The organism is Pseudomonas fortuita (genome assembly GCF_026898135.2).
Classification (GTDB): domain Bacteria; phylum Pseudomonadota; class Gammaproteobacteria; order Pseudomonadales; family Pseudomonadaceae; genus Aquipseudomonas; species Aquipseudomonas fortuita.
This window is the reverse complement of the sequence record NZ_CP114035.2, coordinates 6109070-6165844: the sequence shown is the minus strand read 5'-3', so window position 1 is coordinate 6165844 and position 56775 is coordinate 6109070. Positions and strand designations below refer to the sequence as shown.

Here is a 56775-nt window from a genome sequence, read left to right as displayed (position 1 = left end):
GCCGGCTGGCCACCGCCGCTTCACCCAAGGCCAGGTTGAGCGGGTGCAGGTGGCCGGAGCCCATGTCGACCAGGCCGCCCACATAGCAGTCGGCGCCGACCACGCTGTGGATATCGTCCTTGCCGACCAGCCGCAGCTCATGCGCATAGCCCAGGCTGCGCAGTTCTTCGGCGTCTTCGGCAAAGCCCAGCAGCTCGGCCGGCTTGTTGGCCAGGTCGCAGTAGCCCCAGGTCAGGTCGCAGGCGATGGCATGTTTCTCTACCCGCTCGCGCACGATCTGCACGGCCTCCAGGCCCATCAGCATCATGCTGCGCACGCCTTCCTCGCCAATCACCGGCAGAAACTGTTCCAGGCCGTGGCCGACGCCGCGGATCAACTGCCCGCCATTCCGCCCGCTGGCGCCCCAGCCAAGTTTGCGCGCTTCCAGCAGGATGACCGACAAGCCGCGTTCGGCCAGCTCGATGGCGGTGTTCAGCCCCGAGTAGCCGCCGCCGACGATGCAGACATCGGCACTGTGCTCGCCTTGCAGGAAGGAGTAGTCAGGGTGTGGCGCGCTGCTGGCGGCGTAATAGGAGGCGGCGTGCTGCGCGCTGTGGATCATGGGCTTGGTCCTGAGGCTGGTGGGCTAGGGGAGGAGGATAAGTCGGGGTGGGGTAGTGGGCAACAAGGCGAGGGCTGCGCCCTCGTTCGCGGGCAAGCCCGCGAATGGGCTTATAATCCAACTTATCAATCAGCTTTGTACTTGCCCATGTCCTGCAACCGTCACAAGATCCACTTCCTGCGCGAACTCATCCCCTCGTTCGAGTGCGAGCCCGGCTGCCACGATTGCTGCGGCCCGGTCACCACGTCGACGGAAGAAATGGCCCGCCTGCCGCGCAAGTCCCAGGCCGAGCAGGAAGCCGCTCTCGAGCGCCTGGACTGCGTGCACCTGGGCCCCAACGGTTGCACGGTGTATGAAGAGCGCCCCATGATCTGCCGCCTGTTTGGCACCACACCACGCATGGCCTGCCCGCGTGGCCGTGGCCCTGAGCCGATGATCGAGCCCGCAGCCGAGCAACTCGTGCACCAGTTCATCGCCACCACCCGGCAGGTGCTGGTCTAGTCTCAGTCCGGGATCGGCAGGCAGAGGCTTTCTTTCACCTCTTCCATCACGATGTAGCTCTTCGATTCGCGCACATGCGGCAGCTTCAGCAGAATGTCGCCAAGCAGCTTGCGGTACGACGCCATTTCCGAAATGCGCGCCTTCACCAGGTAGTCGAAGTCACCTGACACCAGGTGGCATTCCAGCACGTGGGGCAGCTTCAACACCGCGCGGCGGAACTCTTCGAAGGTGTCGCCCGACTTGTAGTCCAGGCTGATTTCCACGAACACCAGCAGGCTGCCCTTGAGGTGCTGCGGGTTCAGGCGGGCGTTGTAGCCCATGATGATGCCCTCGCGCTCCAGACGGCGAACCCGCTCGGTGCAAGGGGTGGTGGACAGCCCAACTTTCTCGCCCAGTTCGGTGAAGGAAATACGCCCGTCATTCTGCAAGATCCGCAGGATGTTACGGTCGATCTTGTCCAGTTCACGCTTGCTCTGGTGCTGGGTTCTCATAGGGGATGCCCCTCCGTGAAAGGCGATTTTGCCGAGAATTCTCGCCAATAATAGGCTTTTATATAGTGAATTGCACTGGTCTCAAATTCCTATACTGCGCCCATTCATGCCATATCAATAAAAGTCTGCGGCGTGCCGCGTGTGAGGGATATAACGATGCGAGTTCTGGTACTTGGTAGCGGTGTAATCGGAACCGCCAGTGCCTATTACCTGGCCCGGCAAGGTTTTGAAGTGACGGTGGTCGACCGCCAGCCGGCGGTGGCCATGGAAACCAGTTTTGCCAACGCAGGCCAGATCTCGCCCGGCTATGCCTCGCCCTGGGCCGCCCCAGGCGTGCCGCTGAAGGCCATCAAGTGGCTGCTCGAGCGCCACGCCCCCTTGGCCATCAAGCTCACCGGCGACGTCGACCAGTACCTGTGGATGGCGCAGATGCTGCGCAACTGCACCGCCAGCCGTTACGCGGTAAACAAGGAGCGCATGGTGCGCCTGTCCGAGTACAGCCGCGACTGCCTTGACGAACTGCGCGCCGAAACCGGCATTGCCTACGAAAGCCGCTCCCTGGGTACCACCCAGCTGTTCCGCACCCAGGCCCAAGTGGATGCCGCGGCCAAGGACATTGCCGTGCTCGAGCAGTCTGGCGTGCCTTACGAACTGCTGGACCGCGACGGTATTGCCCGCGTCGAACCGGCCCTGGCTGGCGTGAAGGACATTCTGGCCGGTGCCCTGCGCCTGCCTAACGACCAGACCGGTGACTGCCAGATGTTCACCACCAAGCTCGCCGACATGGCCATCAAGCTGGGTGTGGAGTTCCGTTTTGGCCAGGACATCCAACGCCTGGACTTCGCCGGCGATCGCATCAATGGCGTGTGGATCGACGGCAAGCTGGAAACCGCCGACCGCTACGTGCTGGCGCTGGGCAGCTACTCGCCGCAGATGCTCAAGCCGCTGGGTATCAAGGCCCCGGTTTACCCGCTGAAGGGTTACTCGCTGACCGTGCCGATCACCAACGGCGACATGGCCCCGACCTCGACCATTCTGGACGAGACCTACAAGGTCGCGATCACCCGTTTCGACAACCGTATCCGTGTTGGCGGCATGGCTGAAATCGCCGGTTTTGACCTGTCGCTGAACCCGCGTCGGCGCGAAACGCTGGAGATGATCGTCAACGACCTTTATCCTCGCGGCGGTGACCTGAGCCAGGCCAGCTTCTGGACCGGGCTGCGTCCGGCGACCCCGGACGGCACACCGATTGTTGGTGCCACGGCGTTCCGCAACCTGTTCCTGAACACCGGTCACGGTACCCTGGGCTGGACCATGGCGTGCGGTTCTGGTCGCCTGCTGGCCGACCTGATTGCGCGCAAGAAACCGCAGATCAGTGCCGAAGGCCTGGACATTTCCCGTTATGGCAACAGCCGGGAAGCGACCAAGCACGGGCAGGGCGCGCCGATTCACCAGCAGTAATCGCCTGCACCGGCCCATTCGCGGCTAAAGCCGCTCCCACAGGGATCGCATGGCCTTGGCCATTGTGCGGTCCCTTGTGGGAGCGGCTTTAGCCGCGAAGAACCCAACACCGTTTTCAACCTGTGAACCACCATAAGGCAGCCGCCATGCGTCCCGCCCGCGCCCTGATCGACCTCCAGGCCCTGCGCCACAACTACCGTCTGGCCCGTGAACTGACCGGTGCCAAAGCCCTCGCCGTAATCAAGGCCGACGCCTATGGCCATGGTGCCGTACGCTGCGCCCTGGCCCTGGAGGCCGAAGCCGACGGCTTTGCCGTTGCCTGCATCGAAGAGGCGCTGGAGTTGCGCGCCGCCGGTATCAAGGCCCCGGTGCTGTTGCTGGAAGGCTTCTTCGAAGCCAGCGAGCTGGCGCTGATTGCCGAGCACGACCTGTGGTGTGTGGTGCATTCGCTTTGGCAACTTGAAGCCATCGAGAAAACCCAGCTGCACAAGCCGCTCACCGTCTGGCTGAAGCTGGACAGCGGCATGCACCGCGTCGGCCTGCACCCCAAGGATTACCATGAGGCCTACCAACGCCTGCTGGCCAGCGGCAAGGTTGCGCGCATCGTGCTCATGAGCCACTTCGCCCGCGCCGACGAGCTGGATGCCGACGCGACCGCCCAGCAGATTGCCGTGTTCGAGGCCGCCCGCCAGGGCCTGGCCGCCGAGTGCAGCCTGCGCAACTCGCCTGGCGTGCTGGGCTGGCCGCAAGCGCCTGGCGACTGGGTACGCCCGGGCCTGATGCTGTACGGCGCCACGCCGTTCGAAGTGCCCCAGGCCCAAGCCTCACGGCTGCAACCGGTAATGACCCTGCAATCGCGGGTGATCAGTGTGCGCGAGCTGCCTGCCGGTGAGCCCGTGGGCTACGGCGCCAAGTTTGTCAGCCCACGGCCAACCCGTGTAGGCGTGGTCGCCATGGGCTATGCCGATGGCTACCCGCGCCAGGCGCCCAATGGCACCCCGGTACTGGTCGCTGGCCAGCGCACCCAGCTGATCGGCAGGGTGTCGATGGACATGCTCAGCGTCGACCTCACCGACGTGCCGCAAGCCACTGTCGGCAGCCCGGTCGAACTGTGGGGCAAGCAGATACTGGCCAGCGAAGTGGCCGCCCATGCGGGTACTATCCCTTACCAGATTTTCTGCAACCTGAAGCGTGTACCGCGGGACTACATCGGCGAATGACACGCTGAAGCGGACAGGTTGAGGGGTGGTGTGTTGTAAATACTGAACGGCATTGCCATGATATCGTTCACATCCATCCCCCTTTCCACCGTTTCAGGAGGCTCCAGCTTTGGACGTCGGCGAACGACTGCAAGCCATCCGCAAGCTCAAGGGCCTGTCCCAGCGCGAACTCGCCAAGCGTGCCGGTGTGACCAACAGCACCATCTCGATGATCGAGAAGAACAGCGTGAGCCCCTCCATCAGCTCGCTGCGCAAGGTGCTGAGCGGCATTCCCATGTCCATGGTCGAGTTCTTTTCGGTCGAGCTGGAACCTGAAAGCCCCACTCAGATCGTCTACAAGGCCCACGAGCTGATCGACATCTCGGACGGTGCGGTGACCATGAAGCTGGTCGGCAAGTCGCACCCCAACCGTGCCATCGCGTTTCTCACCGAGGTATACCCGCCAGGTGCCGACACCGGTGCCGAGATGCTCACCCACGACGGCGAAGAAACCGGCATCCTGCTCGAAGGCCGGCTGGAGCTGGTGGTCGGCAACGAGATCTTCATTCTCGAAGAAGGCGACAGCTACTACTTCGAAAGCACGCGCCCGCACCGCTTTCGCAATCCGTTCAACCAGCCCGCACGCCTGATCAGTGCAGCGACGCCATCAAACTTTTGATCCAGCGCAGTGCATTGATTCGGCAATACCCCTTTCCAGTGTAGGGTCGTTTCACGGCCTCTGGGTTCCCGCTATACTTTTCAACGCTCGCCGTTCCGTGGCCGCGAGCGTGATTAGCCACCATGAGGGTGTTCGCGTGAACCAAATCAAGAAGATGCTGGCCGTACCAGCAGCCGTATTCGCCCTCTGGGCAATGAGCGCAACCGCTGCAACCAATGACGACATTGCCAAACGCCTCGAGCCGGTTGGCCAGGTGTGCGTCCAGGGCCAGGAATGCAAAGGCATGGAAGTGGCTGCTGCAGCGGGAGGCGGGGGAGCCAAGACGCCAGATGACATCATCGCCAAGCACTGCAATGCCTGCCATGGCAGCGGCCTGCTCGGTGCACCGAAGATTGGCGATACCGCCGCGTGGAAAGAACGCGCCGACCACCAGGGCGGGCTGGATGGCATCCTGGCCAAGGCCATTACCGGCATCAACGCCATGCCGCCCAAGGGCACCTGCGCGGACTGCTCGGATGACGACCTAAAAGGGGCGATCAAGAAAATGTCCGGTCTGTAAGACACAGCTGAATTGCATGAGGCCCGCCTTTGATGGCGGGCTTTGTTTTTTGTGGTGGCTGCACTGGCCCTTTCGCGGGGCAAGCCCGCTCCCACAAGAACACCACTGCCTTCAGGTGCTGTGAGGTGCCAGTGGGAGCGGGCTTGTCCCGCGAAGAGGCCGGTACAGGCAACCAACCCGCCAGTGCCATGTCCAACCCCTGAACCCATGGATGTCTCAGGAGGCCCTGATGCACCTCTGCTCCATCGACCAGGCTGTCGAGCAGGTCTTGTCCCGGCTGCCAGCCCATATTCACATGGGCCTGCCTTTGGGCCTGGGGAAGCCTAATGCTTTCGTTAACGCCCTCTACGCCCGCGTGCGCGAGCTGCCCGAGCGGCAGCTGACTATCTACACCGCGCTCTCTCTGGGCCGCCCGCCATTGGGCGATGGCCTGCAGCGGCGGTTTCTCGAACCCTTCGTCGAGCGTGTCTTCGCCGACTACCAAGAGCTCGACTACCTCGCTGACCTGCGCAACGACAGCCTGCCGGCGAATATCCGCGTCGAGCAGTTCTTCATGCAGCCCGGTAGCCTGCTGCACAGCGAGGCTGCCCAGCAGGACTACATCAGCAGCAACTACAGCCACGCCGCACGCGATATCAACGCCAAGGGCCTGAACCTGGTCGCGCAACTGGTGGCCGCCACACCTGAAAGGCCTGTTCACCTGAGCCTGGCCTGCAACCCCGACATCACCCTCGACCTGCTGCCGATGATCGCCAAGCGCCGCGCGGCCGGCGAAACCATCCTCATGCTGGGCCAGGTGCATGCCGAGCTGCCTTACATGCCGGGCGATGCGGAACTGCCCATTGATGCGTTCGACCTGCTGCTCGATGAAGCCGAGCAACGTCGCCTGTTCTCCACCCCGAACATGCCGGTCGGCACCCAGGACCACTGCATCGGCTTGCACGCCAGCACGCTGGTACGCGATGGCGGCACCCTGCAGATCGGCATCGGTGCCATGGGCGATGCAGTCGCCGCCGCGTTGCTGGCGCGTCAGGGTGACAACGCAGGCTACCGCACCTTGCTCGACGAGCTGGATACGGGCCCGTGGCATGCGCTGATCGAGCGCGAAGGGGGGCTGGGAACGTTTGCCCAAGGCCTGTACGGCTGCAGCGAGATGTTCGCCAATGGCCTGTTGGTGCTTGCCGAAGCAGGCCTGCTGCGGCGCCCGGCCGATGAGCAGGGGCCTGTGGTGCATGGTGGCTTTTTCCTCGGCCCTCAGGCGTTCTACCAGCGGTTGAGGGAGATGCCACTCGAAGCGCGTGCGCGGTTTGCCATGACCCGCATCAGCTTTATCAACGAGTTGTACGGGCAGGAAGAACTCAAGCGGCGCCAGCGCCGCGATGCGCGCTTCATCAACACTGCGTTCGCCATGACCTTGCTCGGCGCCGGGGTGGCCGATCAGCTGGAGGACGGCCGCGTGCTCAGCGGCGTTGGCGGGCAGTACAACTTCGTCGCCCAGGGCCACGCGCTGGAAGGCGGGCGTTCGATTCTGCTTTTGCGCAGCTGGCGCGAGGCAGGCGGGGAGGTGACCTCAAACCTGCTCTGGACCTACGGCCACTGCACCATCCCCCGGCACCTGCGCGATATCGTGGTGACCGAATACGGCATTGCCGACTTGCGTGGGCAGACCGACAGCGAGGTGATTGCGCGGTTGCTGGCGGTGAGCGATTCGCGGTTCCAGCAGGGGCTCATCGAGCAGGCAAAAGAGGCCGGCAAGCTGCCCAAGGGTTTTGAGCTGGACGCTCGTTTTACCGACAATACGCCGCAGCGGTTGGAAGCGATCAGGGCGCGGCATGCGCGGCTGTTCCCGGAGTATCCGATGGGGACGGACTTTACAGCTGAGGAGCGGGACCTGTTGCGGGCACTGAACTGGTTGAAGAGCAAGTTCAAGCTGAGCGAGGTGCTGGAGCTGGGCAAGGCAGCGTTGGATGCGCCGGGGCCGGAGGGGTATCAAGGGCACCTGGAGCGGATGGGGCTGGACGCTCCGCAGGGATTGAAGGAAGAGCTGTACCAGCGGCTTTTGCTGGCAGGGTTGGCGGCGACCTGAAAATTGCCGGGGCTGCTTTGCAGCCCATCGCCGGCAAGCCAGCTCCCACAGGAGTTTCACAAAGGCCGTGCCTTGTGCAGTACCTGTGGGAGCCGGCTTGCCGGCGATGGGGCCGGTACAGGCTTACTCGATGAAGCTGACCACACCACCTTCCAGCGACTTCACCCGGGCCAGCGACTCAACACGGTAGCCCTGGCTGTCCAGCTCGGCACGGCCGCCCTGGAACGACTTCTCGATCACGATACCCAGGCCAGCCACGGTGGCGCCGGCCTGTTTGATGATCGAGATCAGCGCCTGCGACGCCTTGCCGTTGGCCAGGAAGTCGTCGATCACCAGCACGCGGTCGCTGCTGTTGAGGTGGCGTGGCGAGATGGCCACGGTGTTCTCGGTCTGCTTGGTGAAGGAGTACACCGAGGCAGTCAGCAGGTTCTCGGTCAGGGTCAGCGACTGGTGCTTGCGCGCAAAGATCACCGGTACGCCCAGCTTCAGGCCAGTCATCACGGCCGGGGCAATGCCCGAGGCTTCGATGGTGACGATCTTGGTCACGCCGGCGTCGGCGAACAGGCGGGCGAACTCGTCACCGATCAGCTGCATCAGCGCCGGGTCGATCTGGTGGTTGAGAAACGCGTCGACTTTAAGAACCTGGTCGGAAAGCACGATGCCTTCTTCGCGAATCTTCTGATGCAGTGCTTCCACTTTGTTTTCCTCGATGTAGCAAAGGTCGCCGCAAATAGCGGCAAAGTTAAAGAGTAATGGTTGATCAGCGTTTGAGCATTGCCCGGATATCGGCCAGGGCGTTGTTGCCGCGTGCGGCCTTTACCTCGACCGGCGCATCGTCCAGGCCCTCCCAGGCCAGGTCGTCCGGAGGCAGTTCGTCAAGGAACCGGCTGGGCGTGCAGTCGATGACCTCACCGTACTGCTTGCGCTTGGCAGCGAAGGTGAAGGCCAGGGTCTGGCGCGCGCGGGTGATGCCCACGTAGGCCAGGCGGCGTTCCTCTTCGATGGTGTCGGCCTCGATGCTGGAGCGGTGCGGGAGGATTTCCTCTTCCATGCCCATGATGAACACGTACGGGAACTCCAGGCCCTTGGAGGCGTGCAGGGTCATCATCTGCACACCTTCGGCGTTTTCTTCCTCTTCCTGCTGGCGCTCGAGCATGTCGCGCAGCACCAGCTTGCCGATGGCATCCTCGATGGTCATGTCACCCTCTTCGTCCTTCTCAAGGGTGTTTTTCAGCGCTTCGACCAGGAACCAGACGTTGCTGATACGGAACTCCGCCGCTTTGTCGCTGGCGGTCTGCTGGCGGATCCAGTTCTCGTAGTCGATGTCGCGGATCATCTCGTGCAGCGCGGCGATCGGGTCTTCCAGGGCAACCTTTTGGCGTACCCCGTCCAGCCAGTGCTTGAAGCGCTGCAAACGCTCGGTGTAGCGGGCGTCCAGGTGCTCGCCAAGGCCCAGCTCTTCGCTGGCGGCGTACATCGAAATGCCCCGCTCGGTGGAATAGTTGCCAAGCTTTTCCAAGGTGGTGGAGCCGATTTCGCGACGCGGTACGTTGATCACCCGCAGGTAGGCGTTGTCATCATCCGGGTTCACCAGCAGGCGCAGGTAGGCCATCAGGTCCTTGACCTCCTGGCGGCCGAAGAAGCTGTTGCCGCCCGACAGGCGATATGGCACCTGGTGGTGCTGCAGCTTCAGTTCGATCAGCTTGGCCTGGTAGTTGCCACGGTAGAGGATGGCGAAGTCGCTATAGGGGCGGTTGGTGCGCAGGTGCAGGGTGAGGATTTCCATGGCCACGCGTTCGGCCTCGGCTTCCTCGTTCTTGCAGCGGATCACGCGGATCTCGTCGCCCACGCCCATCTCGCTCCACAACTGCTTCTCGAACGCGTGCGGGTTGTTGGCGATCAGCACGTTGGCACAGCGCAGGATGCGGCTGGTGGAGCGGTAGTTCTGCTCGAGCATGACGATTTTCAAGGAAGGGTAGTCCTCCTTGAGCAGCATCAGGTTTTCGGGGCGCGCACCGCGCCAGGCGTAGATCGACTGGTCGTCGTCGCCCACCACGGTGAACTGGTTGCGCATGCCGATCAGCATTTTCACCAGCAGGTACTGGCTGGCGTTGGTGTCCTGGTATTCGTCCACCAGCAGGTAGCGCACCCGGTTCTGCCAGCGTTCGAGCACTTCGGGGTGCTCCTGGAACAGCTTGACCGGCTGCAGGATCAGGTCGTCGAAGTCCACCGCGTTGAACGCCTTGAGCGTGCGCTGGTAGTGGGTATAGACGATGGCGGCCGTCTGCTCGCGCGGGTTGCGCGCCTTTTCCAAAGCCTCGGGCGGCAGCACCAGGTCGTTCTTCCAGGCACCGATCATGTTCTTGATCTCGTCGATGCCGTCGTCGCCGGAGTACTCCTTCTGCATGATGTCCGACAGCAACGCCTTGATGTCGGACTCATCGAAGATCGAGAAGCCCGGCTTATAGCCAAGGCGTTCGTGCTCCTTGCGGATGATGTTCAGGCCCAGGTTATGGAAGGTACATACCGTCAGGCCACGGCCTTCCCCCGGACGCAGCAACGTAGCGACCCGCTCCTTCATCTCGCGTGCGGCCTTGTTGGTGAAGGTCATCGCCACGATGTACTGGGCACGGATGCCGCAGTTCTGGATGAGGTGGGCAATCTTGCGCGTGATCACGCTGGTCTTGCCCGAACCTGCACCGGCGAGCACCAAAAGAGGGCCGCCGACGTAGTCACGGGCTTCCTGCTGCCGGGGATTGAGTCGGGACATGCTAGAAACCGGGGGTCGCCAGAAAATAGCCGCGCATTCTAACAGGCATGGGGCGGTTGTGGCGCGACCGTCTGACGTCTGAGTCAGACTTTTGTCTGTCCCATTATTAGTGCGGCTAATGCTACTAGAGGAAAAAATCATATTTGCCGCTTCCCCTCGTTTCGAGCAGGATGCACGACAAAATACGTCGGAATGCTACGGTCGCAAATGCATGTATAAAAGTGAAAATCATTTTCATTAATGCAGTAGCATAATGGCTGATACCGTTGCACCGTGAAGTCCTAAGGAGCCCGCTTGTCCACGCCTGTCGAACCTTTGCGTTTGCTGCTGTTGGCTGATGAGCCGCAATGGGCCGCCTTGTTGCACGCATGCATGCCTGCCCTGAACGGCAGTGCAGTGCTGCTGACCGCGCCTGACTGGGACGCGGTGGATAGCCTGTTCAGCCATGATCGCCAGGCCGTGGTGCTGGCAACCCCAGCCCTGCAGCCGGCACCTGGGCGCTGCGAGCTACCGACCATCCTGCTGCTCGATCACGAGCCTGAGGTGGCGCCCGGCGCGGTCAGCGACTGGCTGGTACGCGACCAGCTCAATGCCGACGCCCTGCGCCGCTCGCTGCGCCATGTGCGCGAACGTGGAGTGCTGGTGGCCACCTTGCAGCGCCTGGCCGAACAGGACCCATTGACCGGCATCGCCAACCGCCAGGGCTTTCAGGCCTTGCTGACCGCGCGGCTGGCCGAAAACGATGGCCGTGGCATTGCCTTGGGCCACCTGGACCTGGACAACTTCCGCCACGTCAACGATGCGCTCGGCCACCAGAGCGGTGACCGCCTGATTCTGCAAGTGGTGGCGCGGATGCAAAACCAGCTGGAGGCTGGCGACCAGCTGGCGCGCCTGGGCAGCGACGAGTTTGCCTTGCTGATCGACACCCGACGCGACGCCAACCGCGCCGAATGGATCGCCGAACGCATCATAGAGGCCTTGGCCGAACCCTACTGGATCGACGGCGAAAGCCTGCTGCTGGGGTGCAGCCTGGGCTTGGCCCATGCCCGCGCGCAGAGCGGCGCCGACCCGCTGATGTGGCATGCGCACATTGCCATGCGCCAGGCCAAGGGCAGCCAGGGCTGTACCTTCCATGTGTTCAACGAGCGCATCAATCGCAACGCCCGCAGCCTTGCCGACCTGGAAAGCGAACTGCGCCGCGCGCTGCGCCGTGACGAGCTGGAGCTGCACTATCAGCCGCGGCTCGACCTGGCCGATGGGCGCATCGTCGGCCTGGAGGCGCTGGTGCGCTGGCGCCATGCCGAACGCGGGCTGTTACCGCCCAGCGAGTTCGTGCCCCTGGCCGAGCAGAGCGGCCTGATCGTGCCGCTGGGCTACTGGGTCATCTCCCGCGCCTTGCGCGACATGCAGGCGCTGTGCGAGCGCGGTCTGGAGCCGTTGCACATGGCGGTAAACCTGAGTTTCCGTCAGTTCCAGGACAGCCAGCTGCTGGCCACCCTGAGTCGGCTGATCCTTGAGCATGGGGTGGACGCGCGCTGGCTGGAGTTCGAACTGACCGAAACGGCGGTGATGCGCCGCAACGAGCTGGTGCGCCAGACCATGGACGCCCTCGGCCGCCTGGGCGTGCGCTTCTCCCTAGACGATTTCGGCACCGGGTTTTCTTCGTTCGTGCACCTCAACAGCCTGCCGATCACCTTGCTCAAGGTGGACCGCAGCTTTGTTGCAGAAATGGAAATGCGCGAGGAGAACCGCAAGCTGGTGCACGCCATGATCAACCTGGCGCACAACCTCAACCTCGAGGTGGTGGCCGAAGGGGTGGAGAGTGAAGAGCAGCTGGCCTTGTTGCGCGGGTTTGGCTGTGACCAGGTGCAGGGCTTTTTGGTCAGCAAGCCGCTGCCGGTCGGGGAGCTGATCGATTTTTTGCTGAAGGTGCCTGGCCGTCAGCTGAATGTTGTCCCTTAGGGCCCTTTCGCGGGCACGCCCGCTTCCACAGGGACCACGCAATCCTGTGGGAGCGGGCGTGCCCGCGAAGAGGCCCCGAAGTCAGGCCGAAGCAGCAGCCTCTGCACGCGCTTGCGCCTTCCCCAATAACCGTTTCATTCGCCACTCAAAGCCAAATGTCAGCGCCACTGCCGCACATGCCAGGCCCAGCGCCAGCCCCCACCAGATCCCCACGGCACCACCGCCCAGGGTAAAGGTGAACAACCAGGCGCTCGGCGCACCCACCAGCCAGTAGCACACCAGCCCGATCAGGAAGGTGGTCTTGGCATCTTTCAGCCCACGGATCGAACCCATGGCAATCGTCTGCATGCCGTCGAACAGTTCGAACCATGCCGCCACCATCAATAACTGCACAGCCACCCGGAAGATCGCGGCAAAGGCCGGATCATTGCGGTCGATAAACAGTCCTACCAGCGCTTCGGGCAGCAGCAGGAACAGTGCGGCGAAGGCAAACATGATCATTGCCCCAAAGCCGATGCCCACGCGCCCGGCGCTGCGCGCCGCCAGCAGGTTGCCAGCGCCGTAGTACAAGCCCACGCGCATCGTCACCGCATAGGACAAGCCCGTCGGCACCATGAACGCGGTGGACACGATCTGCAGGGCGATCTGGTGCGCCGCCAGTTCGGTGCTGCCCAGCACACCCATGCACAGCGCAGCGAAGGCGAACAGGCCCACTTCCACCATGTAGGTGCCGCCAATCGGCAAGCCCAGCCGCCACAGCTCGCGCAGGGCCGGCAGCGACGGGCGCGACAGGCCTTTGCGTAGCGGGTAGGCGGCATAGGCCGAATGCCAGCGGATGTACAGCGCCAGGGCGATGGCCATGCCCAGCGATACCACTGCGGTGACCAGGCCGATGCCCATCAGGCCCAGTTTTGGCAGGCCGAACATGCCTTCGATCAACGCCACGTTGAACAGGTAGTTGAGCACCGTGCCGACCACGCTGATCACCATCACCGGGGTCGAGCGGCCCAGCGCGCTGGTAAAGCCACGCAAGGCCATGAAGGTCAGGTAGCTGGGCAGCGCCAGTGGCAGCAGGGTGAGGAATTCGGCGGCCGAGGCAACGTTTTCGGGCTGTTGCCCGAACAGCAGCAGTACTGGCTCGAGGTTCCACAGGGCCAGCGCGGCGATCAGCGCCAGGCCCCAGGCCAGCCACACGCCGTTCTGTGCCAGGCGGGTGGCACCTTCGATGTCGTTGGCGCCCTTGCGGATCGCCACCAAGGTGCCGACCGCAGCGATCACGCCCAGGCAAAAGATCGACACGAACGAGTAGCTGGCCGCACCCAGGCCGCCACCGGCCAGTGCCTGTGGGCTGATACGGGCCATCATCAGGGTATCGGTCAGCACCATCAGCATATGCGCCAACTGCGAGGCGATCAGCGGCCCGGCCAGGCGCAGCAAAGCCTTGAGTTCTGTGGTGGGCGCGACATGCATGGGGGCGGTCCTTTCCTGGGAAAACAACGAAGGGCGATTCTGAGGCTTTGGTCAACTTTGTTCAAAAGGATAAAAGCGATCATTGGCATGAGTCTGACTCATGTATATATGCTTATTGATGATTAGTTTCACAGCCCGGTATGGCAGGTGCCTCATGTCCCGACAGCTCCCTCCGTTGTATGCCCTGCGCGCATTCGAAGCTGCCGCGCGGCATTGCTCCTTCACCCGTGCCGGCGAAGAATTGTCGATTACCCAAAGTGCTGTCAGCCGGCATGTCCGCACGCTGGAAGAGCACTTTGCCTGTCGCCTGTTCGTGCGCAGCGGCCGCAGCCTGCAATTGACCGAAGCGGCGCGGGTGCTGTTGCCGGGGGTGCGCGAAGGCTTCGCGGCGCTGGAGCGGGCCTGCGATAATTTGCGCGGTGAAGATGACATCCTGCGCATGAAAGCCCCATCGACATTGACCATGCGCTGGTTGCTGGCGTGCCTGAGCCGGTTCCGGCACTTGCAACCGGGTAACGAAGTGCAGCTGACCAGCGCCTGGATGGACGTCGACCACGTGGACTTCAACCAGGAGCCATTCGATTGTGCGGTGCTGCTCAGTGATGGCGTGTTCCCGGCGGAGTGGGAGGTGCGCAAGCTGTTTCCAGAGTTGCTGATCCCGGTCGGCGCGCCCGACCTGCTCGACGAAGAACCCTGGGACGTGTGCCGGCTGGCCTCTATCGAACTGCTGCACCCCACGGTGGACAAGCGTGACTGGCGGGAATGGCTGGAGCGCATGGGGCTTGGCGACAAGGTTTCGCTCAAGGGCGGGCAGGTGTTCGACACCCTGGAGCTGGGCATGATTGCCGCAGCGCGGGGCTACGGGATTTCCATGGGTGATTTGCTGATGGTGGCCGAAGATGTGGCGCAGGGGCGGTTGAGCCTGCCTTGGCCGACAGCAGTGCCCAGTGGGATGGACTACTACCTGGTATGGCCGCGCACCCGGCCGGGTGGCGAGCGGTTGCGGCGCTTGAGTGACTTTCTGGCAGACGAGGTGGCGGCGATGGATCTACCGGATGTGGAAATCCTGCCGCCTCTCTGATCGCCTGTCTCGGCCTCTTCGCGGGCTCGCCCGCTCCCACAGGTTTGTCGTATGCCTTGGACCGACACTGCACCTGTGGGAGCGGGCAAGCCCGCGAAGAGGCCGAGACGGTTTTACATCGAGCCCAGGTTCAACGCTTGTGCGCAAGCCTGCAGCGAGCGGCGCTCGCTCTGCGCATACAGTGCCAGCTCATCCTGCACCGGCAGCCCCAGCGCGGCTTCGAATGCATCCCGGTTGGCATTGCTGCCGTACTCGGCCTGCGCATCGTCGCCCAGGTTGGACTGGAAGATCCCCGCTGCGCTCACCGGCAGGAAGTCCTCGTACACCAATGCCTCGAAATGCACATGGCCAGCATCGATCAGCCCTTGCAGGGTGGTCGGGCGGCCTTCCTGGTCACGCGCAGCCAGGCCTTTCTCGGTGGCAAAGTAGCGGAAGTACGCCAGGCCCTGTTCACGCATCTGCGCCAGGTCATCCGGGAATTCGGCAAAGGTATCTTTGAGCAAGGCCATGTAGCGCTCGGCATTGGCTTCGGCCGGTGCGCCACCCAGGGCGGCGCGGGTGGCGTCGAGCAGCTTGTCGTACAGCTGGCGACCTTTCGGCGTCAGGGCTGCACCGCGTTGCTCGATTTCGCCAAAGCGCGCGGTGTGGCTGCCTTCGCTCCCCTGCTGGTCGCTGAACGCGACCTTTTCCTGCAAGGCCTTGAAGCTGGTCTGGCGCAGCAGGATCGGGTGGCGGCGGGTGGGCGGGCCTTCGACCACGGCTTTCGGCGGGATGCCCTTGGCCGGCATGCCGAGCTGGATCGCATCGATGTCCAGGGTGCGTGGGGTCAAGTGGTTGATGTGCGGGCCCTTGAAGGCCACCACATCGGCAATCAGGCGGTGCTGGTCGTGCAGTTGCTGGTACTGCTCGGCGGTGACGGTGGCGTCATGGTGCCAGCGGAAGGTGTGTAGCGCTTCTTGCACGAACGCTTCGGCATCGGCTGCGTTCAGGCCGCCATCGCGCTCGCACTTGGCGATCAGTTCGAGGGCGCGGGGGGTGAAGATCTGGCGCTTGGCCAAGATGCTCTGTGCCAGCTCACGCAGCTGCGGGTTGTCGATCAGCTCCAGGCGCAGCAGCGAGGTGAACACACGGAACGGGCTGACGTGCAGCGACTGCTCGTGTACCGCGCGGAAGGCGGTGGAGTGCACCGGCACACCGGCGGAGCTGAGGTCGTAGTAGCCGACCGGCTGCATGCCCATGACGGCAAACAGGCGGGCGATGGTGGCCAGTTCTTCGGCGGTGCCGACGCGGATGGCGCCGTGGCGCTCGTGGTCCAGGCGCTCGATTTCGCCGGTCCAGCGCAGGGCCTGGGCAACCTCGGGTTGCTGGGCCATGACCTGCTGGTTGATTTCGCTCACCAGCTCCAGCAGCGTGCCGTACAACGGCACTTCCTGTTTGTACATGAGCGACATGGCGGCAGAGAACTGCGCGCGAATGCTGTCTGGGCTGACGAAATCGTGGGCGGGCATCGCTAGCTTCCTGGTTGGGTTCGGACGCTTACATGAAAGCTGGGAATGCACTTGGCTCACAAGCGAAAAAAAGTGAGTGTGTCATTCCTTTTTTGATCGACCTTCAGGGCCATTGGGGCTGCTTTGCAGCCCATTCGCGGCACAAGGCCGCTCCTACAGGGGACCGCGTGCTGTTTGTAGGCGTGGCCTTGTGCCGCGAATGGGCCGCAACGCTGCCCCGGCAATCTCAAGCCTGAAGTTGCTCCTGAATCCATTCCACCAGCGCCCGCACCTTGGGCACCTCCGCCGCATGCTCGGCATACGCCAGGTAATGCGCCCCGGTACTGCGCATCGCATGGTTCCACGGCACCACCAGGCTACCCTCGGCCAACTCCTTCGCCGCCAGGTAACGCGGCACCAACGCCACCCCGCACCCCGCCTGCGCCGCGCTCAAGGCCATATAGAACGTATCGAAGCGTGGCCCGTGGTAGGCGCTGACGCTTTGCAAACCCAGCTCCAGGAACCACTCATGCCAGGCCTCGGGCCGTGAGGTGCTTTGCAGCAGCACCAGGTCGGCCAGTTCTGCAGCATCGCCCAGCGTGCGCCCGGCCAGCAGCTCCGGCGCGCACACCGGCACCACCTCTTCGCGGAACAGCTCCACGCAGGTGGCACCAGGCCAGGTGCCCTGGCCATAAAAGAACACCACGTCTGCCGAGCCCTGCAGCAGGGCGAACGGCTCCATCTCGTTGCGGATGTCCAGGTGGATGTTGGTGTGGCGTTTGCCAAAACCCTTGAGGTGCGGGATCAACCAGCGCACGCCAAAACTCGGTTGAGTGGCTACTTTCAATATCTCGGTCTGCTCGCCGTAAGTGAGCACGTAGCGGCTGGACATGTCCACTTGGGTGAGGATCTTGTTGACCTCGGCCAGGTACAGGCTGCCGGCCGGGGTCAGTTGCAGGCGCCGGCGGATGCGCAGGAACAGGTGATGGCGCAGCATGTCTTCAAGTTGCGCTACCTGCTTGCTGACGGCGCTCTGGGTCAGGTGCAGTTCTTCGGCGGCACGGGTAAAGCTCAAATGACGGGCTGCAGCTTCAAAGCACTGCAGGGCGGTCATGGAAGGCACCAGGCGTTTGGACATAGTGGTCTCTGCGGCTCAAATCATTACCTGACGGAATGATATGCGGAATAAAGGTCGTTTGTTGTACCTATGTGATCGGATTAATACTGATCCACATCATTTTTCCACCCCATCACCCGATGTAGGAGAAACACAATGGTTGCTGGATTGCTCGAGCGCCTTGGCGTTGCCGCCGAGGCTTACACCCAGGGCGACTACCCTGTTCACACGCCGATCGACGGCAGCCAGATCGCCTCGGTGAAACTGCTTGGCAAGGCCGAGACCATCGCCCGCATCGATCAGGCCCAGAGCGCCTTCGAGGCCTGGCGCACTGTGCCAGCCCCGCGCCGTGGTGAACTGGTGCGCCTGTTTGGCGAAGTGCTGCGTGAGCACAAGGCCGACCTTGGCGAGCTGGTCTCGATCGAAGCCGGCAAGATCACCCAGGAAGGCCTGGGCGAAGTGCAGGAAATGATCGACATCTGCGACTTCGCCGTGGGCCTGTCGCGCCAGCTGTACGGCCTGACCATCGCCTCCGAGCGCCCGGGCCACCACATGCGTGAAACCTGGCACCCGCTGGGCGTGGTTGGCGTCATCAGCGCCTTCAACTTCCCGGTTGCCGTATGGGCCTGGAACACCGCCCTGGCCTTGGTGGCCGGTAACTCGGTGGTGTGGAAACCGTCTGAAAAGACCCCGCTGACTGCTCTGGCTTGCCAGGCGCTGTTCGACAAAGCCCTGAAAGCCTTCGGCGATGCCCCGGCTGGCCTGGCACAACTGGTGATCGGCGGCCGTGAAGCTGGCGAAGCCATGGTCGATGACCCGCGCGTACCGCTGGTCAGCGCCACCGGCAGCACCCGCATGGGGCGCGAAGTCGGCCCACGTGTAGCTGCCCGATTCGGCCGTAGCATCCTCGAGCTGGGTGGCAACAACGCCATGATCCTGGCGCCGAGCGCCGACCTGGACCTGGCCGTGCGGGGCATCCTGTTCTCGGCGGTGGGCACCGCCGGCCAGCGTTGCACCACCCTGCGCCGCCTGATCGTGCACCGCTCGATCAAGGACGAAGTGGTTGCCCGCGTCAAAGCCGCCTACGGCAAAGTGCGTATTGGCGACCCACGCAAAGACAACCTGGTGGGCCCGCTGATCGACAAGCTGTCGTTCGACGCCATGCAGGGTGCGCTGGCCAAGGCCCGCGACGAAGGTGGCCAGGTGTTTGGTGGCGAGCGTCAGCTGGCCGACCAGTACCCGAACGCCTACTACGTATCGCCTGCCATCGCCGAAATGCCGGCGCAGAGCGACGTGGTGCGCCACGAAACGTTCGCCCCGATTCTTTATGTGCTGGCTTACGACGACTTCGAAGAGGCCCTGCGCCTGAACAACGAAGTGCCACAAGGCCTGTCGTCGTGCATCTTCACGACCGACATCCGTGAGGCGGAGCGCTTCCAGAGTGCTTCGGGCAGCGACTGTGGTATCGCCAACGTCAACATCGGCACCAGCGGTGCCGAGATCGGCGGCGCGTTTGGTGGCGAGAAGGAAACCGGCGGTGGTCGTGAGTCGGGTTCGGATGCGTGGAAAGGCTACATGCGTCGCCAGACCAACACCGTGAACTACTCGCGCGAGCTGCCGCTGGCGCAGGGTATCGTGTTCGACTGATCCATGCTGCAAGGCCGGGGGCATAGCCCCCGGTTCGCGGGGCAAGCCCGCTCCCACAGGGATCGTGCAGGTGGCACTGATCATTGTGGGAGCGGGCTTGTCCCGCGAATGGGCGGCAGCGCCGCCCCAACGCTATAAGAACAACACTGCTGGAGCCGGGCCATGTCCGAACTGCGTCAACAATGCTTGTGGGAACACGTCAGCAAACCGACCGTTGCCGCCCAGGCCCTGGCCGGTGAGCACAAGGCTGATGTCTGCGTGATCGGCGGCGGCATTACCGGCCTGTCGGCGGCCATCCATCTGCTCGAACAGGGCAAGTCGGTGATCCTGCTGGAGGCCTGGAAGATTGGCCACGGTGGTTCCGGGCGCAACGTCGGCCTGGTCAACGCCGGCACCTGGATCCGCCCCGACGACGTCGAGGCCACCCTCGGCCAGAAGCAGGGCAGCCGCCTGAACAAGGTGCTCGGCGAAGCCCCTGGCGAAGTGTTCGCCATGATCGAGCGTCTGGGCATCGACTGTCAGGCCCAGCACAAAGGCACGCTGCACATGGCGCACAACGCCACCGGCATTGCCGACCTCGAAGCCCGCCACGAACAATGGCGCCGCCGCGGTGCCGACGTGGAGCTGCTGACCGGCGCCCAATGCCAGGAATACTGCGGTACCAACAAGATTTCCGCCGCGCTGCTCGACCGCCGCGCCGGCACCATCAACCCCATGGGTTACACCCAGGGCCTGGCGGCTGCCGTGGCGCGCCTGGGTGGCAAGCTGTTCCAGCAGTCTTCGGTTGAAGGCCTGGAGCGTGATGGCGATGGCTGGCGGGTGAAGACTGCGCGTGGCTCGGTGCGCGCCGACAAGGTTGTGATTTCCACGGGCGCCTACACCGAAGGCGACTGGAGCAACCTGCAAAAGCAGTTCTTCCGCGGTTACTACTATCAGGTGGCGTCCAAGCCGCTGCAGGGCGCCGCAGCCGATAAAGTGCTGCCACACGGCCAAGGCTCGTGGGACACCCGTACCGTGCTCAGCAGCATCCGCCGCGACGATCAGGGCCGCCTGCTGCTCGGCAGCCTGGGCCGGGTCGACAACAAGCCGTCGTGGTTTGTGCGCAGCTGGGCGGACCGTATCCAGAGCCACTACTACCCGGAGCTGGGCAAGGTCGAGTGGGAAATGCACTGGACCGGCTGTATCGACTTTACCCCCGACCACCTGATGCGCCTGTTCGAGCCTGCGCCGGGGTTGGTGGCGGTTACGGGTTACAACGGGCGGGGCAACACCACAGGTACCGTGATCGGCCGTGCCTTTGCCGAGTTTCTGCTCAAGGGTGACGCGGACAGCCTGCCGATTCCGTTCTCGCCCATGAGCGGCGTGAGTGCGCCTTCGCTGCGGACTGCGTTCTACGAATCCGGCTTCTCGCTGTACCACGCGGGGCAGTGCCTGAGGGTTGTGTTGTAACAACTGGCCCCTTCGCGGGTAAACCCGCTCCCACAGGGACCGCGCAGCATTCCGGAATTGCGCGGGCACTGTGGGAGCGGGCATGCCCGCGAAGAGGCCGGCGCAGGCTTACTTGTGCAGCCAGCTGAGGAAGCCGCCTTTCTTGATCAGGGCCGGCTTCTGCAGCAACAACGATTCCCGGCTCTGCCGCCGGAACCGCTGCAACTTGCTCAACGCCGTCTGCACTTCGCCACGCTGCTGCAAACAGCTCTTCACCTGTTCCTTTTCGATGCGGTACAGCACGCAACTGGTCAGCGTGCGGAACTCGGCGAACGAGTCATCCTCATCAATGATGCCCTCGATTCCCAGCACCTCTCCCGGCCCCATGCGCCCGGCTTCGATCCGCTTGTCGCCCTCGCGCACCGACGCCGAAACCACACCGCTGCCAATCACCAGCAAATGCTCGGAAAGCTCGCCAACCCCCAGTATCACCTGGTCCGCCAGGTACTCCACCGCCGTCATGCGCTGGCTCAGCGCGTCGCGCTCCTCATCGCTTAGCGAGCGGAACACCCGCACTTCGTCCAGCACCTCGCGCTGGCGGCTGCGCGGCGGCAGGGCCAGGTCCACGTTCCACATCACCCCGCTGGCCTCCAGGTGCCGGTGGGCAAGGTCGAACAGCTGATTGCGTGCGTCGCCCTTGGTGCCCGCGTCGGCCACGAAGCCGCTGGCCTCGTACTCCACGGACTCCAGCGTCGAGGCCTTCACCGTCACCTTCGGCTTTGGGGTCGCAAGAATGGCACTGACGCCCTGCAGGGCCTTTTCCAGCGCATCGAATACCCGCTTGGGCCGCACCTTGGCCGGCACCACCACGCTGATCGACACCCCATGCACATCGGCCGGGCGGCTGTGGTTGAGCAGCCGCGCCTTGGCCGCGACCGAGTTGGGGATCACCGCCAGGCTGCCGCTGCCGGTCAGCAAGCGCGTGGCGCGCCAGTCGATGTCCAGCACCTTGCCTTCGGTACCGTCGATGGAGATTGAATCGCCAATCTGATAGGGCCGCGTGGTGTTCAGCACGATGCCGCTGAATACGTCGGCCAGGGTGCTCTGCAGCGCCAGACCGATGACGATGGCCATCACCCCGGACGTGGCCAGCAAGCCCTTCACCGGCAGCTGCATCACATAGCCCGCGGCAGCCACGACGGCGGCCAGAAAGATCAAAGCCCCCAGCACATCCTGCAGCAACCGGCCGCCATGGCTGCCACGGGCGACCAGCAGCTGGCCGAACACCACCGTGACCGTGCGCGCGCCAAACAGCCACCAGCCGATGGCCAGTACCGTGGCCATGAGGTTGCGCGAGACATCGTCGGGCCAGGGTGGCGGTTGCAGCGGGCTCATGCCGGCAGCCACCAGCACCGAGCTGAATAGCAGGAATATCACCAGCCGCGTGCCAATGCGCCAGGCACGGCGCTGCATGGGGATGACTTGCCAGAGCATGAGGTCGAGCAAGATCAGGGCAGTACCGAGCAACAACGGGAAGGACTGGATGAACGCCAGCATGGTGGTCTCGGGGGTGAGGGTAGGGCTGTGGGTAGTAATAGAGCAGGTTGCTGCTGCAGGCAATGGGGCCTGCACCGGCCTCTTCGCGGGTAAACCCGCTCCCACAGGGACTGCGCATGACTTGCAGGATGCGCGATCCCTGTGGGAGCGGGTTTACCCGCGAAGAGGCCAGCAAATAAAACGCCAATCTATCGTTCCTAAAACAGAACGCTAAAGCCAAAAACCACTATCTACCGCTACAAAGGTGATGGTTTTAATCTTCTCCCATCAACGCAAAACACCCAACTTACTGAAAACAGAAACCCTTAGGAGCAACGACCATGACCAACTTCAAATACAACCGCCTGAACAAAGACGACGCCGCCGTACTGCTGGTCGATCACCAGGCTGGCCTGCTGTCCCTGGTCCGCGACATCGAACCAGACGCGTTCAAGAACAATGTGCTGGCGCTGGCTGACCTGGCCAAGTTCTTCAACCTGCCGACCATCCTCACCACCAGCTTCGAGCAAGGCCCCAACGGCCCGCTGGTGCCAGAGCTGAAAGCCCTGTTCCCGGACGCCCCGTACATCGCCCGCCCAGGCCAGATCAACGCCTGGGACAACGAAGATTTCGTCAGGGCGGTAAAGGCCACCGGTAAGAAGCAGCTGATCATCGCCGGCGTCGTGACAGAAGTGTGTGTGGCTTTCCCGGCCCTGGCGGCCCTGGAAGAAGAGTTCGATGTGTTCGTGGTGACCGACGCCTCCGGCACCTTCAACGCCATGACCCGCGACGCCGCCCACAACCGCATGAGCCAGGCCGGTGCGCAACTGATGACCTGGTTCGGCGTGGCGTGTGAGCTGCACCGCGACTGGCGCAACGACGTCGAAGGCCTGGCCGCGCTGTGCTCCAACCACATCCCGGACTACCGCAACCTGATGACCAGCTACAACGCCTTCAACGCCGGCAAGTAAGCCGACCGCCCCGGGCACCGCCAGTCGGTGCCCGCCAAGGGCAGCACACCCATCCAATCCACCGCCCGTTCGCCGTTGCACAGTGAATGCGGGCACGCTCATCTCAAGGAACGCCGATGAACACCGCACTCCAACACAACCGCGAAGTGGTGACCGTATGCCTGCAACACCAGGTTCTCGCTAGCCCGACGAACTCCACGCCGGCCCAACCGCCACGCTGGAAGCAGGCGTTGCTGACCTACCTGGTGATCTGCCCCATGACCATGATCATTCCGCAGCTGCTAGCGCCGCTGTTCGCACGCTTCCCGCAGCTGGGCGGCCCGATCACCGGCAACCTGATCGTCAACCTGTTCGTCATCCTGCCCGTGGTGTTCTACATCATGCCTTGGGTAACCCGCCGCTGCGCCAACTGGCTGCGCGGGCAGCAAAAGGTTTGAACACGGCTAACCTTCTTCAACCCACCGCACATCCAGCCAAGCCCTGACCTTGCGTCAACCGGCATGCTTCGCAGTCGCCCTGCCGGCCCCAGTCGGAGAAGCCTATGTCCCAGGACCGCAACGACAAGACCCGTCGCCAGTTCCTCGCTACCAGCACCGTGCTCGGTGCGGCCGGCGCGCTCTGGTCCGCATTGCCCTTCGCCGGCCAGGCCGGTTCCGCTCACGCATCCATCCAAGGAGGTTCCATGACCGCTGACCTGATTCTGTTCAATGGCAAACTGCACACCGTTGACCGCGAAAAACCTACCGCGACTGCTGTCGCGATCAAGGATGGGCGCTTCATCGCCGTGGGCAACGATGCCGAGGCCATGGCCCACAAGGGCACTACCACGCAGATCATCGACCTCAAGCAGCGCACGGTCATCCCCGGCCTGAACGACTCGCACCTGCACCTGATCCGCGGTGGCCTGAACTACAACCTGGAGCTGCGCTGGGAAGGCGTGCCGTCGGTGGCCGATGCCCTGCGCATGCTCAAGGACCAGGCTGCGCGCACGCCCACCCCGCAGTGGGTACGCGTGGTGGGCGGCTGGAACGAATTCCAGTTTGCCGAAAAACGCATGCCCACCCTTGAGGAGATCAACCAGGCTGCGCCCGACACCCCGGTGTTCCTGTTGCACCTGTATGACCGCGCGCTGCTCAACCGCGCTGCGCTCAAGGCGGTCGGCTACGACAAGGCCACCCCGAACCCGCCGGGTGGCGAAATCCAGCGCGACAAGTTCGGCAACCCGACCGGCATGCTGATCGCCCGCCCGAACGCGATGATTCTCTACGCTACCTTGGCCAAAGGGCCGAAGCTGCCGCTGGAGTATCAGGTCAACTCGACGCGCCAGTTCATGCGTGAACTGAACCGCCTGGGCCTGACCAGTGCCATTGACGCCGGCGGCGGCTACCAGAACTTCCCCGACGACTATTCGGTTATCCAGGAGCTGGCCGACAATAACCAGCTGACCGTGCGCATCGCCTATAACCTGTTTACCCAGAAGCCCAAGGAAGAGCTGGACGACTTCAAGAAGTGGACCTCCAGCGTCAAGCTGCACAGCGGCACCGACTTCCTGCGCCATAACGGCGCCGGCGAAATGCTGGTGTTCTCCGCCGCCGACTTCGAGGACTTCCTCGAGCCACGCCCGGACCTGCCACAGACCATGGAAGAGGAGCTGGAACCGGTGGTGCGGCACTTGGTCGAGCAGCGCTGGCCGTTCCGCCTGCACGCCACCTACAACGAATCGATCACGCGCATGCTCGACGTGTTCGAGAAGGTCAACCGCGACATCCCGTTCAACGGCCTGCCGTGGTTCTTCGACCACGCCGAAACCATCACCCCACAGAACATCGAGCGCGTGCGCGCCTTGGGCGGTGGTATCGCCGTCCAGGACCGCATGGCCTTCCAGGGTGAGTACTTCGTCGACCGCTACGGCGCCAAGGCTGCCGAGCAGACCCCGCCCATCAAGCGCATGCTCGACATGGGCGTGCCTGTGGGGGCCGGCACCGATGCCACCCGCGTGTCCAGCTACAACCCGTGGACCTCGCTGTACTGGCTGGTCAGCGGCAAGACCGTCGGCGGCATGGAGTTGTACCCGGAAGGCCTGGACCGCGACACCGCGCTGCAACTGTTCACCCAAGGCAGCGCGTGGTTCTCCAGCGAGCAGGGCAAGAAGGGCCAGATCAAGGTGGGCCAGCTGGCAGACCTGGCGGCGCTGTCGCTGGACTTTTTCAGTGTTGAGGAAGAGGCGATCAAGGGCATCGAGTCGGTGCTGACCATCGTCGATGGCAAGGTGGTGTACGGCGCTGGCGAGTTCGACAAGCTTGGCCCTGCGCAGGTGCCGGTACTGCCGGAGTGGTCGCCGGTGGCCAAGGTGCCGGGGCACTGGCGCGTGGGTACGCCATCTTTGGTAGCCGCCGTGCACCAGTGCAGCGGGCCATGCGGGGTGCATGCGCACAGCCATGAGAAGGCACGGCATTCGAGTGTCCCGGTGAGTGACTTCCAGGGCTTCTGGGGTTCGCTGGGTTGTTCCTGCTTTGCTTTCTGAGCTGCTTTGCCTGGATAAATGACGGCCGCTTCGCCGGACAAGCCCGCTCCCACAGGTTCACCACCCATCCCGAGGGCAGTGGGGTAACTTGTGGGAGCGGGCTTGTCCCGCGAAAGGGCCGTGACTGACAGCCACCGACTCACGCCATGTCGCTGATCGCAAATTCCTCAGCCAGATGATCGATCAGCGCCCGCACCGACGGCAGTAACCCCCGCCGCGACGGGAAGATCGCATGCACGATGCCGCAACGCGGGTGCCACTCAGGCAGCAATTCCACCAAGCGCCCCGAAGCCAGGTCCTCGCGAACCGCCACCCTCGGCAAGTGCGCGATCCCCACCCCGGCCACCACGAAATGGCGCAGTGCAAACAGGTCATCGGTCACCATGCGCGGTGTGTGCGGGATGACGATGCTGCGGCTGTTGTCCTCACCCTGGAACAGTTCCCACTGGTACTCGCGCTGGGCACTGCCCCAATGCACGCTGGGTAGCGTGCCCAGCAGCTGCGGGTCAAACCCTTTGGGCAGTTGCGCCAGGTAGTGCGGCTGGCCGACCAGGCACTGGGTGCTGTTGCTCAGCACCTTCATCACCATGTCGGTGTTCTCCAGCGGCGGAAAGCGCACGCGCAGGGCGATGTCGAAGCCCTCGTGCAGCAGGTCGACACGGCGGTTGGTACTTTCGATGAACAACTCCACCTGCGGGTACTTGAGCATGTAGCGGGTCAGCATCGGCCCGACCCAGGAGTTGAGCAGGGTGGTCGGGCAACTGATGCGCACCAGCCCGCGCGGCTCGCTGCGGTTGCGTTCGATGATTTCCGCCGCGCCCTCGGCCTCCACGCGCATGGCCAGGCAACGGTTGTAGTAGGCCTGGCCGATCTCGGTCAGCGAGCAGTGCCGGCTGGTGCGGTGCAGCAGGCGCACGCCCAGGCGGTCTTCAAGGTCGGCGATGCGCCGGCTGAGTTTCGACTTGGGCATGTCCAGCGCCCGCCCGGCCGGGGCGAAGCCGCCGTGCTCCACGACTTGGGTGAAGTAGTAGAGGGAGTTGAGGTCTTCCAATGATCGTTCTCCAAACGGAACGCTAAGGGCGGTTTTCGCAGTCTAGTGCAGCAAAGGTGATGATTTTAATCTGTGCCCATCAACGCGAAACACACCGGATTGCTGAAAGATTCATAACCTTCAGGCCGGTGCGCAGCTGATGACTTGGTTCGGCGTGGCCTGCGAGCTGCACCGCGACTGGCGCAACGATGTCGAAGGGCTGGCTGCGCTGTGCTCCAACCACATTCCGGATTATCGCAATTTGATGACCAGCTATAACGCGCTGACTGCGGGTAAGTAAGCAAACCAGTAGCAGTACGCACAAAGGCCGGCTCCCTCTGCAGGGAGCCGGCTTTTTTTGTTTGCTGTACCGGCCTCTTCGCGGGCACGCCCGCTCCCACAGGTACTGCACAGTTTCAGAACCAGTGGTGATCCTGTGGGAGCGGGTTCACCCGCGAAGAGGGCGGTACAGGCAGCATCAATTCATGGACTGTGGCTCAATCCCTTTCCGCAACGACTCAAGCAACCTTCTGCCGTTTCGAGCGCATTCAGGTTGCTCCGGAACAGGCTTTTGCCTGTGTCATCTGTTCACGCAGGAGGGGGTGGGCACGACGTGGCCCCACGCTATAAACCTTTCTCGGAAATCTCCTACACGAAAGAGCGGAAGGCATAACGGCGCTAAACGGGCACGCCGAGAGCAAACTGAGCACCCGGAAATTTTTCAGGAGTGACTCCATGCGCAGCGCCAACGCTAGCTTGAAAAGTGTAAGGCATGACCTTACACTCAACCATCGGTGATAAGAAGTTTCAGGCACAAAGGCCTGAGGCTGCTCCATCAGCATCGTGACACGTCTGGAGTGCGTGCAGATCATGTGAATCGCTTGCGGCGTTTACTGGCTTCTCTTGAAGTTGCACAAACCGCAGCAGACATGAACCGGCCGGGTTACCGTCTTCATCCTCTGCACGGAAAGCTGGAAAGCTATTGGGCAGTAAATGTCTCGGGTAACTGGCGAGTGGTGTTCCGCTTCGTGGGTACCGATGTGGAGCTTGTTGACTATCTGGATTATCACTAGGAGCTTGAGTCATGCCTATGTTCGATCCTCCCCATCCTGGGGAGTCTTTGCGAGAAGATGTGTTGCCCGCAATTGGCATGAACGTTTCTGAGTTAGCTCGCCACCTCGGCTATTCGCGGGGGCAGTTGTCCACGGTACTCAATGGGCGCGCCGCCATTTCTGCCGATCTTGCTTATCGGCTTGAGCTGGCAGGCCTTGGGCCTGCCCGGCAATACCTTGCCGAACAGGCAGCTTACGATCTTTGGCAAGCCGCTCAGCGTGAGCATCCTCAAATAGAGCGGTTGGTGTTCGCCTGACTACTCAAACCGCATCCGAATCAAACAACCGCTCCAGCTCCACCCGCGCCTCCTTGGCCGTCTGCATCACCTTGGCCCGGTCATCGCGTACCTGCCCCTGGGCCACCAGCACTTCTTCGTCATGCTGGGTAAACCGTGCGATACGGTCCGCCGCCTGTTCATCGCTCAAGCCCAACCCCACCAGCGCGCGGCGGGTCATTTCCAGGCTGGAGTAGAACGTCTCGCGAATCGGCTCGGCGCCTGCATCCACCAACTTGTGCACATGCTGGCGGTTACGTGCCCGGGCCAGCACCTTCAGGTGCGGGTACAGGCGTTTTACCCGTTCAGCGGTATGAATGGCGGCTTCTGGGTCATCGATGGTGATGATGAAGTACTCCGCTTGACCCACCTTGGCGGCGTGCAGCACCTCGGGGCGCAGCGGGTCGCCGTAGAACACCGGCACCTGTTCGAACATGCGGGTCATCTCGATGGCGTCCACCGAGGTTTCCAGGGCAATGAACGGGATCTTCTGCGCCCGCAGGATGCGCGCGACGATCTGGCCCATGCGGCCCATGCCGACGATCACCACCCGCGGCGTATCCGTCTGGATCTGCTTGTACTGCTCGGGCACTTCACGCGCCGGTTGCGGGCGTTTGAGGGCGCGGGCGCAGCCCAGCATCAGCAGCGGGGTGATGGCCATCGACAGGGTAATGGTCATCAGCAGCAGGTCGTAGGTCTGGGTGTCGAACAGGCCTTGGTCCTTGCCCAGCTTGAAGACCACGAAGGCGAACTCGCCACCGGCCGCCAGTACCATGCCCAGGCGCAGGGCGCTGGCGCTGTTCAGGCCACCGACCAGGCGCCCGACGCCGATCAGCAGCACCAGCTTTACTGCCACCAGCAGCAGGGTCAGGCCCAGCACCACCAGCGGCATGTCCAGCAGCAGGCGAAGGTTGGCGCCCATGCCCACGCTGATGAAAAACAAACCCAGCAGCAGGCCCTTGAACGGCTCGATCTGCGATTCCAGCTCGTGGCGGTATTCCGAGTCGGCCAGCAGCAGGCCGGCGAGGAAGGCGCCCAGGGCCATGGATATACCCGCTTCTTCCATCAGCCAGGCGGTGCCGATCACTACCAGCAGTGCGGTGGCAGTAGACACTTCCGGCAGGCCGGTGCGGGCCACGGTGCGGAACACCGGGCGCAACAGATAGCGACCACCGATGATCACCACGGCGATGCTGGCAAATACCTTCAGGCCGTGTTGCAGGCTATCGCCGTGGCTGGCGTCCGGCCCACTGGCGGCCAGTAGCGGTACCAGGGCAATCAGCGGGATCGCAGCGATGTCCTGAAACAGCAGGATGGCGAACGCCAGGCGGCCGTGCGGGGCGTTGAGCTGCTTGCTCTCGGCCAGGCTTTGCAGGCCAAGGGCGGTGGACGACAGCGCCAGGCCCAGGCCGAGGACGATGGCTGCCGGCAGCGTCTGGCTGAAGCCGAACAGGGCAATGGCACCGAGCAGCGCGCCGGTCAGCAGCACCTGCGCGGTACCCACGCCGAACACCGACTTGCGCATCAGCCACAGGCGCTTGGGCGACAGCTCCAGGCCAATGATGAACAGCAGCAGGACCACGCCCAGCTCGGAAATGTGCGCCACGCTTTCGGTGTCGCGGATCAGGCCAAGTGCCTGCGGGCCGATGGCTACACCGGCCAGCAGGTAGCCGAGCACGGCACCCAGTTGCAGGCGCTTGGCCAGGGGGACGGCGACGACGGCCGCGAGCAGAAAGATCACCGCGGTTTGCAGAAGGCTGCCTTCGTGTGGCATTGGCTCTTACTCCATGAGCTGCCGGGGCAGCATTTGAACAGTTTGGCCGACGATTTTGAGGGGTGGAGGGGGGGCAGACAATCAGCTGTCCGGGAGAAACATTGTCCCGTAAAAGAAGGACAGTTGCCGCAGGGCGCTGTCAAACGCAGGTTCTGCTGCTGGGGCTGAAATTTCCAGGGCCGCTTTGCAGCCAGGGCAATTTAACTGCTCCCCGGCCGGTACTGCAGGGCCTCGGCCAGATGTGGCCGGCCGATTGCCTCACAACCCTCGAGGTCCGCCAGTGTCCGCGCCACTTTCAACAACCGGTGCGCTGCCCGCAACGACAAGGTCAACCGTTCGCAGGCCCCTTCCAGCCAAGCTTGGTCCGCCGCCGTCAATCCGCAATGGCGACGCAACCCGTCGAGGTCGAGAAACGCATTCACGCACCCTTGGCGGCGCTGCTGTACCTCCCGCGCCTGCGCTACCCTGGCTGCCACATCGGCACTGGCTTCACCACAGGGCTGATTGTTCAGCGTGGTGCTTTCGCGAGCCACGGTCAGGTGCAGGTCGATGCGGTCCAGCAGCGGCCCTGATAGCTTGTTGCGGTACCGCGCGATCTGCTCGGTGCTGCAGCGGCAGCGGCCAGTAGGGTCGCCCAGGTAGCCGCAAGGGCATGGGTTCATCGCCGCCACCAGCTGAAAGCGCGCCGGAAAGCGCACTTTGTCGCGTGCCCGGGCAATCACGATCTCGCCCGACTCCAGCGGCTCGCGCAGCACCTCCAGCACACGCCGCTCGAACTCTGGCAGTTCATCGAGAAACAGCACGCCATGGTGGGCGAGGGTGATTTCGCCCGGTTGCGGCCGGCTGCTGCCTCCAACCAGTGCCGGGCCGGATGCGGAGTGGTGGGGATGGCGAAACGGTCGCTGCGGCCAACTGCTCAGAGGTGTATGCCCGCTGACCGACTGAATGGCAGCCACCTCGAGCGCCTCGTGCTCGTCCAGCGGTGGCAGCAGCCCCGGCAGGCGGCTGGCGAGCAAGGTCTTGCCGGTGCCGGGTGGCCCGGTGAACAGCAGGTTGTGCGCCCCAGCCGCCGCCAGCATCAACGCGCGCTTGGCCGCCAGTTGGCCCTGCACCTCGCTCAGGTCAGGGTAGGGACGTTGATTCAGGATCAAGCCATTGGCCGCGTACGGCGGCAATGGCACCTGGCCGTTCAGGTGGGCGACCAACTCCAGCAGGTGGCCCACCGCATACACCACCAGCCCGCCTGCCAGGCTGGCTTCCTCGGCATTTTCCCGTGGCACCACCAGCGCCCGGCCTGCTTCGCGTGCCGCCAGGGCCGCAGGTAGCACGCCCTGGACAGGGCGCAATTTCCCCGAAAGCGCCAGTTCGCCCAGGCATTCCATATCGGCCAGGGTGGCAGTCGGCACCTGGCCATCTGCGGCGAGGATACCCAGGGCAATGGCCAAGTCATAGCGGCGGTGCACCGGCATGTGTTCAGGGTATGGACATATCCATCATGACGCTCAAACCGGGGCTTTCAGGCTGTGTGAATGTGTCCATAGCTATCTGCAAAAAAAACCAAAAAAACTTCGATTTTGTCTATGGCTTATCGAAGCCTTGTGACATTTTGGGGCAACGGTGAAGCTCGCAAATTCGCGAGCTCTTGCGTCAACTCGAGGATCTTGGCGTCTGCTTCAAGTAATAATGAAGCAAGGCTGTCACGTTGTACTTTAAGTTCCTCAATTCGTTCCCGATAGGACCTGTTCTGCTGACGCTTTTTCTTTGCTGCTTGCCGATTCGACTCCTCCTTTTGCGGTGCATTGTTATTAACCCAATGCTGAATCTCCGCAACGAGGCTAGGAAATCGCGCTTTTTTGAGCGCGGAAGGATCGTTACCTGCCTCTTTCGCTACGAGATTTTGTGATAAAGGTAATCCTTGCGGTACGCGAAGTGGTTGTCCTCTTTTCAGTCGTTCAAAAGCTTCTCTAAAGCCCTGTTCCGCTTTACTCACAGTATGGCCTCTTCAAGAGTAGTCAAAATATTGCTGACAGATTTATGCTGCAGACTCAGTGACTCATGATATGGAGATTGGGGTGGCGCAACATCCATACGATCCTCAATGAGTGCCTGAAGCTCAATGAGTTCTGGCAATCTTTCTCTGTCGAATAGTGCGTCAGTGCATGCTCCTTTGCCATGCCCACCGCCGCAATGAATAAGAGTATCCACACCTCCTAACGAGCAATGCCCTCGCTTTACGCAGCCGCCAGCGAGGGTTTCCCTCCAACTAACCAATCCTTTTTTTGCTGAGATGTTGAGCTTTTTCGCATCGCTACTTGATACAATGTTAAGCATTTTTTGTTTTCTGGCCTCCCCGTATGGGCTTACGAACCGCGGAGTCATCAGCCGGGTGATTTCTTTACTCAATACTTCGTACATAGTTTTTATGTACGTTGCGTAAGCTATTGGATCTAGATTTACCCTCGAATACCCTCTGCCGTAATAAAGACTCATAGAACGTGTAGCATGCTTGAGCTGGTACTGAACTGATGGGTCAGAAACAAGCCCCGAAGCCTGCATGTTTACAGCTCCTGTACGGCGTAGCTGATGCCAGGCCAGCGGCCAAACTTTCCCGACGCGGAAAGAATCATCCAAAGAAGGTGTGAGAAGTCGCGCATACTCCAAGTCCGACTCGGTTATAGTAAGTTTCTTGATGTCGAATAGTGCAGGATTAGTTTTTAGAATAGATATGTAGCTAGGGTAAGTTGGTCTTGTATTGAAGTCATCCCCCTTGGAGTTTGTGCGCATCCAAGGCTCATATTGCCTGAGGTGGTGCCAGGGCTTTTCGACTTGATCTTGAGGAATTAAAAGGGATGATCTTTTACTCGCCGTGCTCATTTTCAGACGTGCAACGTGAGCAAGTACAGTAACTGCAGATTGTGTCGAGGGTGAAGTCACCCAGCGGGCATCGGCATCATTGATAGTCTTGGTTGTAATGCCCCCAAGTGTGAAGATAGGGCCAAACTGAGGGTCATTCTCGACTTCTAAGCATCCTACTCTTAATTTCCAGGCTTCATCTATCCGCATCAAAGAGAAGTTTAACAGGTACGCAACCCCAACACGAGACGCAAGGGTCATGTAATTGCTTAGCGATGCGATAGTCAATTTGTCTTTTGTAGAGCCTTCTCCACGAGTCCACTTGAGAATAGTTTCCAGAACGGCGTGCTTGGTCGCATAGCTTGAGAATGAACCAAAGTTTCTAGAGAATCCGTACTCCTCCGTATCACGCTTACCCTGTTTGCTATAGAGTGCGTCGAGTGAGCCAAATCTTTTCTCGTATAAAGAAATACATTCCTTGTAGCAGTCTGCGATTCGCTCGGCACATGCCAAGTAGTCGTCCAAAAATTCTTTAAGCCTATTTACCTGGTACAGCCAGATCCTAGGAGGAATATATGCAGTCTGCGATCGCTCATGGCGACTAATGCTATTCGAAAGTCGACGCAGCCCCTCTTGATCCAAAATGGTATGCCCGAACGCATGTCTATATTCGTAGAGAATGTGCAACAATACTAACGCGCCTTCCGCATGCGATGGCGAGAATGCCATAGGCAGTTCGTCAACAACAGCTGGGTGTCGGTATAGCCCAGAGACTTCAACGTCATTCGTGGCGCACAGTTTGAATAATGGCATCATCTGAACAAATCTATGACTCAGCGTACCAGGCGTATTGACGGCTCTTGGTCCCCAGAGCCACCAAGCGCAGATGAGTCGTGCCATTTCAGCACATGCAGCTGAGGTGTTTGTGTTGATTCTGGAAATAATACCGAAATTCATGATGAGCCGTCGCCCGGCCCAAGGTGATAAATCCCAAATTTGATCACTATATTGGCTTATAATTTTGCCAGTATGATCAATCACCACAGGAAAATCAGGCGCAGGTGGCCATGTCTTAGGCCTAAAGTTTTCCGATTCCGGCCCTACGAAATCTGCATCAATTCCAAGAGCGAAATGTTGCGCATTGAATTGCATGCTCTATATTCTCATTTCTGCTAGCTTAATAAAGCCGTCCCACTTTGGGTGGTAAACGCCTTCCTGAACGCGAGTCGCGGATTCAGCTATCCACGGAAGGAACTGCTCATCACTCTCAAATGCCTCGAGTTTTGTAGTAATTGCGTTTACTGCTAGGAAGGCTGGATGGTCGTTTTTAGTTAGCTTGTTCGGACGGTGAACTGCCAGCTCCAAGGATTTCAGATATCGGTAGCTCATTAGAGACCAAACATGATCAAACTCAGCAATGTCTCTTTGGTGGATACAGAACAGGCAGCCCGCGGGGTTGGTGCAATCGGGCTTTGGGGCTTCCTTGGGCGACGCCTCTGTAGCTTCGGGGGCAACCTTTACGCAGATCACGGGCCCTGGGGCAGCAAACGCGGGATCGGTCTTCTGATGAAACCTGCTTATTTCGGCAAGTGCAGTTTGATGATTGGGCCGCTCATAAGATGTTAGAAGCGTTAGCTCAGTATGTTGAGCCATCTCTGATGTTAACAGGGGATCATTTGTTTTTCTTAAAAGCCAATTAACCTTGCAGAGCCTCAGCTCTCTAGGCAGGATGACTTCAATGTCAAGTTTTGACATTATTCTTTTTACAGATTGGAAATTGTATTGAGCAGATTGCCGCCTTCCAAAGTGCGACCGGAGCGGGAAGAGAAGGTCGTTATTAGGATATAATGCATCACGCCACTTCAAATAATTATCGAAGTGGGTTCTGTATTCGCTGTATATATCAAATTCAGTTTCGCCGGATTTCCGCTCTTTGTAGACTCTGCTTACATGATATCCGCCGGTAAAGCTCTGATAGGCAAACTTTCCAGCTGGCATAGTCATAACTTGAGCAAGATTCATCTGGGTTTGTGCGATGAATGTGAGTATCTCGGCTTCTATTCTCAAATTCATCAAAGGAAATCTGGTCCTCCATGACTTTTCTGCTATGTAGGCGTTGCGGATCTTAATTGCTTGCCTATCCCGCATGCTTTCATGCTTTAGTTTTTCAGGGCTGTAGAGTCCGCTCCATAGCTCAATTCGTTGTCCCGATCTAAACTTCACAATCGCTGGCAGGTCACCATATACTGTGTCTTCGTCTAAGGAAGTGCAAATGTCCAGCAAAGCACTTCCAAACTCGAAAAGCTTACTAAAGTTTATTCTGTCACTTTTACGGTTCCAGTTACTTTTTGCTTTCTGATGACGAAGACGAGTCAGCGTCATGATTTTCTGATGGCGGTTTAGGGCTCGATCTATAATGCCGCCAACTCCTACTACCCGATTGAAAGGGTCCGTCTTTTTTTCAACTGAAGTACGTGTTTTCTCTAGGTTCCAGTCACACCAGTTGATAAATGCCCTTTCGATGTTGTTGACCGTCATCTCTTGATTGTGTTTGTCGCCCCAGGCATAGAATGCCCTGAGTTTCTGAGTTAGATTTTTCACCGTATTCTGGCTCTTGCCTGAGGCCAAATCAGCTTTAAGCGTTTCATAGAAAATTGAAGCCAAAGCGACTCTTTTTTTTGAGGGTCGAGGAAGCTGGTTGTTTAATATGAATTGAGCCGACTCATTCATGGGAAGGGCGCTCACGCCTTCATAAAGCAAGGAGTTTAAACTCCATGGCGTTTCGAGACGGCCGTACTCGACATTTTCCCGAAAGGTAAGATCCTGACTGCTCATTCGATTGCTTTGATCGTGGAGTTAAAGAAAGCTCGGGTAAATTCGTTCGCAATGGACGCCTTGATAGGCGACTTTTCAACAAATTTAATGTACTTGAGCGTTGTCTTCTCGTCAGCGTGTAACAGTGCATCTTTTACGATGGCAATGGCGTGGATTGCGCCGCCTGCTTTGATGGCGAGTCGTGCTAAGTCGGTTGCAAACGTGCATCGTGTCTGGTGGAACTTAAACTTATGCAATGCGCTTATGCCAGAGCTTTTGCCAATCCTTCGGAAGGCTGACATCGCTGTGTTTAATGCTGGTGACCTATCTTTGTTCCTTTCAGCGTAAAGGTTGCCGTTTTTCGTTAAGAAGACATGGTCCTTATTTTCAATCCTTGCCTTGGCCTCGCGTTTTAACCTCTCCGGATCATAGCAATAGGTTAGTAATTCATCCAATAGGACTTTTGGAATGAAGACGTGGCCTGTAACTCCACCTTTTGTAGCTACGGGCGGGCTCGCACCAGGTCCCACAGCTAATCGGTACAGTTCATCAGAAGCGGGATCCGGAACTGCATTTATTAAGGTTGATATTTTTAGATCAGTTATGGTTTGAACTCTCATGCCGGTGAAAAAGCCGCACATTAGCATTAGCCATAGCTCATGAGTGCAATGTTCTTTCGCAGCATCGAGTATTTTGGCTCTGTCTGCCTCTGACACCGGATATAAACCGTCTTCCAGTTTCTCTCCTGCTGGAGATCGGTTCGGAATAGATAAACTGGTTGTGTTAACTGTGACTGTACGCTCTAGCCCGTAAGCATTGCTGTATTTGATGTTCACATAGCTATCGCGCCACATGGGCCATTCTGGAGATAAGGCTCCATTAGCGCGCAGCCAGCGATAAAACTGAATGACCACTCGCATGCGCTGCGAAGCTGTGGAAGGTGCCAGATCGCCGGATTTTCTAGCTCTGACAAGGTGGCCTCGGAATTTAACCAAGCACCTTTCACTCTCTCGAGCAGGGAAGTCTCGCCAGTCGGTACCAGCGATTTCCAGCCATTTCATATAACCATGGATCGCTGAACTCTTTGACTTCAGCGTCTGGATATCTTTTTGAGCACTTGTTCCTTGGAGCATCAGCCACAGGTTCGCTTCACGCCAAGGTGAGCCGTCGCCCCAGAATAATTGCGGTAGTGACTCAATAGGTCTTTGGTGCTGTAGAGTTTTCCAAACCAAACTTCCGTTCTCGATTGATGCGCTTGCTGGCACAAAATCGATGTACTCCTGTCGCGCCATTCGACGCTCCCTTATCCTCGCCCAGCCGGATGCTGGTCACGCTTCTTGTCCATAGGGTGACAACAGCAGTGTGCACTGTCCATACCACCTACTCACCTGTGCCCGCCATCCTTGGGCAGGTCGGCGGGGGCGAGGTTCTGGGTAATGCGCCGCTGCGGGTAGCTAAGCCCGGAGTTGACGATGGCGCTGCGTACCCGGTCCTTGCTTTCCTTGACCGTGGTTTCTGGCAGGCCGACCAGAGTGAGATGGGGCAGGCCGTTGGCCAGGTGGGTTTCGACGCTGACCGCGGGTGCCTGCACACCCACCTGGGCGCGGCTGTGGACGAGGGCTAGTGACATGGACGCTCCGTTGTCGCTGAAAAGGGCCGCTTCCTGCGGCTGGGTCAAGGATAGCGATGGTGGCCACGACAGGCGCAACAAGTGTGCGTCGTGGTTTTGCAGAGCAGGTTTTTTCCCTGTGTTTTCTTTAAAATCGGCAAAAAATGGATCCAATAATCTTTGCGCAGGTGGGTGGTATGGCTTAGTGTTGTTGGGCAAATGCCGTTGCCATGGGATGGCACCGCGTCTTCTTTCAAATGGACTTGAGGTATTGCGCCGTGCAAACGCTCGCCCAAACGCGCCAGGTGATTCGCGAACTGGTGCAGGCCAATTCATTCATTGAACTCACCCGGTGTTTCGACAGCCTTGAGGCGCAATGGCGCCAAGCCGCGCCCGGCGAGTTCCCGGCCTACCTGGCGGCCATCGAAGGGCACATGCTGGTGGACCTGGAAAACCAGGGTGACAGGGCCCTGAGCCAAGTGCTCAAAGCCTGGATTGATGCCTGCCCCAAGGCTTACCACCCGCAAGTGGTAATGGGCATGCACTGTTTCCACCGGGCCTGCCAGGTGCAGGATGGTGGCCAACGCAACGCTGCCCGCTTGCTGGCCGTCGAGCAAATTTGTGAAACCGCGACCGCGCACCTGTTGCGTGCAATGGACCGCTCTGCACAACCCGTGGCAGCGGCCATTGGCATGCTGCGTGTCAGTGCGCAACTGCGCGAACCTGGCTGGTTGATCGAACTGTTTCAGGGGCAGCCTGCGCGGTACAGGCCCAGTGCCCATGCCGATGTGGAAGCGCAGGAAGCCGCAGCCCCCTTGCTCGTGAAGTACGGGCTGTTGCCCTTGGCCGAGCTGCCCCAAGCATTACCGGCGTGCCTGAGCAGGCGGGCCGATCACGAAAACGAAGCACCACGCTATTACTGGTTGCGCCATGCGCTGGTGGCCCGCCCTGGTTGTTTCGAAGCGATCCAGGCGCTGGCCGTTTACCTGTTGCCCCGTTGGGGGGCCAGTTTTGATGCGCTGGACCTGTTGGCCAATGGGCCGTTGTGCGATGGGTGGGACGAAGCGCTGCGCAATGCGTTGCGCTGGATGGCCGTCGAAGAACGGCTGAAGCTGCCACATGCCGAGCAGTTGCAGGCCGTCGCGGATTGGCAGCAACTGTTCGATAGCTGGCTGCAACGCCCGCTAAGGCCCAGGGAAAGCGCCGTCGTGCTGGCCTGGCGAGGCGCGCTGCGCAGCAGTGCCTTGCAAGACCATGCAGGCGGTATGCGTGATTTCGCCGCGAGCTTGGCATGCAACGCCAGTCATGGCGCCATCCCTGCGATGGGCGAGCCATTTCGCTGTTTTGTCGGGCTGATACTGTGTGATGGCATGGCAGATGAGCATCAGCTGTTGCGCACCGCCATCGAGCGCCTGTGTGAAGGCCGCTCGCATGCTGGCGCTTGTGCAATGCGCGCTGCCGGGCATCGCTTCGGCCTGTGGGGGCTGCCGCGTTCGGCCGAGCAGGCAAGGCTCTGGTCACAGGTGGCGGTGACCCGCCAGCGCGCGGGCCATGCGCCAGGCTTCGATGTGCTCGCTGTGGCGCGGCTGCTGTGGGCTGCCAACCGGCACGAGGTGGCTTGTTACCTGTACCAGCGCTTTGCGGAGCTGAGCTTGCCGGGTGCTGCCCTTGGCCTGTACGAGCTGCACAGCGGCGGCCTGGGCAACACCCCGGCGCACTATCTGGACGACGAGACGGCTGAGTATTGGCTGCAGCGTGCGGTAGAGGCGGGCAGCAGGCAGGCCAAGTACAACCTCGCCTGCCTGCGTATGGAGGGTGATGAGGACCTGAGTGAGCGAAGTGCCATGCTGGCTGTCAGGCGCCTGCTGGTCGATGCGCTGGGTAATCCGCACACCAATGCGCGTGCGCGCTTGCACCTGGGTATCCTGTTGCGCCAGTTTGGCGAAGTCCAGGAACGGGCCGAGGCCGTCGCCTACCTGTCGAGCCTGGTCGAGCACCCGGACCCGTGGGTTGCCGGACGGGCCAGCGCCGAACTGGGGCTGGCCTGGATGCAGGGGCGCGGCACTCGCAAGCAGAGCCGTTTTGCTGCCATCGAATGGGCCAACCGTGCGGCTGCCTTGCAGCCTGGGGATTCAGCCATCGAAAACATCCAGGCCGAGATCCTCAACTCGCACAACCGGGTGAAGACCCTGGTTACCCAGTGTGGTGCGACCCTGTTTCGCGGCACCTTGCACGCCAGCGAGTTGCCGCCGAAACAGGCAGTATCCGAGCCGGGCCGGCTACGGGCGTCGGCCTGATACCCTCAGGGCTTGGCGCCGAGGATGATGTGCGAGGCCTTGATCAGCGCAGTGGCCTTCACACCCGGTGCCAGGCCCAGCTCCTGCACGGCTTCGCGGGTCACGATGGCAAACACCTCGGTGCCGCCGGCCAGCTTCAGCACCACTTCGGCATTCACTGCACCATCACCCACCCGCACCACTTCGCCTTCCAGTGCGTTACGGGCCGATAGCTTGTAGCCGGCGGCGTCGGTCAGCAGTACCACCCACGGCGCCTTGACCAGCGCCACGGCGTCTTTGCCGACGTTGATGCTGAGGTTATGCAGGCTGGCCATGGTGACCACCGCTACCAGCTTTTCGCCGCCACCCAGGGTCAGCTCGACTTCGGCATTGACCGCGCCGGGCTGAACGTTGGTGACTTTGCCTTCAAAAACATTGCGTGCGCTGACTTTCATGGGGAACGCTCCGTGTAACAACCCGCGCCAGAGGGATTCAGGCGCGCACATAAACCCAGGCAGTCAGGCCCGACGCGAGCGTGACGGCGACGCGCTTGTAGTCGGCAACTTCATAGCGGTCCGCCGCCGCCAGCTCTTCTTCGCTGATCTGGAAGACCGTGCCGGCCACGCTGTCGTCGGCCTGGCTGCTGGGGGAAACGATGGGGTGATGGGACTTGCCGCTAGCCGCCAGCACAGCCGGGTCGGTGATCTCGACCCAGTCCTGTCGGTAGCCCGGCATGCGGTCGGCCTGGCCGCTCAGCTCACGGCCGAAGTTGGCCCGTTGCACGGCCTTGTCCTGCAGCGTGCCGTAGGAAAACAGCAGTACCGGGTATGCGCTGGAGGGCTGCATTCACTTATCCTGTGGGGTCGGGTTCAGCCGTGCTTCCAGCTCGGCTACTTGTTTTTCCAAAGCCTCCAGGCGAGCACGGGTGCGCGCCAGCACAACCATCTGGCTGTCGAATTCGTCACGGCTGACCAGGTCCAGCTTGCTGAAGGCACCTTGCATCAGCACCTTGAACTGGCTTTCCAGTTCTGCACGGGGCTGGGCGGTATCGCTGCTGAACAGGCGCGAGGCCTGGTCGCTCAGGGCATCGAGAAGGGCTTTGGGCGCAAGCATGGGGCAGTCCACTGAAACTGAGAATGGCCGGCAGTGTAGCACGCACAAATCGGACGTTTGGGTGCACGTTTTTCGCGCAATGCGCCCTGCCGGTGCGCACCGAAACTGTGCATGTTTCCCATGCTGGCGACTGGCCAATCCCGACCCTTTCGCATAACTCGCTGTTTTCCGGTGATTTGCCGGAACTGGCAAGGTTTCTGCAAAGACCTGTACGAGCCATGCACTGATGCAGTTCCTTGTGACCAAGCAGTGCGCACGCGGAGCCGGATGCCGACGACGCGTTACAAAGCCAACCGCTGCGCTTAGACTTGAGACGGGTTTGTTTTCCTGGGGCAAGTCCACCAAATCGGGAGAGAGTTTCATGAAGCTAGTCACAGCCATCATCAAGCCGTTCAAGCTGGACGACGTGCGCGAGTCGCTGTCGGAAATCGGCGTGCAGGGCATCACTGTTACTGAAGTCAAAGGCTTCGGCCGGCAGAAGGGCCACACCGAGCTGTATCGCGGTGCTGAATATGTGGTCGATTTTCTGCCCAAGGTGAAGATCGATGTTGCCATCGATGACAAGGACCTTGATCGGGTAATCGAAGCCATCACCAAGGCAGCCAACACCGGCAAGATCGGTGACGGCAAGATTTTCGTGGTGAATCTGGAGCAGGCGATCCGCATCCGTACCGGCGAAACCGATACCGACGCGATCTAAGCAGCAACAACGCCTCACCAAACCCAACGCCCCAGGAGAAAACAACATGACTCTGCGTAAGATCGCAGGGCTAGGAGCCCTATTGTCCCTCGTAATGCCCGGGCTTGCCTTGGCCGAGGAAGCCGCCCCAGCGCTGAACTCCGGCGACACCGCCTGGATGTTGACCGCAACGGCGCTGGTGCTGTTCATGACTATCCCGGGCCTGGCCCTGTTCTATGGCGGCATGGTGCGTTCCAAGAACGTGCTGTCGGTGATGATGCAATGCTTTGCAATCACCGGCCTGATGAGCATTCTCTGGGTCGTTTACGGCTACAGCATGGCCTTCGATACCACCGGTATGGAAAAGGGCGTGCTCAACTTCAACTCCTTCGTCGGCGGCTTCTCCAAGGCCTTCCTCAGCGGCGTCACGCCCGAGAACCTGACGTCGGCCACTGCACTCTTCCCTGAGGCGGTATTCATCACCTTCCAGATGACCTTCGCCATCATCACCCCGGCACTGATCGTGGGTGCCTTCGCCGAGCGCATGAAGTTCTCTGCGATGCTGGTGTTCATGGGCATCTGGTTCACCCTGGTGTATGCGCCGATCGCCCACATGGTGTGGAGCGGTGACGGTGCACTGATGTGGGACTGGGGCGTACTGGACTTCGCTGGCGGCACCGTGGTGCACATCAACGCCGGTATCGCAGGCCTGGTCTGCTGCCTGGTGCTGGGTAAGCGCAAGGGCTACCCGACCACCCCGATGGCCCCGCACAACCTGGGCTACACCCTGATGGGCGCGGCCATGCTGTGGATCGGCTGGTTCGGCTTCAACGCAGGCTCCGCCGCCGCCGCCAACGGCACCGCTGGCATGGCCATGCTGGTCACCCAGATCGCCACCGCTGCTGCTGCGCTGGGCTGGATGTTCGCCGAGTGGATTGGTCACGGTAAACCCAGCGCCCTGGGCATCGCTTCGGGTGTGGTTGCCGGCCTGGTTGCCATCACCCCGGCTGCAGGCACCGTGGGGCCGATGGGCGCCTTGGTGATCGGCCTGGCTTCGGGTGTGATCTGCTACTTCTGCGCCACCACCCTCAAGCGCAGGCTCGGCTATGACGATTCGCTGGATGCCTTCGGTGTACATGGTGTCGGCGGCATCATCGGGGCAATCCTTACCGGTGTGTTCGCAGCGCCGGCGCTGGGCGGCTTCGGCACCGTCACCGACATTGGCATGCAGGTCTGGATCCAGGCCAAAGGCGTGATCTTCACCGTGGTCTACACCGCCATCGTCACTTACGTGATCCTCAAGGTGCTGGATCTGGTAATGGGCCTGCGGGTCAACGAAGAAGAAGAGTCGGTCGGCCTCGACCTGGCTCAGCACAACGAACGCGGCTACAACCTGTAACTGCGACGCGGTAAAAACTTGCCCGGCTTGCCGGGCATTTTTTTGCCAGATTTTCAGCATTTCGCGCTTGGCAAACGGTTTATCCGGCACGTTCGCGACGTAGGTAAAAAACTTACAAGTCGCAGGGCGTTTATGGAGCTTTGCTTTTTCCACGGGCGCGCTAGAATGCGCGCCGAAGGGTGTTTGACGTGTAGTCCACACACTTCGCCAGCCTTTGCTAGGCTTGCCAATAGCGTGTGGCCAGCAGGGGCTAGATGGATTTGTCAGGTCCTGCCAGGAGCAGGGCCTGCTGGGTGCCGCCTCCCATCAGGAGCGCCGACCCAAGGGCAGTGGCCTAACCCACGGCCAGTTGAATTTTCACTGGTGGCTGCCGGTCTACGGCTGCACTGGTCTATAACTAACCTGCTTTCGCAAGTCATGAGGTAGAACATGAGCGACGACGATCTGGAAAACGACGACCTCGAAGTAGGCGATGAAGACGAGGTTGATGAAGGCCTCGAAGCGGCAGCTGACGATGTCGCCGAAGATGCGGGCGATGACGACAGCAGCCCGGCACCCGCTGCCAAGGGCAAGTCCAAGGCGGCTGTTTCGGTAGACGAACTGCCGAGCATGGAAGCCAAGCAGAAAGAGCGTGATGCACTGGCCAAGGCGATGGAAGAATTCCTTTCGCGCGGTGGCAAGGTGCAGGAAGTCGAGGCCAACGTGGTCGCCGACCCGCCCAAAAAGCCGGACAACAAGTACGGCAGCCGCCCCATCTGAGTGGCTGACCGCAAAAAAAGCCCGCCGTCGCTGCGGGCTTTTTTGTGGGCGTTTGCCGGTATATTTTCATTGCCAGTGAGATCGAGCGCCGCCCGCGATGCGCCGCGCGGGCGGCGCTCGATATACGCACCAACGCAAATTTCGAGGCGGTCTCTTGTCAGCGCCAGCGGGAAAGGACGTCGGGCAGCTGCGACAGGCGCTGGATTTCGGCATCCGGTGCCTGCTCACCGGTCCAGGCCTTGCCCTGAGGGTTGAACCAGACGGCCCGTAGCCCTGCTCGCTGGGCGCCTGCGATGTCATCGCCGGGGTGGTCGCCGATGTGAACGGCGGCGCTGGCATCCGCCTCGCCGCGGCGCAGGGCTTCCAGGAACGGTGCCGGGTCCGGCTTGCCAATGCCGAGGTCCTCGGCGCACAGGGCAAAGCGGAAGTAGTCCGCCAGCCCCAACCGGCTCACGTCGGCGTTGCCGTTGGTGACCACGCCCAGGATGTAATGGTGACGCAGGACCTCCAGTACCGGCTGCACCTCGGGGAAGATCTCCACCTGGTGGCGAGCATGCAGGAACACTTCAAAGCCTTCGTTAGCCAGCGCCTGCGCTTGCTTCTCGCTGTAGCCGACCTCTTCCAGGGCATGGAACAGCACCCGTCTGCGCAGGGCGCTGATGCGGTGCTTGAGGCCGGGGTCGGCCTGTACCAGCCGCTCGCGAATGGCAAACAGGTGCTCCACCGGCACCCCGCCCAGGATCGGGGCGTTGGCTTCGAGCCAGTCGCGCAGCACGACTTCTGCGCTGGCGATGACCGGCGCGGTGTCCCACAGGGTGTCGTCGAGGTCGAACGTGATCAGCTTGATGCTCATGAGTCTGTGCCTTTGCTGCGTTTGGCCCGAGGGTGGGCGCTGTCGTACACCGCGGCCAGGTGCTGGAAGTCCAGGTGGGTGTAGATCTGCGTGGTGCTGATGTCGGCATGGCCGAGCATTTCCTGCACCGCCCGCAGGTCCTGGGACGATTCCAGCACATGGCTGGCGAAGGAATGGCGAAGCATGTGTGGGTGCAGGTGCTGGCCCAGCTCGCGCTCACCCGCCTTCTGCACACGTTGCTGCACAGCCCGTGGAGTGATGCGGTTGCCCTGGCGGGTGATGAACACCGCGCGGTCACGCGGGTTGCCGATGCCGCGCAGGCGGTACCAGGCGTGCAGCGCCTCGCGGGCTTTGCGGCCAACGGGCAGCACGCGGGCTTTGCCACCCTTGCCCAGCACCTGCACCAGCCCGGCGGCAAGGTCGATGTGATCGAGGTCGAGGTTGGTCAGCTCGGACAGGCGCAGGCCCGACGAGTAGAACAGTTCAAGGATCGCCTGGTCACGACGGGCAATAAAATCGTCATCGACGCCGCCATCAAGCAGCTGCAGGGCGCGGTCGGTGTCCAGCACCTTGGGCAACCGGCGCTCACCCTTGGGCGCGCTCAGGCCAGTGGCCGGGTCGTGCTGGCACAGGCCTTCGCGGTTGAGGTAGCGGTACAGGCCGCGCACCGCCGACAGCAGCCGTGCCAGGCTGCGGGAGGACTGGCCGTGGTGGTGCAGGCGGGCGATCAGTTGGCGCAGTTGCTGGATTTGCAGCGCTTGCCACCCGGCAATACCGTGTTCCTTGCAGTAAGCGGTGACCTTATCCAGGTCGCGACGGTAGCCTAGCAAGGTGTGCTCCGACACCTGGCGCTCGTTGCGCAGGTGTGCGCAATAAGCCTCCAGTTGGCGTTCCATCAGCGTACCGAGCGCAGGGTCTGGGTAACGCGCGGTACAACGCGGCCGAGCACTTCGGCGATGTAGCCAAGGAACAGGGTGCCGACGCTGCTCTTGTAGTGTTGCGGGTCGCGGCTGCCGATCGCCAGCACCCCGTGCAGCCCTTGGTATTCGAGGGTGGCCACGGCACTGGAGCCCACCTCCCGGCGCTGTTCCTCACCGAACAGAAAGGCCAGCTCATGCTCACGCAGGTTGCCACTGACCGTCTTGCCACCGCCCAGCAGAGCACCGATGGCCTGCTGCGCCTCGGTGTTGCTGACCCAGCGCCCGACCGGCGCGCCGTTGTCGCCGAACAGGATGAGGCTGACGAACGGCACCTGGAACTCCTGGCGCAGGCTGTCTTCGACCGCCATTACCACTTCTTCCAGGGTGCCGGCATCGAGCAGGTCGAGGATCAGCCGCCGGGTCTTGTCGAACAGCCGGTCGTTGTCGCGAGCCACATCCATCAATTGCGACAGGCGATGGCGCATCTCGATGTTACGGTCACGCAGCAGCTTGAGCTGACGTTCCACCAGCGACACGCTGTCGCCACGCTGATGCGGTATGCGCTGTTCGATCAGCAGCTCGTCGTGCTCGGCAAAGAAGGTGGGGTGGGCGCGCAGGTAGGCGACCACCGCTTCGGCATCGAGCTCGACGGACTGCTGGGGTACAACCTGGGGCTGATCGGTCATGGCGGTTACTCGCTTAGAGACGAACCTGTCCTTCGTAGACGCGTACGGCCGGGCCGGTCATCACCACGGGCTTGCCGGGGCCGGCCCATTCGATGTGCAGGCGCCCACCGGGCAGGTCGAGGGATACCGGGGAATCCATCCAGCCTTGGCTGATGGCTGCCACGGCGGCGGCACAAGCACCGGTGCCGCAGGCCTGGGTTTCGCCCGCGCCGCGTTCCCACACGCGCAGGTTGGCGCGGTGGCGGTCGATGACCTGGAGGAAGCCGGCATTCACCCGCTGCGGGAAGCGTGGGTGGTTTTCGATCTTCGGGCCCAGCTCATGCACGGGGGCAGTATGCACGTCATCGACGCGCAGCACGGCATGCGGGTTACCCATGGACACGGCGGCAATCGAATGCAGCTGGCCGTCGACTTCCAGTGGGTAGTTCAGCGCCTGCTCGTCAGCGACAAAGGGAATGTCGGCAGGGATGAAGCGCGGTGGGCCCATGTCGACACTCACCTGGCCGTCGTTCTGCACGTCCAGCACGATGATGCCGCTTTTGGTTTCCACGCGGATGCGCTTTTTCGCGGTCAGGCGCTTGTCCAGCACGAAGCGGGCGAAGCAGCGCGCACCGTTGCCGCACTGCTCCACTTCGGAGCCGTCGGCGTTGAAGATGCGGTAGCGGAAGTCCACTTCCGGGTTGTTCGGGGCCTCGACGATCAGCAACTGGTCGAAGCCGATGCCGGTATGCCGGTCACCCCATTGCTTGGCGTGCTTGGGCTGGATATGCGCGTGCTGGCTGACCAGGTCGAGGACCATGAAGTCGTTGCCCAGGCCATGCATCTTGGTAAAACGCAGCAGCATGGGCTTACTCCGGCAGCAGGCTTTCGCCAGCGTACAGTTCGGCGATGGTTTCGCGGCGGCGTACTTCGAACGCCTGGTCGCCGTCGACCAGGATTTCAGCGCAACGGCCACGGGTGTTGTAGTTGGAGCTCATGACAAAACCATAGGCGCCCGCGGACTGCACGGCCAGCAGATCGCCTTCGGCCAGGTTCAGCACACGGTCCTTGCCGAGGAAGTCGCCGGTCTCGCAGATCGGGCCGACCAGGTCGTAGGCACGGCCTTCACCCTCGCGTGGCACGACCGGGCTTACACCCATCCAGGCCTGGTAAAGCGCAGGGCGAATCAGGTCGTTCATCGCCGCATCGATGATGGCGAAGTCTTTGTGTTCGGTGTGCTTGAGGTATTCCACGCGGGTCAGCAGCACGCCAGCGTTGGCCACGATGTAGCGGCCCGGCTCGAACACCAAAGCCAGGTCGCGCGTGCCTACGCGTTCGCGAATAGCCTTGATGTAGTCGGCCACCAGCGGTGGTTCTTCGTCGCGGTAGCGCACGCCAACGCCGCCACCCAGGTCCAGATGGCGCAGGTGGATGCCGCAGTCGGCAAGGCGGTCGACCAGGTCCAGCAGGCGGTCCAGGGCATCGAGGAACGGCTCAACGGTGGTCAACTGGGAGCCGATGTGGCAGTCGACGCCAACCACTTCCAGGTTCGGCAACTGCGCGGCACGCACGTAGATGGCCTCGGCGTCGGCAATGGCGATGCCGAACTTGTTTTCTTTAAGGCCGGTGGAGATGTACGGGTGGGTACCGGCGTCAACGTCCGGGTTGACCCGCAGCGACACCGGGGCAACCTTGCCCATCTCGGCTGCCACGACTTGCAAACGCTCCAGTTCGTCGGTGGATTCGACGTTGAAGCAGTGCACACCCACTTCCAGGGCGCGGCGCATGTCTTCGCGGGTTTTGCCGACGCCAGAGAACACCACGCGGTCGGCGCGCCCGCCAGCGGCCAGCACGCGCTCCAGCTCACCACCGGAGACAATGTCGAAACCTGCGCCCAGGCGCGCCAGTACGTTCAACACGCCAAGGTTGGAGTTGGCCTTGACCGCGAAGCACACCAGGTGCTCGGTGCCTTGCAGGGCATCGGCGTAGTTACGGTACTGGGCCTCGATGTGGGCGCGCGAGTACACGTAGGTGGGGGTGCCGAAACGTTCGGCGACGGCCGACAGGGCCACCCCTTCCGCGAACAGCTGGCCGTCGCGGTAGTTGAAAGCGTTCATCTGGTTTCCTTACTGCGCAGGCGACTGCTCGGGCTCGGACTGCAGCTCCGGCTGCGCTTGCGCCGGCGCCGGCTGGGCTTTTGGCTGGTGCTGGTGCGACTTGTGCGCTTTGCCGTTATCGCCGTCTTCAGGCAGGTACAGCGGGCCTTTCTGGCCGCAGGCCGAAACGAGGCAGGCAACAGCGACCAGCGCCGCGAAGGAGGAAATCAGGCGCTTCATGGGTGAAATCCTTAGAAAAATGCAGTATTGCGCCCGAGTATACCGAGCGACCGGCGGCTTGCCTATGCAAGGGCCGGTCCGCCGGGCGGGCTATTCTTACCGCCTTCAATGGCTAATCTTTGCATTCGGCGCCAAGCGCCCGTATCTTGCCCGGCTTGCCTGTAACGCAGCCAATTTCGAGGTTCCTGCAATGAGTTTGAGTGAAGCGCGTTTCCATGATCTGGTCGACGCGACCCAACAGGCGTTGGAAGACCTGTTCGACGAGAGCGGCCTGGACCTGGACATGGAGAACTCCGCCGGTGTGCTCACCGTCAAGTTCGAAGGTGGCGCCCAGCTGATTTTCAGCCGCCAGGAACCGCTGCGCCAGCTGTGGCTCGCCGACCGCTCAGGTGGCTTCCACTTCGATTACGACGAAGAAAGCGGCAAGTGGGTGTGCGAGAAGAGCGAAGAGCTGTTGGGCGAAATGCTCGAGCGCATCGTCTGGGAGCGGGCCGGCGAGAAGCTGGACTTCGACGAGATCTGACATGAGCACCGCCCCGGCCCGTCCCCCCAAGCCGCTCTACAGCAACGTCAGCCCCGCTGTGCCATCACCGTGCATCAGCGTTTGCCGGCTGGACGAACAGCGGGTGTGCACTGGCTGCCAGCGGCATGTGGAGCACATTCGCGAATGGCGCTCGGCCGATGACGAACGGCGTCGGCAGATTTGCCGCGAGGCCCAGGCCCTGCGCGACCAGGCTAAGGCACACTGATAGCAAGGGCTTGAGTATTTGCCCGGCTGTGGTAGTGTCGGGTTTCTGCGTCGGTGACGCCAAAGCCTTCACAAACCCCGCCCTTGGGCGGGGTTTTGCTTTATCTGCACGACGAAAATCGCCTGTTCAAAGGAGTCTGACTGGATCATGAGCACCAAGCCTTCCCTCATCCTCACCCGATTGGACGTACAGCGTCTGGAGCGTCTGATCGACAGCCTCGACGAAAGTACGCCGGGTGTGCTCGCCCTGCAGGACGAGCTGGACCGCGCCGAGCAGGTGGTCGGTCACGATGAAGTGCCGGCGGGCGTGGTCACCATGAACTCGCGCGTGCACTGCCGTGAGGAAGCCAGCGGCAAGGACTACCACCTGACGTTGGTCTATCCGAAGGATGCCGGGCCGGAAGGTAATGTCTCGGTCCTGGCACCGATTGGCTGCGCCTTGCTGGGGCTGTCGGTGGGCGAGCAGATCGACTGGCCGGCACCGGGGGGCAAGACCCTCAAGCTGAAGCTGCTGGAAGTGGAGTACCAACCAGAAGCGGCGGGCGATTACGACCTGTAAGGCTCAAGGGGGCTGCAAGGCAGCCCTCGGTCATTCACCCAGCACCTGCTCCAGCCCCTCATTCAACGCCTGCTCCAGCACCCGCTTGTAGTTCAGGTACACCTGCGTCGCGCCCAGCCGGTCATCCAGCAGCTCGGACAAATCCAGATCGGTGATGTAGCACCGGTACTGTCCGGCAGCGCGCCGTTGCCCGATGATCTGCCTGGCCACCACCGCATACAGCTGCGCACCATGCTCCAGCTCGGAAAACTCTTGCTGGTCGCAGTACAGCGTCACATGCGCCGCACCCGCCACACCGGCCTGGATGATGGCTTGCACCTCATAGTAGGGCTGGTCGCTGCCCTCGACCGGGGCTTGGCGCGGCTCGAGGCTACGCGCCTTGCCAACGCCGGAAGGCAACAGTTGCGCATAGTGGATATCCAGTGAGGCAGCGCGCTGGGTATCCAGCGGCAGCCGGGCATCACGGCGCATCACCACCGAACGCAGGAACCGCTGCAGCGGCAGCAGCAGGTGGGCTTCGTCATGCAGGGGCAGGCGTTGCTGCCACAGGGCATTGTACTCATCCAGCACATACAACTCGGCCCAGCCACCTTGCAGGCGGTAGAACACCTGGATGCAAGCCGGGCGGCCCTGTTCCAGCACCAGGCGCAGGTCGTGGTCCAGCAGGGCGTTGGTATCCAGGTACAGCGGGCTGTAGGCGCTGCGTTCTTCGCCCAGGTGGGCCAGCAGCCCCTCGTGCTCGGCCAGGGTGGCCAGGCCTACATGCCCGGCCAACAGCTCCAGCACATGGGTGTGCTGGGCTACCTCTAGCAGGTAGCGGTGGTTGGCGCCCTGGTCCAGCAGCAGCTGCACCGTGTCAAAAATTTCCTCCACGCGCTGGCTGATGGCCTGTGCGCGGCTCGGGCAAAAGCAGCGTATCCGCACCCGTGGCCGGTGGCCCCGCAGCACCGGGCTATTGAGGAAGTCGCGCAGGCAGCGCACCAGCGCATGTTCGCCTTCGTAGCGCTGGACCAGCACTTCGTTCCAGCTGTTCAGGGTGACTTGGTCCAGGGTCAGTACCAGGTTCTCGCGCACGCCTGCGTAGCTCAACGAGTCGGTACGCTCGGTGGTCATCAGGATGTTCAGATCGCGGTGATGGCGCAGCGGGTCGATGGCGACGTTGACCAGCAACAAAACCTCGTCGGCAACGCTGGGCTGCAGCAGGCGCACTTCGCTGACGATCGGCAAGGGCAGGGGAATACTTTGCTGCAGGCAACCCATCAGGTTGAACAGCTCTAATTCACTGAGGTCGCTGGCGCCGGGGTGCAGCGCCATGCGCGTGCTGCTGTCGATCACGCCGTTACGATGGGCCCAGGCCAGCAGCTCGATCAGCTCGCGGCAGCGCTTTATCGGGCTGAAGTGCTCCACCTCGTGGGTGCTCAGGTTGCCGCAGTACAGCTCCCAGTGGTGGCTGCCGGGCTCCTTGCGGTTAGGTGCCTGAACCAGGGTCAGGGTCCCTTCGGCAAGGTCCGGGGCGATGCCGGGGTTGATCACCTCGACCTTGCCGGCGCGGCGCTCGAAGGCCGCGTACAGGCGCCGGCCCAGCACATTGAGGTCGCGCTGCTCGGCACGGCTGCTGGCGCTCTGGGTGCTGGCGAACTGGCTGAGGAAGCGGTAGCTGTGGTTCAGCTCGGCCACCAGTTCGCGGCGCTCGACAGCGACTTGCTGCACTTTCCATTGGCTACGGCTATCCAGCAGGGCCAACTGACGCTGGTCCCAGCCCCACTCGTCTGCCAGGCGCTGCAACAGCCGGCGCTGCCAGCCATTGGCGCGGCCTTGGTCGCTGAGCTTCTTGTTCACCTTCAGGTACAGGCTGCGCCGCACCCGTTCCAGGCGTGCGACCGCGCCGCGCTGCAGCAGGTAGCGCTCGATACGCCGATAGACCATGACGTAGGGGTCCAGTGCGTCGAGGTCGAGCTGATTGGCGAACACTGCCTGCTTGTAGTCCAGGCTCAGACAACGCACGGCGGGGTGTTCACTGGCGTAGGCCTCGGTCAGCAGCAGCTTGAGTAGCGACTTGTAGGGCGAATCGATGCCCTTGAACAGTTGCCACAGGCCGGCACCGACGAACTCGCCGGGTGGAACGTGTGCCAGGTTGCCGAGATCGAGAGTGTCCTGGCTGCGGATGAAGCGTTTGGTCAGCAGGGTCTGGGTGTAGGCGTGATAATTGTGTTCCTGGTAGACGGGCACCAGCCACCACAGTGGTGTCCGGCCTGCCAGCCAGAGGGTGGTGCGGTAGAACTCATCCAGCAGCAGGTAGTGCTGGGTGGTGCCGCAGTCATCGGAGCCCAGCTGGCCGTCGCGCTGGCCTTGGGCAAAGCCTTGCGTGTCGATCAGGAAGAAGTGCGCCTCGGCACCCAGGCTTGCTGCCCAGTCCTCCAGCAATTGGCACTTGCGGCGCAGTTCTTCCAGCAAATGCTCGGGCAAGCCGGGCGCATGGCACACCCACAGGTCCATGTCGCTGTGCTCGGCCTGGGCCAGCGAGCCCAGGCTGCCCATCAGAAACAAGCCGTGGATAGGGCGCGGCGGGTTGCCATGGCGGGCTTTGTAGGTGAACGAGCGGGCCAGGCGCTGGGCCTCGACCACCAGCTCGGCACCTGGCTCGTAACCCGATACGCCCGCAGGCGTGCTACCCGAGACGTAGCCCGGCAATAATGGGTGGTTCACGTGAAACAGCAGCGGCAGTAGCGTCAGTACCTGTTGCTGGCGTGTCGACAGGCCTTCCATAGCCCGCTGCAGGCGCCCTTGATTCAGTTGCAGGAAACGCGCACGCAATGTTGCCAGGACCTTGCGGTCGATGCCTTCGTCCAGGTCAGGGCGGATTTCGTGAGGGTGATTCATTGCGCGCTCGGGCAGGCCAGTGAAGCTGTGGCGAGTTTAGCCTGAGTAGCGGGGCCGGATAAGCGGCAATTGGGTTTTTGGCGCCATTTTCCCAGCGCGCGCCTGCTCCAGCTTTCGCTGCGCTTCAGGCATGATGGACGCATTGAGATCATGTAGAGAGTTTCCGATGCGTGTATGGATCGATGCCGACGCCTGCCCCAAGGCGGCCAAGGATCTGATCGTCAAGTTCGCCCTCAAGCGCAAGTTCGAGGTGGTGATGGTGGCGGGCCAGGCCGTGGCCAAGCCGGCGTTTGCGATCGTGCGCCTGATCGTGGTGCCCAGCGGCATGGACGCAGCCGACGACTACCTGGTCGAACACGCCGTGCCCGGCGAGCTGGTGATCTGCAGTGATGTGCCCCTGGCTGACCGCCTGGTGAAAAAGGGCGTGGCGGTGCTGGACCCGCGCGGTCGCGAATTCGACGAGCGCAACATGGGCGACCGCCTGGCGGCGCGCAACCTGTTCACCGAGCTGCGCGAGCAGGGCCAGGCGGGAGGAGGGCAGGGGACTTATGGCGAGCGTGAAAAGCAGGCGTTTGCCAATGCGCTGGACCGGATCATTGCCCGGCTGAGTAAAGCCTGATGCGGGGCTGCTTTGCAGCCCCAAGGACTTACTGGTCACCCTCGTGCGTCAGCTCCAGCACCCGGTCCACCAACTTGTAGATCCCGCCAGCTGCCTCGCTGATCGACTTGGCCTCCATGTAAGCCGGAGTCGTCACCAGCTTGCGCTGGGTGTCTTCGACAATGTCGTGTACATCGCACGCCTCATGGGTGCCGCCCATCTTCTCGACAGCCGCCGCAGTGTCTGCGTCGCTGCCGATGGTGCAGACCACGCCCGGCCCGTAGATCTTCGCCGCAAGTGCTGGCGAAATGCAGATCAGGCCAACTGGCTTGCAGGCGTCGGCAAAGGCTTCGGCCAGGGCCAGCACGTCCGGGTTGACGCTGCAGTTGGCGCCTTCCACGGCGAAGTTGGACAGGTTTTTAGCCGCCCCGAAACCGCCCGGCACGATCAGCGCATCGAAGTCTTCGGCCTTGGCTTCGCGGATGTCCTTGACCTCACCCCGGGCAATGCGCGCCGACTCCACCAGCACATTGCGCGACTCGGGCATTTCCTCGCCGGTCAGGTGGTTGATGACATGCATCTGCGCGATGTTCGGCGCGAAGCACTGCACCTGCGCACCGCGCTGGTCGAGGCGCAGCAGGGTGATCACGCTTTCGTGGATTTCGGCGCCGTCATACACGCCACAGCCGGAAAGAATCACCGCTACTTTTTTTGTCATGTTCATTACTCCAGTGTCGAGGCGCTAAATGTCCTCTAATTTGGCAGATGTCGCCATAGGGGTTGCCGCAGGCGCGGCCTAATCTTGATGGATACCGCCTGAGGCCGTACCCATGGACCTGATACTGCTGGCCGTGCCGTTCTTCTTCGTGCTGATCGCCGTGGAGCTGGTGGCCGACCGCGTGCGTGGACAACGCAACTTTACCCTGGCCGACTCGATCAACAGCCTGAGCACCGGCGCGCTGTCGACCAGCACCGGGTTGCTGACCAAAGGCGCAGGGCTGGTGACCTATGCCCTGGCGTTCGAGCATTTGGCGCTGTTGCGCCTGCCGGCCGAAGCCTGGTGGGTATGGCTGCTGGCCTTCGTCCTGTACGACTTCTGCTACTACTGGTTGCACCGTCTGGGCCATGAACGCAACGTGCTGTGGGCTGCGCATTCGGTGCATCACCAGAGCGAGGAATACAACCTCACCACCGCGCTGCGCCAGACCAGTAGCGGGTTCATCTTCTCGTGGGTCTTCTACCTGCCGATGGCGCTGCTGGGCGTGCCGCCACTGGTGTTCATTACCGTGGCATCGCTCAACCTGCTGTACCAGTTCTGGGTGCATACCCGGCACATTCCCAAGCTTGGCTGGCTTGAGTGGGTGTTGATCACGCCATCCAACCATCGCGTCCACCATGCGCAAAATCCTGTTTACTTGGATCGCAATTATGGCGGCGTGTTCATTCTCTGGGACCGTCTGTTTGGCACCTTCAAAGAGGAAGACCCGGCCGAGCCGGTGGTGTTCGGGGTAACCACGCCACTGGCCAGCTGGAACCCGCTGTGGGCTAATCTGCAGTTCTATGCCCAGCTCTGGCATGACGCCCGGCACACCGCCAGCCTGTGGGACAAGCTGCGCATCTGGTTCATGCCCACTGGCTGGCGCCCGGCCGATGTGGCCGCACGCTTCCCGCAGGCCAAACAGGACCTGACGGTGTTTCGCAAGTTTGAGATTACCTTGGCTCGACCGCAACAAGCCTACGTGGCCATGCAGTTCGCGGTTTATGTGGCCTTGGGCAGCTACCTGATGGATGTGGCCGAGCGCGTGCCGGTCGCGGCGCTGGTGCTTGGCTGGTCGCTGATGGCATTTGGTCTGTTCGTGCTGGGCGCGTTGCTGGAGAACCGGCCCTGGGCTGCGCGCCTGGAGCTGGCGCGGCTGGTGGCGAATGCGCCGGCGCTGTACCTGGCCGGCGCACTGGGGCTAGCGGTGGTCGCGCCGCTGCTCTGGTGGTTGCTCGTGGTCTACAGCCTTTTCAGCCTCTGGGGCCTGGGCCTGGTCTGCCGCCTTGCGCTCCGCGCGCAAAGCGCGGAAGCGCCGGCGCAACCACAACAAGGCACCCAGACCCAGCAGGCCACCGAGCACCCATAGCTCGTAACGCTTCACGTTGCCCAGCAGGCCTTCGAGGATGGCACCGAAGTGGTACGCGGCCGCGCCCAAGGCAATTGCCCAGACGGCCGCGCCAATACCATTGAGCAGCAGGTAGCGGCGCGGCGGGTAGCCCGACAGGCCAATGGCCACCGGCATGACCGTGCGCAGGCCATAAACGAAGCGGAAGCTCAGCACCCAGATGTCGGGGTGACGGCGGATGTGGTCCAGCGCCCGGGCACCCATGGCTTCCCAGCGCGGTTTGCGTGCCAGGATCCTGCGCCCATGGCGACGGCCCATGAAGTACCACAGCTGATCGCCGGCATAGCTGCCCAGGAACGCCACCAGGCACACCAGCTTGATGTCCATGTACCCACGGAATGCAAGGAAACCCGCAAGCACCAAGATGGTCTCGCCTTCGAAGAAGGTGCCTAGAAAAAGGGCAAAATAGCCGAAATCCTGCAGGAATTGTTGAAGCATTTTCTGAGGTGCTGGCGAAATGAACGCGCAGCCTACCCCTTCGCGCGCATTCGTGAAAGTGTCCAAATGTGTCTCGACGTGAACAATTCCTACACAGACAATGCCAGAGCCCACGCGCCATGGCTTGCCCTGGTGTGTCACACAGGCGTCATAATGGGCGCTTATCTTGCCGCTCAATTGATGATAGGGCGTTAACGTCCTCAGGAACGCCAGATGAATAATGAAGTGCTCACCCCTGTCGCGATGAAGGATGCCCAGGAGCTCCCAGAAGAGATGGTGCAGACCCCGCCAGACCTGCCGCCGGCGGCCGAGCCCGAGCCCGAGCCCGTAGAGGAGCAGGTGGCCGAGCCTGTGGCTGCGGTAGCCGCGCCCGTGCCGGCCCCGGCAATTGCCGTCCCCGGTCTGGACGACAGCAGCCTGTACATTCATCGTGAACTCTCGCAGCTGCAGTTCAACATCCGGGTGCTGGAACAAGCCCTGGACGAGAGCTACCCACTGCTCGAACGCCTCAAGTTCCTGTTGATTTTCTCCAGCAACCTCGACGAGTTCTTCGAGATCCGCGTCGCCGGCCTGAAGAAGCAGATCAATTTCGCCCGTGAACAGGCCGGTGCCGACGGCCTGCAGCCGCACCAGGCGTTGGCGCGCATCAGCGAGCTGGTGCACTTCGAGGTAGAGCGCCAGTACGCGATCCTCAACGACGTGCTGCTGCCGGAGCTGGAAAAGCACCACATCCGCTTTATTCGCCGCCGTTACTGGACGCCTAAACTCAAGACCTGGGTGCGCCGCTATTTCCGCGACGAAATCGCCCCGATCATCACCCCGATCGGCCTGGACCCGACCCACCCGTTCCCGCTGCTGGTGAACAAGAGCCTCAACTTCATCGTCGAGCTGGAGGGGGTCGATGCCTTCGGCCGCGACTCGGGCTTGGCGATCATCCCGGCTCCACGCCTGCTGCCGCGGGTCATTCGGGTGCCTGAAGAAGTGGGCGGCCCGGGTGCCAACTACGTGTTCCTGTCGTCAATGATTCACGCGCACGCCGACGACCTGTTCCAGGGCATGAAGGTCAAGGGCTGCTACCAGTTCCGCCTGACCCGTAACGCTGACCTGGCGCTGGACTCCGAAGAAGTCGACGACCTGGCCCGCGCCCTGCGCGGCGAGCTGTTCTCGCGCCGTTACGGCGATGCCGTACGCCTGGAGGTAGCCGACACCTGCCCGAAACACCTGTCGGACTACCTGCTCAAACAGTTCAGCCTCAGCGAAAGCGAGCTGTACCAGGTCAATGGCCCGGTCAACCTTACCCGCCTGTTCAGCATTACCGGCCTGGACAGCCACCCGGAGCTTCAGTACACG

General features: G+C 61.8%; 50 protein-coding genes and 4 pseudogenes (2 of these 54 only partly in view). 26 read left to right on the top strand and 28 right to left on the bottom strand.

Features of this window, described 5'->3' with window-relative positions; all coding sequences use genetic code 11:
- Positions 1–601: the beginning of an NAD(P)/FAD-dependent oxidoreductase gene (locus OZ911_RS28140; protein WP_023048289.1), read on the bottom strand. The gene continues 692 nt to the left of window position 1, outside the view; only the first 601 of its 1293 coding nucleotides appear in the window; it begins with the start codon at positions 599–601; its stop codon lies beyond the left edge, outside the window.
- 147 nt (positions 602–748) lie between these two features.
- Here OZ911_RS28140 and OZ911_RS28135 point away from each other — a divergent pair, with 147 nt between their 5' ends.
- Positions 749–1102 carry a YkgJ family cysteine cluster protein gene (locus OZ911_RS28135; RefSeq protein WP_016489806.1) on the top strand — a complete coding sequence of 118 codons (354 nt, stop codon included), beginning with the start codon at positions 749–751 and terminating at the stop codon, positions 1100–1102.
- Positions 1103–1104: 2 nt separating this feature from the next.
- On the opposite strand, the gene dadR is transcribed toward OZ911_RS28135, so the two are convergent.
- On the bottom strand, positions 1105–1593 hold the full coding sequence (gene dadR / locus OZ911_RS28130) for a transcriptional regulator DadR (RefSeq protein WP_003258963.1): 489 nt from the start codon (positions 1591–1593) through the stop codon (positions 1105–1107).
- Positions 1594–1749: 156 nt separating this feature from the next.
- Here dadR and dadA point away from each other — a divergent pair, with 156 nt between their 5' ends.
- From dadA to OZ911_RS28105, 5 genes are all read left to right on the top strand, one after another.
- A complete protein-coding gene (gene dadA, locus OZ911_RS28125) occupies positions 1750–3054 on the top strand; it encodes a D-amino acid dehydrogenase (protein WP_016489805.1) in 1305 nt (434 codons plus the stop codon).
- 146 nt (positions 3055–3200) lie between these two features.
- Positions 3201–4274, top strand: a complete 1074-nt coding sequence (gene alr / locus OZ911_RS28120; protein WP_016489804.1) for an alanine racemase — start codon at positions 3201–3203, stop codon at positions 4272–4274.
- A 109-nt stretch (positions 4275–4383) separates the two neighbouring features.
- On the top strand, positions 4384–4932 hold the full coding sequence (locus OZ911_RS28115) for a cupin domain-containing protein (RefSeq protein WP_016489803.1): 549 nt from the start codon (positions 4384–4386) through the stop codon (positions 4930–4932).
- A 154-nt stretch (positions 4933–5086) separates the two neighbouring features.
- Positions 5087–5491, top strand: coding sequence for a c-type cytochrome (locus OZ911_RS28110; protein WP_033731233.1), 405 nt, complete (start codon positions 5087–5089; stop codon positions 5489–5491).
- Between the two features lie 229 nt (positions 5492–5720).
- Positions 5721–7577, top strand: coding sequence for an acetyl-CoA hydrolase/transferase C-terminal domain-containing protein (locus tag OZ911_RS28105; protein WP_016489801.1), 1857 nt, complete (start codon positions 5721–5723; stop codon positions 7575–7577).
- 123 nt (positions 7578–7700) lie between these two features.
- Here OZ911_RS28105 and OZ911_RS28100 read toward each other — a convergent pair whose 3' ends face one another.
- Positions 7701–8273, bottom strand: coding sequence for a xanthine phosphoribosyltransferase (locus OZ911_RS28100; RefSeq protein WP_003253535.1), 573 nt, complete (start codon positions 8271–8273; stop codon positions 7701–7703).
- Between the two features lie 64 nt (positions 8274–8337).
- On the bottom strand, positions 8338–10347 hold the full coding sequence (gene rep, locus OZ911_RS28095; RefSeq protein ID WP_023047188.1) for a DNA helicase Rep: 2010 nt from the start codon (positions 10345–10347) through the stop codon (positions 8338–8340).
- A gap of 294 nt (positions 10348–10641) precedes the next feature.
- Between rep and OZ911_RS28090 the strand changes: the two genes are divergently transcribed.
- A complete protein-coding gene (locus OZ911_RS28090; protein WP_016489799.1) occupies positions 10642–12309 on the top strand; it encodes a putative bifunctional diguanylate cyclase/phosphodiesterase in 1668 nt (555 codons plus the stop codon).
- Between the two features lie 81 nt (positions 12310–12390).
- Here OZ911_RS28090 and OZ911_RS28085 read toward each other — a convergent pair whose 3' ends face one another.
- Positions 12391–13779, bottom strand: coding sequence for a NorM family multidrug efflux MATE transporter (locus OZ911_RS28085; protein WP_016489798.1), 1389 nt, complete (start codon positions 13777–13779; stop codon positions 12391–12393).
- A 154-nt stretch (positions 13780–13933) separates the two neighbouring features.
- Here OZ911_RS28085 and OZ911_RS28080 point away from each other — a divergent pair, with 154 nt between their 5' ends.
- On the top strand, positions 13934–14860 hold the full coding sequence (locus tag OZ911_RS28080) for a LysR substrate-binding domain-containing protein (RefSeq protein WP_016489797.1): 927 nt from the start codon (positions 13934–13936) through the stop codon (positions 14858–14860).
- A gap of 113 nt (positions 14861–14973) precedes the next feature.
- On the opposite strand, the gene hglS is transcribed toward OZ911_RS28080, so the two are convergent.
- Entirely contained in the window at positions 14974–16368 is a 1395-nt protein-coding gene (hglS, locus tag OZ911_RS28075) for a 2-oxoadipate dioxygenase/decarboxylase HglS (protein WP_023047189.1), read from the bottom strand.
- Between the two features lie 226 nt (positions 16369–16594).
- Positions 16595–17485 carry a LysR family transcriptional regulator gene (locus tag OZ911_RS28070; RefSeq protein WP_023047190.1) on the bottom strand — a complete coding sequence of 297 codons (891 nt, stop codon included), beginning with the start codon at positions 17483–17485 and terminating at the stop codon, positions 16595–16597.
- A gap of 135 nt (positions 17486–17620) precedes the next feature.
- Here OZ911_RS28070 and amaB point away from each other — a divergent pair, with 135 nt between their 5' ends.
- Both amaB and amaA read left to right on the top strand, forming a co-directional pair.
- A complete protein-coding gene (gene amaB / locus OZ911_RS28065; RefSeq protein ID WP_016489794.1) occupies positions 17621–19111 on the top strand; it encodes an L-piperidine-6-carboxylate dehydrogenase in 1491 nt (496 codons plus the stop codon).
- A 162-nt stretch (positions 19112–19273) separates the two neighbouring features.
- Positions 19274–20560 (top strand): L-pipecolate oxidase, encoded by a 1287-nt coding sequence (gene amaA, locus OZ911_RS28060; protein WP_023047191.1) that lies wholly within the window; start codon positions 19274–19276, stop codon positions 20558–20560.
- 108 nt (positions 20561–20668) lie between these two features.
- Here amaA and OZ911_RS28055 read toward each other — a convergent pair whose 3' ends face one another.
- Positions 20669–22096, bottom strand: a complete 1428-nt coding sequence (locus tag OZ911_RS28055) for a mechanosensitive ion channel family protein (RefSeq protein WP_016489792.1) — start codon at positions 22094–22096, stop codon at positions 20669–20671.
- 320 nt (positions 22097–22416) lie between these two features.
- On the opposite strand from OZ911_RS28055, the gene ycaC reads away from it, so the two are divergent.
- The 3 genes from ycaC (at position 22417) to OZ911_RS28040 (ending at position 25570) form a co-directional block, all read left to right on the top strand.
- Complete coding sequence (ycaC, locus tag OZ911_RS28050) at positions 22417–23046, top strand: isochorismate family cysteine hydrolase YcaC (RefSeq protein WP_016489791.1); 630 nt, start codon at positions 22417–22419, stop codon at positions 23044–23046.
- Between the two features lie 116 nt (positions 23047–23162).
- Positions 23163–23483, top strand: coding sequence for a putative antibiotic biosynthesis monooxygenase (locus OZ911_RS28045; RefSeq protein ID WP_016489790.1), 321 nt, complete (start codon positions 23163–23165; stop codon positions 23481–23483).
- A 245-nt stretch (positions 23484–23728) separates the two neighbouring features.
- Complete coding sequence (locus OZ911_RS28040) at positions 23729–25570, top strand: amidohydrolase (protein WP_161775552.1); 1842 nt, start codon at positions 23729–23731, stop codon at positions 25568–25570.
- Between the two features lie 139 nt (positions 25571–25709).
- Here OZ911_RS28040 and OZ911_RS28035 read toward each other — a convergent pair whose 3' ends face one another.
- Complete coding sequence (locus OZ911_RS28035) at positions 25710–26621, bottom strand: LysR substrate-binding domain-containing protein (protein WP_016489788.1); 912 nt, start codon at positions 26619–26621, stop codon at positions 25710–25712.
- A 121-nt stretch (positions 26622–26742) separates the two neighbouring features.
- On the opposite strand from OZ911_RS28035, the pseudogene OZ911_RS28030 reads away from it, so the two are divergent.
- The 3 genes and pseudogenes from OZ911_RS28030 to OZ911_RS28020 form a co-directional block, all read left to right on the top strand.
- A pseudogene (locus tag OZ911_RS28030) lies at positions 26743–26901 on the top strand (hydrolase); the annotation flags it as partial.
- Between the two features lie 493 nt (positions 26902–27394).
- On the top strand, positions 27395–27673 hold the full coding sequence (locus OZ911_RS28025; protein WP_080642829.1) for a type II toxin-antitoxin system RelE/ParE family toxin: 279 nt from the start codon (positions 27395–27397) through the stop codon (positions 27671–27673).
- 11 nt (positions 27674–27684) lie between these two features.
- The gene (locus OZ911_RS28020; protein ID WP_024717670.1) at positions 27685–27969 is read left to right on the top strand and encodes a HigA family addiction module antitoxin; all 285 of its coding nucleotides are present in this window, start codon (positions 27685–27687) and stop codon (positions 27967–27969) included.
- Positions 27970–27973: 4 nt separating this feature from the next.
- Here OZ911_RS28020 and OZ911_RS28015 read toward each other — a convergent pair whose 3' ends face one another.
- The 7 genes and pseudogenes from OZ911_RS28015 to OZ911_RS27985 form a co-directional block, all read right to left on the bottom strand.
- A complete protein-coding gene (locus OZ911_RS28015; protein ID WP_023047193.1) occupies positions 27974–29761 on the bottom strand; it encodes a monovalent cation:proton antiporter-2 (CPA2) family protein in 1788 nt (595 codons plus the stop codon).
- 200 nt (positions 29762–29961) lie between these two features.
- Positions 29962–31215 (bottom strand): annotated as a pseudogene (locus OZ911_RS28010) (YifB family Mg chelatase-like AAA ATPase); the annotation flags it as partial.
- 131 nt (positions 31216–31346) lie between these two features.
- A complete protein-coding gene (locus OZ911_RS28005; protein WP_225521681.1) occupies positions 31347–31751 on the bottom strand; it encodes a hypothetical protein in 405 nt (134 codons plus the stop codon).
- The gene (locus OZ911_RS28000) at positions 31748–33766 is read right to left on the bottom strand and encodes a hypothetical protein (protein WP_225521682.1); all 2019 of its coding nucleotides are present in this window, start codon (positions 33764–33766) and stop codon (positions 31748–31750) included. The genes OZ911_RS28005 and OZ911_RS28000 overlap by 4 nt, the downstream gene beginning before the upstream one ends.
- 3 nt (positions 33767–33769) lie before the next feature.
- Positions 33770–35374: a site-specific integrase gene (locus OZ911_RS27995; RefSeq protein ID WP_225521683.1), complete on the bottom strand. Its 1605-nt coding sequence runs from the start codon at positions 35372–35374 to the stop codon at positions 33770–33772.
- A gap of 71 nt (positions 35375–35445) precedes the next feature.
- The gene (locus OZ911_RS27990) at positions 35446–36720 is read right to left on the bottom strand and encodes a tyrosine-type recombinase/integrase (RefSeq protein ID WP_225521684.1); all 1275 of its coding nucleotides are present in this window, start codon (positions 36718–36720) and stop codon (positions 35446–35448) included.
- A gap of 101 nt (positions 36721–36821) precedes the next feature.
- A pseudogene (locus OZ911_RS27985) lies at positions 36822–37058 on the bottom strand (magnesium chelatase domain-containing protein); the annotation flags it as partial.
- Between the two features lie 257 nt (positions 37059–37315).
- Between OZ911_RS27985 and OZ911_RS27980 the strand changes: the two are divergent.
- Positions 37316–39334 (top strand): DUF4034 domain-containing protein, encoded by a 2019-nt coding sequence (locus tag OZ911_RS27980; protein ID WP_023047194.1) that lies wholly within the window; start codon positions 37316–37318, stop codon positions 39332–39334.
- 5 nt (positions 39335–39339) lie between these two features.
- On the opposite strand, the gene OZ911_RS27975 is transcribed toward OZ911_RS27980, so the two are convergent.
- Genes OZ911_RS27975 through OZ911_RS27965 form a run of 3 tightly spaced genes read right to left on the bottom strand, consistent with a single transcriptional unit; the run spans position 39340 to position 40426 of the window.
- Positions 39340–39768, bottom strand: a complete 429-nt coding sequence (locus tag OZ911_RS27975) for a TOBE domain-containing protein (protein WP_016489777.1) — start codon at positions 39766–39768, stop codon at positions 39340–39342.
- A gap of 37 nt (positions 39769–39805) precedes the next feature.
- On the bottom strand, positions 39806–40159 hold the full coding sequence (locus tag OZ911_RS27970) for a gamma-glutamylcyclotransferase family protein (RefSeq protein WP_016489776.1): 354 nt from the start codon (positions 40157–40159) through the stop codon (positions 39806–39808).
- Positions 40160–40426, bottom strand: a complete 267-nt coding sequence (locus OZ911_RS27965; RefSeq protein ID WP_031311712.1) for an accessory factor UbiK family protein — start codon at positions 40424–40426, stop codon at positions 40160–40162.
- Between the two features lie 361 nt (positions 40427–40787).
- On the opposite strand from OZ911_RS27965, the gene glnK reads away from it, so the two are divergent.
- The 3 genes from glnK (at position 40788) to sutA (ending at position 43263) form a co-directional block, all read left to right on the top strand.
- Positions 40788–41126: a P-II family nitrogen regulator gene (gene glnK / locus OZ911_RS27960; protein ID WP_002555808.1), complete on the top strand. Its 339-nt coding sequence runs from the start codon at positions 40788–40790 to the stop codon at positions 41124–41126.
- Between the two features lie 46 nt (positions 41127–41172).
- Positions 41173–42504 carry an ammonium transporter gene (locus OZ911_RS27955; RefSeq protein ID WP_016489775.1) on the top strand — a complete coding sequence of 444 codons (1332 nt, stop codon included), beginning with the start codon at positions 41173–41175 and terminating at the stop codon, positions 42502–42504.
- 429 nt (positions 42505–42933) lie between these two features.
- Positions 42934–43263, top strand: coding sequence for a dormancy-specific transcriptional regulator SutA (sutA, locus tag OZ911_RS27950; RefSeq protein ID WP_016489774.1), 330 nt, complete (start codon positions 42934–42936; stop codon positions 43261–43263).
- A gap of 157 nt (positions 43264–43420) precedes the next feature.
- On the opposite strand, the gene OZ911_RS27945 is transcribed toward sutA, so the two are convergent.
- From OZ911_RS27945 to lptM, 6 genes are read right to left on the bottom strand one after another with little or no spacing between them, the layout of a single operon-like run.
- Entirely contained in the window at positions 43421–44116 is a 696-nt protein-coding gene (locus tag OZ911_RS27945; protein ID WP_023047196.1) for an HAD family hydrolase, read from the bottom strand.
- Complete coding sequence (gene xerC / locus OZ911_RS27940; RefSeq protein WP_016489772.1) at positions 44113–45012, bottom strand: tyrosine recombinase XerC; 900 nt, start codon at positions 45010–45012, stop codon at positions 44113–44115. The genes OZ911_RS27945 and xerC overlap by 4 nt, the downstream gene beginning before the upstream one ends.
- The gene (locus OZ911_RS27935; protein WP_070086511.1) at positions 45012–45722 is read right to left on the bottom strand and encodes a DUF484 family protein; all 711 of its coding nucleotides are present in this window, start codon (positions 45720–45722) and stop codon (positions 45012–45014) included. Before OZ911_RS27935 ends, xerC begins: the two co-directional genes overlap by 1 nt.
- 13 nt (positions 45723–45735) lie before the next feature.
- Positions 45736–46566: a diaminopimelate epimerase gene (gene dapF, locus OZ911_RS27930; protein WP_016489770.1), complete on the bottom strand. Its 831-nt coding sequence runs from the start codon at positions 46564–46566 to the stop codon at positions 45736–45738.
- A 4-nt stretch (positions 46567–46570) separates the two neighbouring features.
- The gene (lysA, locus tag OZ911_RS27925; RefSeq protein ID WP_023047197.1) at positions 46571–47818 is read right to left on the bottom strand and encodes a diaminopimelate decarboxylase; all 1248 of its coding nucleotides are present in this window, start codon (positions 47816–47818) and stop codon (positions 46571–46573) included.
- A gap of 9 nt (positions 47819–47827) precedes the next feature.
- A complete protein-coding gene (lptM, locus tag OZ911_RS27920) occupies positions 47828–48037 on the bottom strand; it encodes an LPS translocon maturation chaperone LptM (protein WP_016489768.1) in 210 nt (69 codons plus the stop codon).
- A gap of 190 nt (positions 48038–48227) precedes the next feature.
- Between lptM and cyaY the strand changes: the two genes are divergently transcribed.
- From cyaY to rnk, 3 genes are all read left to right on the top strand, one after another.
- Entirely contained in the window at positions 48228–48560 is a 333-nt protein-coding gene (cyaY, locus tag OZ911_RS27915; protein ID WP_016489767.1) for an iron donor protein CyaY, read from the top strand.
- A gap of 1 nt (position 48561) precedes the next feature.
- Entirely contained in the window at positions 48562–48786 is a 225-nt protein-coding gene (locus tag OZ911_RS27910; protein WP_016489766.1) for a DUF1289 domain-containing protein, read from the top strand.
- A 147-nt stretch (positions 48787–48933) separates the two neighbouring features.
- A complete protein-coding gene (rnk, locus tag OZ911_RS27905) occupies positions 48934–49344 on the top strand; it encodes a nucleoside diphosphate kinase regulator (RefSeq protein ID WP_023047198.1) in 411 nt (136 codons plus the stop codon).
- Positions 49345–49374: 30 nt separating this feature from the next.
- Here the strand turns inward: rnk and OZ911_RS27900 are convergent, their stop codons facing one another.
- Complete coding sequence (locus tag OZ911_RS27900) at positions 49375–52224, bottom strand: class I adenylate cyclase (RefSeq protein ID WP_023047199.1); 2850 nt, start codon at positions 52222–52224, stop codon at positions 49375–49377.
- A gap of 166 nt (positions 52225–52390) precedes the next feature.
- Between OZ911_RS27900 and OZ911_RS27895 the strand changes: the two genes are divergently transcribed.
- Positions 52391–52843: a YaiI/YqxD family protein gene (locus OZ911_RS27895; protein WP_096426900.1), complete on the top strand. Its 453-nt coding sequence runs from the start codon at positions 52391–52393 to the stop codon at positions 52841–52843.
- Between the two features lie 28 nt (positions 52844–52871).
- Here the strand turns inward: OZ911_RS27895 and elbB are convergent, their stop codons facing one another.
- Complete coding sequence (elbB, locus tag OZ911_RS27890; RefSeq protein WP_016489762.1) at positions 52872–53540, bottom strand: isoprenoid biosynthesis glyoxalase ElbB; 669 nt, start codon at positions 53538–53540, stop codon at positions 52872–52874.
- 112 nt (positions 53541–53652) lie between these two features.
- Between elbB and OZ911_RS27885 the strand changes: the two are divergent.
- Positions 53653–54231: pseudogene (locus OZ911_RS27885) on the top strand (sterol desaturase family protein); the annotation flags it as partial.
- Between the two features lie 549 nt (positions 54232–54780).
- Here OZ911_RS27885 and OZ911_RS27880 read toward each other — a convergent pair.
- Complete coding sequence (locus tag OZ911_RS27880) at positions 54781–55425, bottom strand: DedA family protein (protein ID WP_023049545.1); 645 nt, start codon at positions 55423–55425, stop codon at positions 54781–54783.
- 213 nt (positions 55426–55638) lie between these two features.
- Here OZ911_RS27880 and ppk1 point away from each other — a divergent pair, with 213 nt between their 5' ends.
- A protein-coding gene (gene ppk1, locus OZ911_RS27875) for a polyphosphate kinase 1 (protein ID WP_016489759.1) crosses the window boundary here: on the top strand, positions 55639–56775 show its 5' portion. The gene runs 1125 nt beyond the window's last position; 1137 of the gene's 2262 nt are visible here — the first part of the coding sequence; the start codon lies at positions 55639–55641; its stop codon lies off the right edge, out of view.

Bases quoted from the DNA above. Each gene is read 5' to 3' on its own strand.
- dadA (WP_016489805.1), top strand. From the start codon at position 1,750: ATGCGAGTTCTGGTACTTGGTAGCGGTGTAATCGGAACCGCCAGTGCC.
- xerC (WP_016489772.1), bottom strand. From the start codon at position 45,012: ATGGAACGCCAACTGGAGGCTTATTGCGCACACCTGCGCAACGAGCGC.
- OZ911_RS28105 (WP_016489801.1), top strand. From the start codon at position 5,721: ATGCACCTCTGCTCCATCGACCAGGCTGTCGAGCAGGTCTTGTCCCGG.
- amaB (WP_016489794.1), top strand. From the start codon at position 17,621: ATGGTTGCTGGATTGCTCGAGCGCCTTGGCGTTGCCGCCGAGGCTTAC.
- OZ911_RS28110 (WP_033731233.1), top strand. From the start codon at position 5,087: ATGCTGGCCGTACCAGCAGCCGTATTCGCCCTCTGGGCAATGAGCGCA.
- rnk (WP_023047198.1), top strand. From the start codon at position 48,934: ATGAGCACCAAGCCTTCCCTCATCCTCACCCGATTGGACGTACAGCGT.
- dadR (WP_003258963.1), bottom strand. From the start codon at position 1,593: ATGAGAACCCAGCACCAGAGCAAGCGTGAACTGGACAAGATCGACCGT.
- OZ911_RS28045 (WP_016489790.1), top strand. From the start codon at position 23,163: ATGAACACCGCACTCCAACACAACCGCGAAGTGGTGACCGTATGCCTG.
- OZ911_RS27955 (WP_016489775.1), top strand. From the start codon at position 41,173: ATGACTCTGCGTAAGATCGCAGGGCTAGGAGCCCTATTGTCCCTCGTA.
- OZ911_RS27970 (WP_016489776.1), bottom strand. From the start codon at position 40,159: ATGCAGCCCTCCAGCGCATACCCGGTACTGCTGTTTTCCTACGGCACG.
- OZ911_RS28040 (WP_161775552.1), top strand. From the start codon at position 23,729: ATGACCGCTGACCTGATTCTGTTCAATGGCAAACTGCACACCGTTGAC.
- OZ911_RS27895 (WP_096426900.1), top strand. From the start codon at position 52,391: ATGCGTGTATGGATCGATGCCGACGCCTGCCCCAAGGCGGCCAAGGAT.
- OZ911_RS27975 (WP_016489777.1), bottom strand. From the start codon at position 39,768: ATGAAAGTCAGCGCACGCAATGTTTTTGAAGGCAAAGTCACCAACGTT.
- OZ911_RS27965 (WP_031311712.1), bottom strand. From the start codon at position 40,426: ATGCTTGCGCCCAAAGCCCTTCTCGATGCCCTGAGCGACCAGGCCTCG.
- sutA (WP_016489774.1), top strand. From the start codon at position 42,934: ATGAGCGACGACGATCTGGAAAACGACGACCTCGAAGTAGGCGATGAA.
- OZ911_RS28055 (WP_016489792.1), bottom strand. From the start codon at position 22,096: ATGCTGGCGTTCATCCAGTCCTTCCCGTTGTTGCTCGGTACTGCCCTG.
- OZ911_RS27990 (WP_225521684.1), bottom strand. From the start codon at position 36,720: ATGGCGCGACAGGAGTACATCGATTTTGTGCCAGCAAGCGCATCAATC.
- alr (WP_016489804.1), top strand. From the start codon at position 3,201: ATGCGTCCCGCCCGCGCCCTGATCGACCTCCAGGCCCTGCGCCACAAC.
- OZ911_RS27935 (WP_070086511.1), bottom strand. From the start codon at position 45,722: ATGACCGATCAGCCCCAGGTTGTACCCCAGCAGTCCGTCGAGCTCGAT.
- OZ911_RS27945 (WP_023047196.1), bottom strand. From the start codon at position 44,116: ATGAGCATCAAGCTGATCACGTTCGACCTCGACGACACCCTGTGGGAC.
- elbB (WP_016489762.1), bottom strand. From the start codon at position 53,540: ATGACAAAAAAAGTAGCGGTGATTCTTTCCGGCTGTGGCGTGTATGAC.
- OZ911_RS28080 (WP_016489797.1), top strand. From the start codon at position 13,934: ATGTCCCGACAGCTCCCTCCGTTGTATGCCCTGCGCGCATTCGAAGCT.
- OZ911_RS28085 (WP_016489798.1), bottom strand. From the start codon at position 13,779: ATGCATGTCGCGCCCACCACAGAACTCAAGGCTTTGCTGCGCCTGGCC.
- glnK (WP_002555808.1), top strand. From the start codon at position 40,788: ATGAAGCTAGTCACAGCCATCATCAAGCCGTTCAAGCTGGACGACGTG.
- OZ911_RS28135 (WP_016489806.1), top strand. From the start codon at position 749: ATGTCCTGCAACCGTCACAAGATCCACTTCCTGCGCGAACTCATCCCC.
- OZ911_RS27910 (WP_016489766.1), top strand. From the start codon at position 48,562: ATGAGCACCGCCCCGGCCCGTCCCCCCAAGCCGCTCTACAGCAACGTC.
- ycaC (WP_016489791.1), top strand. From the start codon at position 22,417: ATGACCAACTTCAAATACAACCGCCTGAACAAAGACGACGCCGCCGTA.
- OZ911_RS28015 (WP_023047193.1), bottom strand. From the start codon at position 29,761: ATGCCACACGAAGGCAGCCTTCTGCAAACCGCGGTGATCTTTCTGCTC.
- lptM (WP_016489768.1), bottom strand. From the start codon at position 48,037: ATGAAGCGCCTGATTTCCTCCTTCGCGGCGCTGGTCGCTGTTGCCTGC.
- amaA (WP_023047191.1), top strand. From the start codon at position 19,274: ATGTCCGAACTGCGTCAACAATGCTTGTGGGAACACGTCAGCAAACCG.
- OZ911_RS28020 (WP_024717670.1), top strand. From the start codon at position 27,685: ATGCCTATGTTCGATCCTCCCCATCCTGGGGAGTCTTTGCGAGAAGAT.
- hglS (WP_023047189.1), bottom strand. From the start codon at position 16,368: ATGCCCGCCCACGATTTCGTCAGCCCAGACAGCATTCGCGCGCAGTTC.
- cyaY (WP_016489767.1), top strand. From the start codon at position 48,228: ATGAGTTTGAGTGAAGCGCGTTTCCATGATCTGGTCGACGCGACCCAA.
- OZ911_RS27880 (WP_023049545.1), bottom strand. From the start codon at position 55,425: ATGCTTCAACAATTCCTGCAGGATTTCGGCTATTTTGCCCTTTTTCTA.
- OZ911_RS28070 (WP_023047190.1), bottom strand. From the start codon at position 17,485: ATGTCCAAACGCCTGGTGCCTTCCATGACCGCCCTGCAGTGCTTTGAA.
- dapF (WP_016489770.1), bottom strand. From the start codon at position 46,566: ATGCTGCTGCGTTTTACCAAGATGCATGGCCTGGGCAACGACTTCATG.
- OZ911_RS27900 (WP_023047199.1), bottom strand. From the start codon at position 52,224: ATGAATCACCCTCACGAAATCCGCCCTGACCTGGACGAAGGCATCGAC.
- lysA (WP_023047197.1), bottom strand. From the start codon at position 47,818: ATGAACGCTTTCAACTACCGCGACGGCCAGCTGTTCGCGGAAGGGGTG.
- rep (WP_023047188.1), bottom strand. From the start codon at position 10,347: ATGTCCCGACTCAATCCCCGGCAGCAGGAAGCCCGTGACTACGTCGGC.
- OZ911_RS28000 (WP_225521682.1), bottom strand. From the start codon at position 33,766: ATGCAATTCAATGCGCAACATTTCGCTCTTGGAATTGATGCAGATTTC.